Below are 55,391 nucleotides of genomic sequence, written 5' to 3'. Positions count from 1 at the left end.
GCGACGAGGACGCTTCCGAAAACCCCCTTGCCGCCGAAGCGCGCACGCTCGGCAAGGCCCCCGCCCGCATCTTCGGCTCCTCGCCCGGCACCTATGGCGCTGGCCTGGAAGACCTTTTGTCCAGCGGCCAATGGACAAGCCGCGAGGAACTCGGCCGCGCCTATCTCGACGCCACCTCGCATGCCTATGGCGGCGCCGAAGGCGAAGGCGTCTCTGCGCCCGGCGCTTTCGCGACACGCATCGCCGGGGCCGATCTTCTCGTCCACAGCGGCGACGACCCCGGCCGCGACATTCTTGAAGGCTCCGCCGATGTCGCCTTCATCGGCGGTTTTTCGGCAGCCCTTGCAGCACTCGGCAACAATGCCGATGTGATCATCCTCGACACCACCGACCCGGCACGCCCGCGCCCGCGCTCGATCACCGAAGCAGTGGCGCGCGTGGTGCGGGCGCGTGCCGTCAACCCGCGCTTCATCGAAGGACAGATGCGGCATGGTCCCCGCGGCGCGTCCGAATTTGCCGAGACGGTCGACCGGCTCGTGGGCTTCGCCGAGACCACGCATGCCATCCCCGGCGCACTGATCGAGGCCGTGCATGATGCCTATCTCGGCGACGAGGTGGTGCGCGCCTTCCTGTTGCGCGAGAACCCGGCGGCGACAAAAGTCATCGCCGAGCGCTTCGCCTCGGCGCGCCGGCGTGGCCTCTGGCACCCGCTGCGCAATTCCATCGACGCCGATCTGGCTAGCCTGATCGCCGAGGCCGAGGCGCTGGAGGTGGCGGCATGACCACCTTCTCCCGGCGCGGCGCGTGCCCGGCGCTATCCGCGCCGATGCAGACCGGCGACGGGCTTCTGGTGCGGCTTAATCCCATCGCTGGAGGACTTGCCCCCAAGGCCTTGATCGGACTCTGCGAATCCGCCTCGCGTCATGGCAATGGCGTGATGGAAGTGACGGCGCGCGGCAGTCTTCAGATTCGCGGATTGACGGCGGAAAGTGCGGTAGCGCTTGCGAGGGAGGTGAACGCGCTCGGCATAGCCGTGCGGACTGGCGTGCCGGTCGAGACTGGGCCGCTCGCCGGGCTCGATCCGAAGGAGATCGCCGATCCCTCCCCGCTTGCTGGCCGCATTCGCGAAGCCCTCGACACATCTAACCTTGGAGGCCGTCTCGGCCCGAAGGTTTCGGTCGTTGTCGATGGTGGCGGGCGATTGAATATGGATACGGTGCAGGCTGATGTCCGGCTGACTGCCATATCCTCCACCAAGTGGCTGTTAGCGATAGCTGGTGACGCGCACTCGGCCACTTTGTTGGGTGCTGTCGGTGAGGACGGTGCCTGCAAGGCCGTGCTTATTATTTTGCAGGCAATTGCGACAAACGGACGTGAAGCCCGCGCGAAAAATCTCCTCGTAGCGATCGATGTACATCTGGTCACGCAACTTCGGACGCTTGCCTCTTTTACGTCACCACCCCCCTCTGTCCTGCCGGACATCTCCCCCGCAAGGGGGGAGATTGGGCCTTCGCCAACGCCGCCGCCAATCTCCACCGGTTCAGGAGATGAGCCGGCATCGCCGCTGCTTATCTCCCCCCTTGCGGGGGAGATGTCCGGCAGGACAGAGGGGGGTGGTGATGCAGTTCGCATGTCTTCAATCGGCCTCCTGCCCCTTCGCCACGCCACCGCCCTGTCCCTCGCCCTGCCCTTCGGCAGCATGCCAGCCGGTGACCTGATCGCGCTTTGCCGCGCCGCCGAATCCCTCGGCGCAACCGAATTCCGCCCTGCCCCGCGAAGAACGCTGATCGTCCTCGGCCTCTCGCAATCCGCCTGCATCACCCTGCAGCACCACGCCAAATCCCTCGGCTTCATCACCGACCCGCTTGACCCGCGCCGCTTCATCGCCGCCTGCCCCGGCACGCCGGCCTGCGCCTCCGGCCTTCTCCACACCCGCGATATCGCCAGCCAGCTAGCCAAAGCATCCGCCGACCTGCTCGACGGTTCGTTCGAACTCCACGTTTCCGGCTGCGCCAAGGGCTGCGCGCACCCGGCTCCGGCAGCGCTGACGCTGGTCGGCGGCGAAAAAGGAGCCGGACTTGTCGTGGACGGGACGGCAAAGGACCTACCCGCCGGGTACACGTCCGGCTATGAAGCCGCACGCGCGCTTGGCCGCGTGGCAAGACTGGTACGTGCCAGCCGCAAGAATAAGGAGACCACCGCCTCCTGCCTTTCGCGGTTGGGTGCGGCCCGGATCGCCGAGGCGTTTGAACAGGGATGAGCATGACGGCTTACGACTACATCCACGACGGCAACGCGATCTATGAGCGCTCCTTCGCCATCATCCGCGCTGAGGCCGATCTGTCGCGCTTTTCGGAAGCCGAGGCCGATGTCGCCGTGCGCATGATCCACGCCTGCGGGTTGGTCGAAGCGGCGGAAAAATTCGAGTTCGGCGAAGGCTTCGTCGAAGCGGCAAGCGCGGCCTTGAAAACCGGCGCACCGATCTTCTGCGACGCCGAGATGGTGGTGCGCGGCGTCACCCGCGCTCGCCTGCCTGCAAACAACGAGGTGATCTGCACATTGCGTGACGAGCGTACGCCCGCGCTGGCAAAGGAACTCGGCAACACCCGCTCGGCAGCCGCGATAAAGCTGTGGGGCGAGCGCATGGCCGGCTCGGTCGTCGCCATCGGCAACGCGCCGACGGCCCTCTTCTATCTCCTCGAACTGCTGCGCGACGGCGCACCGAAACCGGCGGCGATCATCGGCATGCCGGTGGGGTTTGTCGGCGCCGCCGAATCCAAGGATGCGCTGGCTGAGAACTCTTACGGCGTGCCCTACGCCATCGTGCGCGGGCGCCTTGGCGGCAGCGCCATGACGGCCGCCGCACTCAACGCATTGGCGAGGCCCGGCCTGTGACCGTTCAACCCAAAGGCCGCCTCATCGGCGTCGGCACCGGTCCCGGCGACCCCGAGCTGCTGACGCTGAAAGCCGTGCGTGCGCTCGGCGAGGCCGACGTGCTTGCCCATTTCGCCAAGCGCGGCAACAACGGTAACGCCCGCGCCATCATTTCCGAGCATCTGAAGCCCGAAATCATCGAACTGCCGTTGCTCTATCCGGTGACGACCGAGATCGACAAGGAACATGCCGACTACAAGGCCGCGATCATCGGCTTCTATGAAGAGTCGGCACAAGCCGTAGCCGAACATCTCGAAGCCGGCCGCACGGTCGCGGTGCTCAGCGAAGGCGACCCGCTGTTCTACGGCTCCTACATGCATCTGCATGTGCGCCTGTCGCACCGCTACCCGACCGAGGTCATCCCCGGCGTCACCGCCATGTCGGGCTGCTGGTCGCAGACCGGGCTGCCCATCGTGCAGGGCGATGACGTGCTGAGCGTTCTTCCGGGCACGATGAGCGAATTCGAGCTGACACGCCGGCTGGCCGATACCGACGCTGCCGTCATCATGAAGGTCGGGCGCAACCTGCCCAAAATCCGCCGCGCGCTGGAAGCCAGCGGCAAGCTGGAGCGCGCCATGTATGTCGAGCGCGGCACCATGGCCAACACCGCCGCCATGAAGCTCGCAGACAAGACCGACGACACCGCCCCCTATTTCGCCATCGTGCTGGTTCCCGGCTGGGCGGGACGGCCATGAGCGGGCGGCTTTTCGTCATCGGGCTCGGTCCCGGCAACCCCGGCCAGATCACGCCGGAAGCAAGTGCTGCGGCAGCGGAAGCCAAGTTCTTCTTCGGCTACGGTCCCTATGTCGACCGACTGAACCTCAGGCCCGACCAGATCCGCATCGCCTCCGACAACCGCGAGGAGATTTCGCGTGCCAATGCAGCTCTTGAGAAGGCGGCCGAGGGCGCGAGTGTCGCCGTGGTTTCGGGCGGCGATCCTGGCGTCTTCGCGATGGCAGCAGCCGTCTGCGAGGCGATCGAAGCCGGGCCTGCCGAATGGCGCGACATCGAATTGACGGTCATCCCCGGCGTCACGGCCATGCTTGCGGTCGCCGCCCGCATCGGCGCGCCGCTCGGCCATGATTTCTGCGCCATCTCGCTATCGGACAACCTCAAGCCTTGGGACCTAATCGTGCGGCGGCTGGAGGCGGCAGCAAATGCTGGCTTCGTCATCGCGCTCTACAATCCGATCAGCAAATCCCGCCCCTGGCAGCTCGGCAAAGCCTTTGAAACGCTGCGCACCATCCTGCCCGGCGCGACGCCGGTGATCTTCGGTCGCGCCGCTGGCCGACCCGACGAGCGCATCGAGATTACGCCGCTGACGGAAGCCCGCGCGGAGCAGGCCGACATGGCCACCTGCGTGATGATCGGCTCGCCCGAAACCCGCATCATCGAGCGCACCGGCCAACGGCCGCTCGTCTATACGCCGCGATTTTCGGCGGAGGCGGCCCAATGATCGATCATGGCGAGCAGTTCGCCGACACTGGCGGCGGATGGCACATTCGGCAGGTCCGGCCTGCGGAACAGGATGACCTCGATGCCGAGTTCGCGCGCGGCAGCGATCTTGCCATAGGTGGCGCTGCCGCCGCTATTCTTGGCGACGATGGCGTCGATACTGTGGCCGGCCAGAAGTTCGCGCTCGTCCGCCTCGGCAAACGGCCCGCGCGCAAGAATGTAGGTCGCGTCCGGCACGGCGAGCGGCGGCTCGATGGGATCGACGCTGCGGATCACGTAAGCGTGCTGCGGAGCCCGGACAAAATCAGCGATTTCCTGCCGTCCGAGTGCGAGGAACACCCGACGCGGACGTTCGCCCAACGCGGCCACGGCTTCCCTGCCGTTCTCGACCAGCGTCCAATGATCGCCCTCGACAGCCTCCCAGGCCGGGCGACGCAGCGCCAGGATCGGAACGCCGGCCAGCGTCGCGGCTTCAGCCGCATTGCGCGAAATGTTGGCCGCATAAGGGTGAGTGGCGTCAATCAGCAGGCCGACTTGCTCGTCGCGCAGATAGTTCGCAAGCCCTTGCGCACCGCCAAAGCCACCGCTGCGCACCGGCACAGGCTGCGCGACAGGATCGACCGTGCGGCCGGCCAGCGACAAAACAACCGACAGGTCGGCGCGATCCGCCAGTTTGCCGGCAAGCTGCCTTGCTTCCGTGGTGCCGCCGAGTATCAGAATGCGGTGGGTCATCATGCCTGCTGAGCGAAAGAAACCGGCCGCCGCACAACGCTGGCTCACCATCGTCGGCATCGGCGAGGATGGTGTAGAAGGTCTTGGCGACGAGGCCAAGCGCCACATCGCGCAAGCCGAGGCGGTTTTCGGCGGCAAGCGCCATCTCGCGCTGGTGGAAGGGCTGATCGCGGGCAACGCGCTGCCATGGCCAACCCCGTTCGATGCCGGCATGAAAGCGGTGCTGGCGCTGTCCGGCCGCCGCGTCTGCGTGCTCGCCTCCGGTGATCCCTTTTGTCACGGCGTCGGCTCCACCCTCGCCCGCCACATATCGGCGGACGAGATGAATGTGTTGCCTGCTCCCTCCGCTTTCAGCCTCGCTGCCGCCCACCTCGGCTGGCCGCTGCCCGAAACGCAGACGATCTCGCTACACGGCAAGCCGATCGACCTGATCCGCCCGCTGCTACATCCCAAGGCGCGCATCTTGGCGCTGACTTCGGATGGCGACGGCCCGGCCGCCATTGCGCAGCTCTTGTCCGAACTCGGCTTCGGCCCATCGCGCCTGACGATCCTCGAAGCGCTGGGCGGCCCGTCCGAACGGCTGACCGCGACACGCGCCGTGGCCTTCACCGCCAAAAACATCAATCCGCTCAATGTTCTGGCCATCGAAGTGGAATCGACTTCTGAAGCGCGCGTCCAACCGCTGACGCCCGGCATGGCGGACGAATTGTTCGAGCATGACGGCCAGATCACCAAACGCGAAATCCGCGCCGTCACGCTATCCAGCCTTGCGCCAAAACGCGGCGAGCTTCTGTGGGACATCGGTGGCGGCTCCGGCTCGATCTCGATCGAATGGATGCTGGCCGACCCGTCGATGCGCGCCATCGCCGTCGAGGCATCGCCCGAGCGCGCCGCCCGCATCAGCCGCAATGCGATGGCCTGTGGCGTACCGGGTCTCATAGTTATTGAAGGCAAGGCGCCTGCCGCTCTCGCCGGCCTTGAAACACCCGACGCGATCTTCGTCGGCGGCGGCGGCACTGAGGCCGGCGTCATGGATGTGGCGATCGACGCCCTGCCCTCCGGGGGAAGGCTGGTCGCCAATGCGGTGACGCTGGAGATGGAAGTGCTGCTTCTGGCGCTGCACGCGCGGCTTGGCGGCGAACTGATCCGCCTCGCCGTCTCCCGCACCGCGCCAGTCGGTTCGATGCAAGGCTGGCGCCCGGCAATGCCGGTCACGCAATGGTCGTGGGTGAAGCCATGATCGTCGCGGGCATCGGCAGCCGCAAGGGCGTCAGCGAACAGCAGGTGCTGGACGCCATCAGCGCAACCCTGGCCGAATACCAGCTCGAAGCATCGCAGCTCGATGCCATCGCGACGGCACGGTTGAAGCAGCATGAAGAGGCGATCTTTTCCGCCGGGCGCCAGCTGGGGCTTGAAGTCATGATCGTTGGCGACGAGGAGCTTGCAAAGGCCGGAGAGAAAGTCGCCAGCCATTCCGACCTGTCGCTGACCTTGACCGGCGCGCCCTCTGTGTCGGAAGCCGCTGCCCTTGCCGTAGCAGGTGAGAATGCACGGTTGCTCGGGCCGAGGCATGTTCTCGCCTCAGTGACCTGTGCGCTGGCGCAAAGCGGAGATGCGTCATGACGGTTCATTTCATCGGCGCCGGCCCCGGTGCCGCCGATCTCATCACCGTTCGCGGCCGCGACCTGCTGGCGCGCTGCCCGATCTGCCTCTATGCCGGCTCGATCGTGCCGGTTGAGATGCTGGCCTACTGCGGGCCGGGCGCGAAGCTCGTAAACACTGCCCCGATGTCGCTGGATGAAATCGAGGCGGAATACGCTGCCGCCCATCAGGCCGGGCAGGATGTTGCCCGCCTCCATTCCGGCGACCTTTCTGTCTGGAGTGCGGTCGCCGAGCAGATACGCCGGCTCGAAAAGCTCGGCATCCCCTACACGCTGACGCCGGGTGTGCCGTCCTTCGCCGCCGCAGCGGCAGCGCTGGGCCGCGAGCTGACGATCCCGGAAGTCGCACAATCGCTGGTGCTGACCCGCGTCTCCGGCCGCGCCTCGCCAATGCCCGCAAAGGAGACGCTGGCGGCTTTCGGCGCGACGGGCGCGACGCTTGCCATTCACCTTGCCATTCACGCCATCGACCGCGTGGTGGAAGAACTGACGCCGCTCTACGGAGAAGATTGCCCGGTCGCCATCGTCTTCCACGCCTCTTGGCCGGACGAGCGCATCATGCGCGGCACGCTTGCGACGATAGCCGCCCAGTTCGCCGCCGATCCGATCGAGCGTACGGCGATCATATTCGTCGGGCCCTCGCTGGCGGCAGAGGAGTTCCGCGAAAGCTCGCTTTACGATGCCTATTATCAGCGCCGCTTCAGGGGGCGGGATTCGCTATGAGTGGGCGCGAAGGGCGCATGCCCCCTCAATTCGCCGTCGCGGTTGAAGACCAGGATTTCGAGCTCGATATCCACGCTCTTCAGCACGGGTGCAGCCGTGCGCCAAGCGCCGGCGGCAATCGCATCGCCGATCGTCACGCCTTCCGCCACAGCAAGCGTAAAAGCTTCGGCTACCGTGTTGGCACCACGAATGCGCGCAGCCAGTTGCTCGCCCGCGCCTGCCTCGGCAGCCACAACCGCCAGCCCGTCGAGATCGGCCGCACCTCGGTTGGAATGAACGTCGAGCATGCCTTGCGCCAGCTTGGTCATCTTGGCGACCCCGCCGGCAATCGTCACGCGCGGCACCGGATGCGCGCGGATGTATTTCAGCATGCCGCCGACGAAATCGCCCATGTCGATCAGCTGTACTTCATGCAGGCCATGGAATTTCTGCACCGCCATTTCGGATGCGTTGCCGGTCGAGCCAGCGACATGGGTAAAGCCCATGGCGCGCGCCACATCCACGCCGCGATGGATCGAGTGAATCCAAGCCGAGCAGGAATAGGGAATAACGATGCCGGTCGTGCCCAGGATGGAAATGCCGCCGAGGATGCCGAGGCGCGGATTGAGTGTGCGGGTCGCCATCTCCTCGCCGCCCACCACGGAAATCTCGACTTCGAAGTCGGCCTTGTCGCCGGCGACCTGATGCACGGCCTCGGCAATCATCCTGCGTGGCACCGGGTTGATCGCCGGCTCGCCCGGCGGGATGGGCAGGCCCGGTCTTGTCACCGTGCCGACACCGGAGCCAGCGCGAAAGGTCACGCCGGACCCTGGCACGCCGGCGCGCACAGTGCTTTTCACCAGCGCGCCATGCGTCACGTCGGGGTCGTCGCCGGCATCCTTGACGATGCCGACCGTCGCCCGGCCGTCGCCAAATTCGTGATTGGCCAGCGCAAAACCCACGATGTTGCCGCCGGGCAACGTGATCTCCACCGGGTCGGGGAAACTGCCGGTCAGCAACGCCGAACACGCCGCCTTGGTGGCAGCAGTTGCGCAGGCGCCCGTGGTCCAGCCCCGGCGCAGCGGCATTTCGGCTTCTTTCATGCCTTCGCTCATGCCGGCCTATATACGCAGGCTGTCTTTGCGCGTCATCCGGGAAAGCAACTTCTGTGAGCATCGACCATCTCTTTTCCCGCCTTCTCGCCGGCAAGCAGCCGCTTCAGCCCGGCCATGTCTGGCTGGCCGGCGCCGGCCCCGGCGATCCTGCCCTGCTCACCCTCGACGTGCTCTCCGCGCTAACCCAGGCCGATGCACTGGTGCATGACGCGCTGGTGTCCCCCGAAATCGTCGCCGTTGCCGAACAGGCCGAGAAATTCTTCGTCGGCAAGCGCGGCGGCAGGCTCTCGATTCCGCAAGATGAAATCAACGCCCTTCTGGTCAGGCTGGCGCGGGACGGCCGCAAGGTCGTGCGGCTGAAGGGCGGGCACCCCTTCGTCTTCGCTCGCGGCGCGGAAGAAGCGCTGGTGCTGGCGCGCGAAAACATTCCCTGGCGCGCGCTGTCCGGCGTCACCTCGGCCTTCGGCGGGCTTACTTCGGCGGGCATTCCGGCGACCATGCGCGGCGTCAATGGCGCGATCATCCTAGCCACCGGCTTTGCCGCCGCCACTGACGACCGGCCCGATTGGGCAGCGCTCGCCCGCACCGGCCAGCCCATCGTCATCTATATGGGCCTGACCCATATGGCGGCGACAGTGGCGGAACTTCTGGCGGCGGGGCTACCCGGCGATACGCCGGCAGCACTCGTCGAGAACGCCTCCATGCCCGAGGAGCGCACCGTCACCGCCCCGCTGGGCATGCTGGTGGAGACGGCCGCGCGCGAAAACATCGTCTCGCCGGCGCTGATCGTCATCGGCGGCATCGTCGCCATGCGCGACGAATTGATGGGTGACCGGTGACGGCGCGCGGCCTGATCATCGGTGCCCCGCGCTCCGGCTCGGGCAAGACCAGCGTCACCATCGGCATTTTGCGCGCGCTCGCGCGGCGCGGCCTGAGTGTCGGCGGCGCCAAATCCGGCCCGGATTATATCGATCCCGGCTTCCATCACGCAGCCACCGGCCACCCCGGCGTCAATCTCGACAGCTGGGCCATGTCGCCGCCGCTGCTCAACGCGCTTGCGACAAATGCCGCCTCGCAGGCCGACCTGCTGTTCATCGAAAGCGCCATGGGCCTGTTCGACGGCATTCCCGCCGCGGCCGGCCGCTCTGGTTCGGCAGCCGATCTCGCACGGCTTTACAGCCTGCCGGTGCTGCTGGTGCTCGATGTCTCCGGCCAGTCGCAGACCGCTGCCGCCATCGTCAAGGGCTTCGCCAGCTACGATCCGGATGTGCGCATTGCCGGCGTCGTCCTCAACCGGCTCGGCAGCGAGCGTCACCGCCGGCTGGCGGGAGATGCGGTCGAGGCGCTTGGACTGCCGGTCGTCGGCGCGATCCTGCGCGACCCGACGCTTTCACTGCCTGAACGGCATCTTGGCCTCGTCCAAGCCAGCGAACATGCAGACCTGATCGTCCATCTCGACCGCCTTGCCGACATGGCGGAACGTTCGCTCGACCTTGACGCCATCATGGGCTTGATGACGCCGCTTGCGCCGAAAGGCGCTGATTTTTCCGACGCCCTGCCACCGCCCGGCCAGCGCATCGCGCTGGCGCAGGACGCCGCCTTCACCTTCGTCTATCCGCATGTCGCGGCGCATTGGCGCGAGGCCGGCGCGGAAATCGTTCCGTTCTCGCCGCTCGCAAACGAAGCCCCTTCCGGGGATTGCGATGTCTGCTGGCTGCCGGGCGGTTATCCCGAACTCCACGCCGGCAAGCTCGCCGCCGCCGGAAACTTCCGTGCCGGGATGGCAAAGTTCGCCGAGGCAAAGCCGATCCATGGCGAGTGCGGCGGCTTCATGACTCTGGGCGAAGCGCTGGAGGATGCCGAAGGCGTAACCCACCGCATGCTCGGCCTGCTCGGCCATTCTACCAGCTTCGCCAGGCGCAAGATGAACCTCGGCTATCGCCAGGCGACTTTGCTATCCGACTGCCCGCTCGGACAGGCCGGCTCGACGGTGCGTGGTCATGAATTCCACTACGCGCAGACGGTCACGCCGGGAAGCGACGAAAAGCTCGCTGACCTCGCCGATGGTCAGGGCAACCCGCTCGGCGCATTCGGCGGTCGGCGCGGCCATGTCACCGGCACCTTCTTTCATGCGATTGCGCGGGGCTGAGGCATGAACGGCACGCCGCGCAACAGGATCACAAGCGATATAGCCCTGTCGCTCGTTTTCCTGACGCGCCTGCCGCTTCCTCACATGGATTTTTCCGGCCGCAGCCTTTCGTCAGCCCTTTGGGCGGCGCCCGTCATCGGCGTGATCGTCGCGCTGATCGGCGGTATCGCTTTCGCCATTGCCATATGGCTTGGCCTCTCAGCGGGACCTGCCGCAGCACTTGCGCTCGCGGCGACCATGCTGACGACCTTTTGCCTGCACGAAGACGGTCTTGGCGACACTGCCGACGGATTTGGTGGTGGTTCCACGCGCGAGAAAAAGCTCGAAATCATGCGCGATAGCCGCATCGGCACCTATGGCGCGGTGGCACTCGGGCTCTCGATCCTGCTGCGCTGGGCCGCACTTGCCGATCTCACCAGCGTCTCGCAGGTCTTTTGCGCACTGATCGCAGCGCATGCCGTATCGCGCGGGCTGATTCCCGCCTTCATGCATCTGCTGCCCTCGGCGCGTGTTGAAGGGTTGGCCGCCAATGCCGGCTCGCCTTCATCAGAAACGGCGGTAGTCGGTGCGGTTCTCGGCGCTGTCGCGCTGCTTCTGCTCGGCCTGCCCGGCGCGCTGGCAACCGCTGTCATTCTCGGCCTCTGGTTTTTCGCGTTCCGAAAGCTCTGCCTTGCCCAGATCGGCGGGCAGACCGGCGACACCATCGGCGCGCTCCAGCAGGGTGCTGAAATCATCGTGCTGCTGGCAGCCAGCGCCATATTCATCTGATTTTTCAGGAGCTTTCCTCATGGCCTTCAAGTCGTTTGATGAACTGCGTGCCGCCTGCCAGAACCTGCCGGCCGGCAGCGAGGCGTCAGCACAGGCCGTGGCACGGCGGCAGGACACGCTGACCAAGCCGCAAGGCAGCCTCGGCCGGCTCGAAACCATCGTCGCCTGGCTGGCGCGCTGGCAAGGCCGCGACACGCCGAAGCTCGACCACGTCAAGGTCATCGTCTTTGCCGGCTCGCATGGCGTCACCGCGCAGGGCGTCTCGGCCTTCCCGTCGGAAGTGACCGTGCAGATGGTGGCGAATTTTGCCGGCGGTGGCGCTGCGATCAACCAGCTCGCCCGCGTCGCCGGCGCTGAACTCGATGTCATCCCGCTCGAAATTTACCGCCAGACCGACGATTTCACCCAAAGCGTCGCGATGAGCGAGGCCGAATTCCTGACCGCCGTGTCGACCGGTTTTGACGCCGTCACCAAGGATACCGATCTCATCTGCTTCGGCGAGATGGGCATCGGCAACACCACGCCGGCAGCCGCCATTGCAGCTGCCCTGTTCGGTGGTGGTGCTGAAAAATGGACCGGGCGTGGCACCGGCGTCGACGATGCCGGCCTGAAGCGCAAGATCGTCGCCATCGACAAGGGCCTTGCCCTGCATGCAGATGCGATCGCCGATCCACTGAAGATCGCTGCTGCGCTTGGCGGGCGCGAACTCGCCGCGATCCTCGGTGCAACACTTGCCGCGCGCCAGCTTGGCATTCCGGTGCTGCTCGACGGTTTTGTCTGCACTGCCGCCGTGGCTCCTCTCGCGAAACTTGATTCGGCCGGGGTCGCCCATACGCTCGCGGCCCATGTCTCTGCCGAAGCCGGGCATCGCGCGCTGCTCCAAGCTTTGAATCTTGATCCCCTGCTCGATCTCGGCATGCGCCTGGGCGAAGGTTCGGGCGCGTGTCTTGCCGTCAACCTCGTCCGCTCGGCGCTGGAATGCCACACCGGCATGGCGAGCTTCGCCGAGGCTGGCGTCTCGGAGAAATAGCAGCCGCCGGCCAGAAAGCCTCTCTCTTTGAGGTGGAACCAAAGCTGGCAGCAGCCGTTTTGGTCCCATCAGACGAATTGAGGATTTTTCGACATGGCTTCTGTATTTTCAAGGTTTCGCGACGACGTCGAAGACGATCTGGAGGATCAGATCGTGAAGCTGCGCCGCGAAGTGTCATCTCTCAAGAAGTCGCTGTCGAAACGCGGTGCCGCCACCTATGAGGACGCGCGCGACGGTGCATCGGATATCTACGACGATCTCATGGCACGCGTCAGCGACGCTATCCCGCACATCTCGAAACAGTCCCGCGTGGTGAAACAGGCAGCGCGCGATAATCCTGTGGCTGCGACAGTCGTCGGCGTTGCTGTCGTCGGTCTGCTGATCGGGCTTCTGGCGCGCGGACGTTAACTTATAGGTAGCACTGGACGTTCCGGCGACTGCGGCGGCTATAGGCGCTGTGGTCGCCGCACTGTTTGCCGTTGATCATCAGATCATAGGGACACTGACAGTCGCCTTCCTGCGGCGCGCGTATCGGTGTGCGTCCGCCGAACAGGGCTTTGGCCTTGGAAAACAGGTTTGTCGATTCGGATCTGGGAGCGACATAGCCCTGAGGACGGATGGCGCGCGGCATATCCGGCTTGGTGCTGACGTTGGTAGCCTTGCCTGGTACCGACAGGCTTGGTCGCGGCGCATCCGAGCCGGCAGGGCGCAAATAGTCGCCATGAATCCAGCCCTTGCGCCCTCGCACCGAGACGAGCTGCCATTTTCCGTCGCGAATGATCACTTTCACCGCCTCACCCGGCCCCAGCGTCGCCACGACAGAGGCCGAAAGGTTTGCCGTCGCCCGCATGTTCACGCGCGAGGTCGTATAGAGCGAATCATCTGAGCGTGCCGCCCTGTCCGGCACGGGACGGTCCGGTCGCGCGATGGAACTGGTGATGACCTGCGAAGGACGCGGCACCGGCGGCAGGATTTTCTGCGGCGTATCGGGCAATGCAGCTTTCTTCGGCGCATCAGGCAGTTCAGCCTTGCGTTCCACGGGCTTTGACGGCCTTTGCTGGGCATGGAATTTGGACGGCGGCTCTTGCGTCATCGCCCATATGCCGGCGCCTGCAGCACCGATCACCAGCCATCTCAGTTTTGGAAGCGCGAAACCAACCATGGCCGCATCATGGCGCGAAAGGTTTTAAGAGGCGGTTGACGAAAAGCAGATCGCCGATAGCCGGTTAGGCTCTGATCGGCTGCGCAATGCGCGATCGCCACAACAAAAGCGCCATCACGGTGATGTTGAGCAGGTTCCAGGCAATCCCGTTCAGGAATGCAGCCGCATAAGACCCTGTCAGGTCGTAGATCCAGCCCGACATCCAGCCGCCGATCGCCATGCCGACGATCGTTGCCATGATGACGACGCCGACGCGCTGGCCGGCTTCCGCCGCCGGCATGTATTCGCGCACGATGATCGCATAGCACGGCACGATACCGCCCTGCGAAAGGCCGAAGACCAGTGAAACTACGTAAAGCGAAGCCAGTCCGTCGAATGGAATATAGAAAAGCAGCGAGACACACTGCAGTACGGACCCGATTAGAACCGTCCTGATGCCGCCTATCCTGTCGGCCAGAAAACCGGACCCGATGCGGCTGACGATCCCGCCCGCCAGCATCAGCGAGAGCATTTCGGTTCCCCGCGCCACGCCGTAGCCGAGATCCATGCAATAGGCGACGATGTGAACCTGCGGCATCGACATCGCCACGCAGCATCCAAGGCCGGCAACGACCAGCAGGCCTTGCAGGACGGGTGGCGATACGCCGATCGCCTGCACCGGCCGCGTCGAACCGGGACTCGAAGTGCCATGCTCTTCGACCGGCACCTTGCGCTTCAGAAACAGCAGCAGCGGTATCATCGTCACAAGGCAGATGACGCCGATGCCGATATAGGTCGCGCGCCAGCCATAGGACGGGATGAAGTGCTGCATGGCCAACGGCCACAGAGCGCCGGCGAGATAGTTGCCGCAAGCTGCCGCGGCGACCGCCACGCCGCGGCGACGGTCGAACCAGTGCGAAATATCGGCGATCAAGGGGCCGAAGGTCGTAGAAGCGCCGACCCCGATCAGAAGCGCCTGAATGACGGCGAATTGAAAAACCGACGTAGTCAAGGCAGCAAGAATGAAACCAGCGCCAAGCATCGCTGCCGCAACGAGCGCCGGGAACATAAAGCCCATCCGGTCGATGAAGCGGCCGATCACAACATTGCCGACCGCAAAGCCGAGCATCGTCATCGTGTAAGGCAACGAAGCATCGGCGCGGTCGATGCCGAATTCGCTCTGCACGTCCGGCAGCACGACCACCACCGACCACAAGCCCACGCCGCCGATCGTCGCGACAAGCACCGAAACCGCAAGCCGGGTCCAGGAATAGGTGCTATCGAGATAATCGGCACGGCGTGGATCGACGGTGGTAGCCGGGTTCGTCATGACTATCCTCCAGGCGTGCCGGGACGGTTGGCTGCCTGCCCCTTTTCGCCCATTCGCCTGCCGGGAAGCAGCGCCACAGTCATTTTTTCGGGGCGCCAGCGGGGTGGCAAAAATGTTTTCCTAAACGCCCACCACCGCCGCGATTTCCTCCAGCAGCCGCGTATCATCGCCAGCCATGCCATCCATCGACATCATTCGGGCAATGACGGTCGCGCCTATACGCTCCTCCACCGTGCCCTCGGCATAGGCGTAGTAGATGATGGCGCGCTTGCCGTCGCGATGGCAGCGGCCTTCGATCTGCTGAAGCTGGATGGCGCTGTGGCGCATGTCGTGAACGACCAGAGAACGCTCGCGCTCGCCGCCCGGCATTTCGCCCTGATGCAGCGAAATCGATTCGGTGACGGTGAAGATGACCGCCTCGAGCTGGCCGGTCTGGAAGGCAACCCGCGTACGCTCATTGGCGTCGCCCGACTGTTCGCCGTTGATTTCGCCGACCGCCCAGCCGCGACCGGAAAGCTTTTCCGCCAGCATGGCGCTGGTTTCGAGGAAGGCGACCGAGATCGCCACCTGCTGGCCGTTGGCCAGAAGATCGTCCGCGAATTCCGTCGTGCCGGTGGTTCGGATCAGGCTGGCCTTCTGGCGAAAGCGCAGATCGGCGGCCCAGCCGGCGGCGCGCCGCGTGCTGCCGCCCAGAAGCCCGAGTTCGCGGCGGAATTCGCGCCAGGTTGAGTCGTAAAGCCGCTGCCCGGCGGCATCGAGCGCCGTCGGCGCCAGTTCGCGCTGCACTTCGGGCCAGCCGGCGATGTCTTCGGGGCGGCGGCGCATGCCGATGGCGTTCTCGCCGCGATAGAGAAGGTCCGACATGGTCTTTTGGTCGGTCTCGTTCGGCTCCCACGACCAGTTCTTCCAGCGCCCTTTGGCGCGGCCGATGCCGAGCCCCTTCATCAGCTTGCGGAAATCGTCTATCTCGCCGCTTGCGCCGCCGGTCGCATAGGCCAGAAGCTTGCCGAGATAGGACAGTTCATGCGGCGACTGGCCAGCGGTCGCGCTCATATAGATGGTGAAATTGGCGGCCGCCGCCATCTGCCGGCATACCAACCCCTGCTGCGCACCCGGATTGCGGATGCGGTGGCTCTCGTCGATGATGACGATCGGCCAGATGCGCTTGGGCGCGCCATGCCGCGCAAGCTCGTTGTTCTTCGCCCGCATCGAGCGCTTGGTGCTGGCGGCAGGCGGCGCCAGCAGCGATTTTGTCCGCTCGAAATTCATGATGGTGACACGCTTTCCGGCATCCGGGGAGCGGGCGATAGTTCGCCGCCATTGCGGAATGGCACCCTTGGGGCAGATGACGAGAACATCCGTCTCCGGCATCGCCGAGACGGCCAGCCACGCCGACAGCGTCTTGCCGAGACCGGTCAGGTCGCCGAGCAGGAAGCCGGGACGCCCCTTTTCGCGCGCCGCCAGAATGGCATCCCGCGCGATGAGCTGATGCGGGCGCGGGACGAAATCGGCTTCGTCAGCCAGCACGCCATCCATCACGATGCTCATGCCGCCTGCCCCGCGCACCAGCCGGAAGACCAAGCCCATTGGAAATTATAGCCACCGAGCCAACCGGTTACGTCGACAACCTCGCCGATGAAATAAAGCCCTGGAACCGCCTTCGCCGCCATCGTCTTCGAATCGAGATCGCGCGTATCGACGCCGCCAAGCGTTACCTCGGCTGTCCGGTAGCCTTCCGACCCGGCCGGCTTGATGCGCCATCCATTGACTCTGCCTTCGGCAATCCGAAGCTGCTTGTCGGAGAAATCGGCAAGATGGCCTGTCATGCCGAGTTCTTCGGCGATCGTCTGCGCCAGCTTCTTGGGCAGATGCGCCGACAGGGCAGTCTGCAGTGCCTGCTTGCCGTTCTGCGCGCGGGCCGTACGCAGGGTTTCGAAAATGTCGTTTCCTGGGGCCATCGAGATCGCGATCTCGTCGCCCTCGCGCCAATAGGATGAAATCTGCAGGATCGAAGGCCCGCTGACGCCGCGATGGGTGAACAGCATGGCTTCGGAAAACTTCGTCTTGCCGCAGGAGACGACAGCGTCCACCGTGTTGCCGGACAGAGGCTTCAGCCGCTCCAGCGTGTTCTGGTCGAAGGTCAGCGGCACCAGTGCCGGGCGCGTTTCCACCACCTTCACGCCGAATTGCGCCGCCACCTCATAGCCAAATCCGGTCGCGCCCATTTTGGGGATCGACTTGCCGCCGCTCGCCACCACCAGCGATTGGCAACGAACTGCGCCGTCCGTCAGCTTGACCGCAAAGCCGCCGTCGACCCTGTCGATCCGCTCGGCGCGCGTCGCCAGCCTCAGCGCCGCACCATGCTTTTTCATCTCGGAAAGCAGCATCTCGATGACCTGCGTGGACGAGCCGTCGCAGAACAGCTGCCCGAGCGTCTTTTCGTGATAGGCAATGCCGTATCGCTCGATCAGCGCTATGAAATCCCGCTGCGTGTACCGGCTGAGCGCCGAAATGCAGAAATGCGGGTTCTGCGAGATGAAATTCTTTGGGCTGGCGTGGATATTGGTGAAGTTGCAGCGCCCGCCACCGGAAATGCGTATCTTCTCGCCCGGCTTGGAAGCGTGATCGATGACGAGCACCGAGCGGCCGCGCCTGGCCGCCTCGATGGCGCACATCATGCCGGCGGCACCCGCCCCTATCACCAGAACATCGACTGAATTCAAAACGCCGCTCCGCTTGCAAGCGCTCAACTACACCAGGAAGCGCGAGATGTGGAGTGCCGTGGCCCATGCGAATGACCTATCGTAGAGGTTGCAGCCGCAGTGAAACCTGCCGCATAAGTCGGCAATGACCGCGCCCCAATCCAATCTCAAGGCAGCCCTGTGGATGGGCGGCTCGCTTGCCTGCATGCTCGCCATGACGATCGCCGGGCGCGAAACGACCAGGGAGCTCAATGTTTTCCAGGTAATGGAGATGCGCTCCATCATCGGCCTCTTGATGCTTTATCCGCTGGTGCTGCGCAGTGGCGGCATCGGCGCGATGCGGACGACGATGCCCCTGCAGCATCTGTCCCGCAACATCGCCCACTATGCCGGCCAGGCGCTCTGGCTGTTTGCGCTCACGCTCATCCCGCTTGCCCAGCTGATCGCCATCGAGTTCACGGCGCCGATCTGGACCGCCCTGCTCGCCATGGCGTTCCTTGGCGAGCGCATGAATGTCTGGAAGACGGCAGCGATCGTCTTGGGGCTGATCGGCGTCGCCGTCATCGTCCGGCCGGGCATTGCCGAGGTCAATGCCGGCCAGCTTGTCGTGCTTGCCGCCGCGGTCTGCTTCGCCATCTCCTTCGTGCTGGTGAAGGCGCTGACGCGGAAGGACAGCGCGGTGAAGATCATCTTCTGGATGCTGGTCATCCAGTCGGTCATCGGCTTCATCCCCGCGCTGCACGAGTGGCACTGGCCTTCTGCACATGTCTGGCCGTGGATTTTCGTCATCGCCTTCGCCGGTTCCTACGCGCACTACTGCATGGCGCGTGCGGTGGCTCATGCCGACGCGACCGTGGTGATGCCCATGGATTTCGTGCGCGTGCCGGCAACCGCGCTTGTCGGCTGGCTGGTCTATTCGGAACAGATCGACATGTTCACCGCCATCGGCGCCGCTCTCATCCTCGGGGGCAATCTGCTCAACCTGATGGCGCGAGGTCGACGCGTCGCGCCGGCCTGACGTCGCTGGCCTTAAATCGGTGCGTTCTCGGTAGATCGCTGCCGATATGCGCGCCCCTGTCATACCGCCGATACACACCCAAAACTAAGCTGCGCTGGCATCAGGACACCAACGGAGGCGACCATGTCCGACGATCAGACTGCCAAGGTGACGGCCCATCAGAAGAACGATGACGACAAGTGGTACTACTCGATCAGCGGCGATGACGAACGGGTCGGTCCATACGACTCCGAGGAAGAAGCGCTTGCTGCCGGAGAAGAAGTGCTCGACGAAATGGCGAGCGCCGACGAGGATGAAGACGGCGACGAAGTCGTAGCCGAAGACGACAGCGACGAGGAAAAAGCCACGGCTTGAGCTGAACCGCTCAACGGCTTGCGATTGCCTGACCTTGTGAGGCGTCCACGCTCGTTGTCACTTGTCTCCATTGCCTGCAACGGTCCGATCCCGTGCGGGCAAGACTGAAATCGCCGCCAGCTTGCGGCTCGAACCTCAGTTGCCCGACAGGCCGCCGCCGCGATCAGTCCGTTTCTTCAACGGCGTCATCGTTTCCTCGCGCTTGCTCCAGCTCGCATAGCCGTCGTCTGAAGCGCAGCCCGCAAGCAAGCCGCCGGACAGAACCGTCAAAGCTGTCAGCACAAGCAGAATTCTCGTCATGTCGTCCTCCGTTCGGCCCGATGCATTTGCCTGACCACACTGCTTCAAGTCAACTGTTCCAGCACGAACCGGATGCGGCATCAGGCCAGCAAAAGCTGGAAAGGATTCAAATTTCGATTATGCCGGAATTGTTAGATATATTTGGCTTTTATCCGAGCGTGGTTTGCCCCAGATAGAATTAAATTCCAGATCATGCCGAACGGGTGTGAAAACCTGCCGCGACTGCTATCTGTAACATGACACCCGCCCGGCACCGCGGGTCGAACCGGGCCAGAGCGGCCGAAGCCGCCGTATGCGAGAATCGGAGGAACGATGACACGTCTGCGCAAGCCCTATTCCTCGGTGCTCGACCTGATCGGCGAGACGCCGGTGGTCGAGCTGACGAAATTCGACACCGGCAAGTGCCGGCTCTTCATCAAGCTCGAGAGCCAGAACCCCGGCGGCTCGATCAAGGACCGCATCGCGCTTTCCATGATCGCCGATGCAGAACGCTACGGACGCCTGGCGCCCGGCGGCACGATCGTCGAGGCAACGGCAGGCAACACCGGCCTTGGCCTTGCGCAGGTCGGCATTCCCAAGGGCTACCGCATCATCCTCGTCGTGCCCGACAAGATGTCGCGCGAAAAGATCCAGCATCTGCGCGCATTGGGAGCCGACGTACGGCTCACCCGCTCCGATGTCGGCAAGGGCCACCCTGAATATTACCAGGACATGGCGGAGAAGATCGCAGCCGGCATTCCCGGCGCCTTCTACGTCAACCAGTTCGCCAACCCGGCCAATCCGCTTGCCCACGAAACCACGACCGGGCCGGAAATCTGGGAGCAGCTCGAGCACAAGGTCGACGCAGTGGTCGTCGGCGTCGGCTCGGGCGGCACCCTGACCGGCCTTGGCCGCTTCTTCAAGCAGGTTTCGCCGCAGACCGAGATGGTGCTGGCCGATCCCGTCGGCTCGGTACTGGCACCGCTGATCAAGACCGGCAAAATGGAAGAAGCCGGAAGCTGGACGGTGGAAGGCATCGGCGAGGACTTCGTGCCGCCCAACGCCGATCTCTCGCTCGTCTCCAAAGCCTATTCGATCCCCGACAAGGCGAGCATGCTGGCCGTGCGCGACCTGCTGTCCCGGGAAGGTATTCTCGCCGGCTCCTCCTCCGGTACGCTTTTGTCGGCCGCACTGCGCTATTGCCGCGAACAGACGACCCCGAAGCGGGTCGTGACCTTCGTCTGCGACAGCGGCAACAAGTATCTTTCCAAGGTGTTCGACGATTTCTGGCTGGCCGAACAGGGCCTCTCCGAGCGCGACAACCATGGCGATCTGCGCGATCTGGTCGCCCGCTCGCACCGCGAGGGTGGCACCGTCTTCGCCGGCCCCGGCGACAGCCTACTGACAGCCTACGGCCGCATGCGCCGTGCCGACGTTTCGCAACTGCCGGTGCTCGACGACGGTAAACTCGTCGGCATCATCGATGAGAGCGACGTGCTGGCCGTGGTCGATGGCCCCTATGACAGCCGCTGGGATCGTTTCAACGCCCCGGTCAGCTCGGCCATGAGTTCGGAGCTCCACACGCTCCAGGCGAGCCAGACACTGGATTCTCTACTGCCCGTCTTCGACCGCAACGAGGTCGCCATCATCTTCGATGGTGACGAATTCGTCGGTCTCATCACCCGCATCGACCTGATCAACCATTTGAGGCGCGCACGATGACCACTTCGCCGAAGAACCGTCTGGCTTTCGCCACCCGCACCATCCATGGCGGCCAGAGCCACGATCCGACGACCGGCGCGGTGATGGTGCCGATCTACGCCACCTCGACCTATGCCCAGCAAAGCCCCGGCGTGCACAAGGGTTTTGAATATGCGCGCAGCCAGAACCCGACGCGCTTCGCCTTCGAGCGTGCCATTGCCGATCTTGAAAGCGGCTCGGCCGGCTTTGCTTTCGCCTCGGGCCTGGCCGCGATCGCCACGGTTCTGGAACTGCTCGACTCAGGCGCGCATATCGTTGCCACCGACGACATCTATGGCGGTACCTTCCGGCTGCTCCAGCGGGTCCGTAAACGCACGGCCAATCTCGACATCACCTTCGTCGACTTCACCGACCTCGCTAAAGTCGAGGCCGCGATCCGGCCCGAGACGAAAATGCTCTGGGTTGAAACGCCTACCAACCCGCTGCTGCGCATCGTAGACCTTGAAGGCGTGGCAGCCCTCGCGCGCCGCAAGGGCCTGATCTCGGTTGCCGACAACACTTTCGCCAGCCCCTACATCCAGCGGCCGCTGGAACTCGGCATCGACATCGTCGTCCACTCGACGACCAAATATCTCAACGGCCATTCCGACATGGTCGGCGGCTGCGCAGTGGTCGGCGAAAACAAGGAAATCTTCGACCAGTTGAAATTCCTGCAAAACGCCATCGGCGCGATTTCAGGACCGTTCGACAGCTTTCTGGCGCTGCGCGGCCTGAAGACATTGGCACTGCGTGTTGAAAGGCATTCGCAGAACGGCCTGAAGATCGCAAAATGGCTGGAAAGCCGTTCCGATGTCCGTCGCGTCATCTACCCAGGCCTCGAAAGCCACCCCCAGCGCACAATCGCCAAGGCGCAGATGCACGCCTTCGGCGGCATGATCACGGTCGAATTCGACCGCGACCTCGCCGCGACGAAACGCTTTCTGGAACGCACGCAGCTTTTCGCGCTGGCCGAAAGCCTGGGCGGCGTCGAAAGCCTGATCGAGCACCCTGCCTTGATGACCCACGGCAGCATTCCTGCAGAACAACGTGCAGCGCTCGGCATCTCCGATTCGCTGGTGCGCATTTCGGCGGGCATCGAGGACGGCGACGACCTGATCGCGGATTTGGACCAGGCGCTGGCGGGATAGAAGCGATTTTTCTCAAAGCGCTCCGAGACGGCCAATGCACAACTGGCCGTCGGGAATTTGCGCCTAGACGATAAAAAAGTCGCCTGCGGTGAGCGATGTGCCGTGGCTCACGGCGGCGAATTTGACTGCTGCCGCGCCGCCGGCGCCGTCCGCATCGTACAGCAGATTGCCGGAGGCCTTGTTGTAGATGATGCGGTCGTTTTCATCGACGGCGGATTTGCCGATCACCAAGGCCCCGGCATCCAGCGCACCGGCTGCAAGCCCTGCAAAGACGGTGCTGTCGAGCTGAATAATGTCGTCGACGGAGCTGAAGTCGAGGATCCTGTCGTGATTCGCTGAACCGGGCGCGGTATCGAAGACGAAGGTATCATTGCCCGCCCCACCCGATAGCCGGTCATGGCCGGCACCACCATTGAGATTGTCGTTGCCAGCGCCGCCGCGAAGCTGGTCATTGCCCGCGCCGCCAGTGATTTCATCGTTGCCCGCACCGCCCCGCAGGCGATCGTTGCCGGCACCGCCATCGAGGGAATCGTTGAACTTGCTGCCGGTGATGCGGTCGTTGCCGCCATTGGCAGTGACCAGCACGGCGTGATCGTAAGTCTTGTAGCTTACGGTGTCCTTGGCGTCGGTCAGCGTGATGCTTTCGGCCGGCGGGGCGACGGTGATGGTGATGGTCGCGACATTGCTGTTGCCCTGGCCGTCGGTGGCATAGACGGTAAAAGTGTCGGTGCCGATGAAGCCTGCCTCGGGTGCGTAATCGAACAGGTTCCCGTTCAGATAATCCGCGTGATAGTGCAGGCTGTCGAAATAATGGCCCTGGTGAAACGGGTAATAACCGGCCTCATATTTCGTTTCCTGCTGCAGCATGCCGTGGTCCGGCCCATCGACGACGACAAAGCTCAGCAGATCGTAATCCGCATCCGTCGCGCTGAACTTGATGTCGTCGAGAGATTGTCCCGGCGCAAGCGTGAAGCTCAGATTGCTGACCGTGGGGGCATGGTTGATGAAGGTGTCGGGCTGGAGCACGCCGCCGTCCAGAATGATCTGATGCTGGCCGTACTGGGTGTTTTCGCCACCATAATATTCGTTGGCGCCTGTCCACGTCACCGTAATGTCGTTCGGACTGTCGGCGCTGACGGAGACGATCTGGGTCGACAGATAGGCCGCCTGGTCTGACAGCGTGCGGATATAGTTGCCATCATTGTCGAAGACGGCTGTTTCTATCGTCGTGAAAAGTTCGGTCCTGCCGTCATTGGTGAAGGTGGAGACGGTGAAGAAACCGTCGAAGACATCGACCGAAGCCACATCGACCCAGCCGAACGGAAAATCCGTATGCGCCCCAGTCGGCCCGAGAACGTCGCCATCTGTTTCCGTTATGGAAAACAGAACCGCGTCGGGGCTCTCATTGTTGACGTCTTCCCAGACGTTCAGCTCACTGCCATTGCTTAAGGTCGGCATCGTGTTCTTCCCTTCGTTGTCCGGCGAGACAGGGCTGCGAACGCCATTCACCGGGTAACATAGGCCGGCAATGAAGACCATTGCACGACAAAGTTCTTCGATACGACACATGCCGCCGTATTACGAACTTCGCCAAGGCGAGCCGCACAGCAGTTGCGTAAAGCCGGTGCGACTGAAGCGCCTCGGCGCGGATCGAGCCGCATTAAGCCGAAGCAAGCTATTGATGTTAAAGGAAGAAAGTGGTGGGTGCGACAGGGATCGAACCTGTGACCCGCTGATTAAGAGTCAGCTGCTCTACCAACTGAGCTACGCACCCACTCCACCGGCGAACCGGTGTTGGCGCGGGATATAGCCATACCTTTCCGGCCTGTCCAGCCCCCTAAATCAATCATTCGTCGTCAAAGTTCATTTTCGCCTGCGTCATTTATGCAAACAGCATTCCCTCGGCGATCTTGACGGCATTGCCACCTATGCGCGCGGCGGTCAGTTTGCCACCCTCCACGTCGATTTCCAGCCGGATGCGCGATGGTCGCCCCATTTCCATGCCTTGCTCGATCCAGAATCGCGCAGGACCGTCGCTCGGCGCATCGAAATGCGTGATCGCACCGGAAAAGGCCGCCGCAGCCGATCCGGTCGCCGGATCCTCATAGGAAGGACTGCCAGCCACGAACATGCGCGCATGAAAACTGCTGTCGTGATGGACCGTGTCGCGCGTGTAGACATAGGCGCTGGCCGGCTTGCCGTCGGTGCGTCTCGGTGTGAACTCCAGCCAGGCCGGGCTGTCGAGTCTCGCCCGCTTGGCGACATCGAGATTCGCCACCGGCACAGTCAGATAAGGCACGCCGGCCGACCACAGGCCGACGCGGTGATTCTCGAAGCCGATCTCGTGCGGGTCGAGGCCAAGGGCCGCACCGATCACTTCGGACTCCACCGTCAGTTCCGATTGCTTTGGCAACTCGGGAATGTCGAACTCCGCAAAGATGCCTGTTTCGCTACGCGAGATCGCGCAGCGAAACAGCCCGATATTCTCCTCCAGCACGAAAATCTCGTCCGTGCGGCTGCTGTCCAGTTCTGCCAGCGCGATCGCCGTGCCAACGGTCGGATGGCCGGCAAAGGGCATTTCGTAGACCGGCGTGAAAATGCGCACCCTTGCCTTGTGCACCGGGTTTTCCGGCGGCAGCACGAACGACGTTTCCGACAGGTTGAACTCGCGCGCTATGCGCTGCATCGCGGCCGTATCGAGCCCATCGCAATCGAGCACGACGGCCAGCGGATTGCCGGCCAGCCTTTCGCCCGTAAACACGTCATAGACGAGGTATTTCCTGCCCTTCATCGGCTTTCTTCCTGTTTCCCGCCCCAAACATGAGCGAAATTTAACTTGTAATCCTCGGCTCTAACCACGAGTTGTCGAGATGTAGGGATTTTCGCATGCATAGGGGGCCGGCATGGACCAGATTGTCAATCGGCCAGTGACGGAAACTCCAGCGACGGTCGAAGCCGCTCTTGGCCTCGACAACAAGGGGCGCGGACGCAAGCGTCGGCGCGGCTGGATTTATGCGCTCGTCGGCCTCGCACTCGTGGCCGGCGGCGGATATTACCTGTTCTCCGAGCCGTCATCCGCCAAGATAAGCTACACCACCGTTCCTGCCGAAACCGGCAATCTCGTCGTTGAAGTCTCGGCAACCGGGACATTGCAGCCGCTGACCCAGGTCGATATTTCCAGCGAGCTCTCCGGCGTCGTCCGCTCGGTTTCCGCCGAGGAAAATCAGGAAGTGCGAAAGGGCGACGTGCTTGCCGCGCTCGACACCACCCGGCTGCTCGCCCAGATCGAACGCGCCGAGGCTTCCGTCAAGGCTGCCGAGGCAAAGGTTCTGGATGCCAAGACCACGCTGAAGGAAACCGGGCAGACGCTGGCCCGTTCGCGCCAGCTTTCCGCACGCGGCATGGTCGCCGATCAGATCCTCGACACGGCGCAGGCCGCGCGCGACCGCGCCGAGAGCGCAGTGGCAAGTGCCGAGGCCAATCTGGCAATCGCGGCTGCCGATCTGAAGCTGCAACAGGCCGACCTCGCCAAGAGCACCATCTATGCGCCGATCGACGGCGTCATCCTGACCCGTTCGGTCGATCCCGGCCAGACGGTCGCCTCCTCATTGCAGGCGCCGGTCCTGTTCGTCATTGCCGCCGATCTCAAGCAGATGGAACTTCAGGCAGCCGTAGATGAGGCCGATATCGGCTCGGTGACGCCGGGCCAGAAGGCGCGCTTCACCGTCGATGCTTTCCCGGAACGCCGCTTCGACGCCGATATCCGCGACATCTCCTTTGCCTCAACCACCACGGAAGGCGTGGTGACCTACAATGCCCGCCTGGCGGTCGACAACGCCGAACTGCTCCTGCGCCCCGGCATGACGGCCACCGTCGCCGTCATCACGCGCGAGGCTAACGATATCCTGACTGTGCCGAGCGCTGCCTTCCGCTATCGCCCGCCGGCAGCAGATACGAGACGCGGCTGGAGCCTGCAGAACCTGTTCATGCCGCGCATGGGCCGGCCCGGCGGCGGCCAGCGCCAGCGCCAGGCTGCTGCATCCGACGGCACGCGCACGCTCTATGTGCTGAAGGATGGTCAGCCGGAGGCGGTCAAGGTCAAGACCGGCTCCACGAACGGCGAGGATACCGAGATCGTCTCCGGCGTCTCGGCCGGCGATCTCGTCATCACCGGCAGCCAGACGCGGAACTGACCGGCATGACGGAAAAGCCGCTCATAACGTTCGATCAGGTCTGGAAGACCTACGGCGAAGGCGAAGCCAGCGTTCATGCCCTGGCGGGCGTCGACCTGTCGATTCGGCGCGGCGAGTTCGTGGCGATCATGGGCCCGTCGGGTTCGGGTAAATCGACCGCCATGAACATCATCGGCTGCCTCGATACGCCGACCTCCGGGCGTTATGGCTTTCTAGGCGTCGATGCCGGGCGGCTCGACCGTAACCGGCGCGCGGTTCTGCGCAATCTCTATGTCGGCTTTGTCTTTCAGGGCTACAACCTGCTTCCGCGCACGACGGCTGCCGAAAATGTCGAACTGCCGCTTATCTATCGCGGCGCGCCGGCCAGCGAGCGGCACAAACTGGCAGCCGAGGCACTGGAACAGGTCGGCTTGCTCGGCCGACAGGGCCACACGCCGGGCGAGCTTTCCGGTGGCCAGCAGCAGCGCGTGGCGATCGCGCGCGCCATCGTCACAAAGCCGACGCTTCTGGTGGCGGACGAGCCGACCGGCAATCTCGACACCGCCCGCAGCCACGAGATCATGGAACTGTTGACGCGCCTCAATCAGGATCTAGGCCTCACCGTCGTCATGGTCACGCATGAGGCCGATATCGCAGCCTACGCCCAGCGCACGATCGGCTTCCTCGACGGCCACATCGCCTCCGACCAATTGAACCGGAAGGCCGCCTGATGCTCTGGGAAACCATCCGCCTCGCCTTGCTTTCTGTGCGCCGCAACGTGCTGCGCTCGTTCCTCACCCTGCTCGGTATCGTCATCGGCGTTGCCGCCGTCATCGCCATGATCACCATCGGCTCGGGCACCACGGAAAAGGTCAAGAACGACATTTCCAAGCTCGGCTCGAACCTGCTCGTCGTGCGCGCTGCCCGGCCCGAGCGCGGCGGCTCGACCTCCTTCACCCCTCGCCGGCTGGAGGAGCGGGACCTGCTCGGCCTGCGCAAGGGCCTGACCAACGCCAAGGCGGTTTCAGCAGCATCGCAAAGCACGGTGCGCGTCGTCTACGGCGCGGAAAATATCGCTGCCCAGGTGACAGGCACCGATACGGATTTCTTCATCGCCCGCGACTGGGATGTCTCGAGCGGCCGCATCTTCTCCGAGTCGGAGGTGCGCAGCGGCGCCGGCGTCTGCATCCTCGGCGAAACCGTGCGCCAGCAATTCTTCGGTGCGGGCGACCCCGACGGCATGTCGGTGCGCGTCAACAAGACGAGCTGCAAGGTCATCGGCGTGCTGCAGGCCAAGGGCACGTCTGGCTTCGGACAGGACCAGGACAGCGTCGTGATGATGCCGCTGGGGGCCTTCCAGCGCCGCATCGCCGGCAACCGCAACATCGACGCGGTCTACATTGCCGCGCAGGACGGCGTCGCGACGTCGGCAGTGCAGGAAAGCATCGAAGACATCATGCGCGACACGCGGCGCCTCGCGCCCGACGCCGACGACAATTTCGAAGTCCGCGACATGACCCAGATCGCCGACGCCATGACCAGCGCCACCACCACCATGACCGGCATGCTGGGCGCGGTTGCCGGCGTCAGCCTGCTTGTCGGCGGCATCGGCATCATGAACATCATGCTGGTTTCGGTAACGGAGCGCACGCGCGAGATCGGCATCAGGCTGGCCATCGGCGCGCATGAAAAGCACATCCTCATCCAGTTTCTGGTCGAGGCGACCGTGCTGTCGCTGCTCGGCGGGCTTATCGGCATCGCCATCGGCCTGGCGCTTGCGGGAGCGGCTTCGCTGACGCTGTCCATTCCCTTTGCGCCAAGCATTCCCATCATTCTGCTTGCCGTCGGCTTCTCGGCGCTGATCGGCATGGTGTTCGGCTTCTTCCCGGCGCTCCGCGGGGCAAGGCTTGATCCGATCGACGCGCTACGGCACGAGTAGGCGTAGCGCTATTCCGTTACCGAAAAATGCCACTCGATCAGCGGCACCATGTGAGGCATCAACCCTTCAGGCCGGTCATCCGGGCCGCGGATGATGACCGGAGCTTCGATCTCCGGTTCAGGATCGGCGGCTACGAACTCGCGAATGGCTTCGGCAATGACGTCGGCGTTCTCGTCGATATAGTAGCGGCGGAAGATCACGGTGCCTGCCTCGGTCGAGTAGGCGTGATAGCGCTTGCCGCGCACGAGATGGCTGATGTTGATGCCGGTTTCCTCGTCCACTTCCCTGACCATGTTGAAATGGAGGTCGGCGATGCCATCGACGAAATCGATCGGCTCGAACGAACCGGCTGCGAAATAGACGCGTCCGGCATTGACCGTATGCGCGCCCATGCGGATGGCAATCAGCGCATCGTCGCGCGACACCAGCATGGCATGCGCATAGGCGTGCTCGCCACCTGAAATCGCGCGATGCTTGCGCCAGTGCATGAACGTAGCGAAGCGCACAGCATGGCAGACCCCTTCCAGCCGTCCGGCCTTGTAGGAAAGCCCGGAAAGCAGAACCACCGTGCCGTCGAACAATGCCGGATTGGCGGCTTTTTCCGCCAGCCAGTTTTCCTCGATCGCCGCCGTGTTGGCCAGTTCGAAGGGATGCGGCGAGGCATCGAGCCGGACTTCGATGCCGTCCACCGGCAGGATGGTGTTGCGTGGGATATCGAAATCCATCGAACTACCTGATGTTCAGCGTCACCGCGACGGGGCAGTGATCGGAGGCTTTCGGCCGGTCCCAGCCGGCGCGCGGGTATCGCTCGACTTCCTGGCCCGGCGGGAAGATCGTGCGCCACGGCTGCCCCTTGCGGACGATATCCGGCACCGCGCCGGCATTTTCCCGCGCCAGTGCCGGCGATACGAGGATACAATCGAGCTGGCACAGATGCCGCTCTTCCGGTCCGCGCGTATGATAGAGCGTCCAGCGGTCGATTTCGGGGCGTCTTTCGACGATGTTTTCGGCAAAGCCGTCGGCAAGCAGCACGTTGAGGCACGACTGCGTTTCATTGACCACGGTGAAATCGTATCCCGCATGTGCGCTGCCGCCGATCACCACGCGCTGGCGATAGTCGTTGAAGTCGCCGCAGATCACCCAGCGCTTGCCGGCAGTCTGATCCTTGCCGAACCGATCCTCGATGATGCGGCGCACCGCCTTGGCCTCGGCTTCGCGGATCGGCATGGAGGCATCGCGGCCCGGCACGCCGTTTCGCGGGCTGCCCATGGATTTGAAATGGACGGAGTAGATGGTGAGTGGCCTCCCGCCGATCTTGACGTCGATCTCCAGACAGTCGCGCCGGAAAATCCGCTCGAAGGGTTCGTTGCCGGTGGCGAGGAGTTCGGGCGTGTGCAGCCCGAATTCCTCGAAGGTCACATGGGCGTGGCTGGTCATGCGCACGAATTCGATCGGCTCGCCGTCGGCCGTCTCCGTGCGCATCATCACGGCGACATCGATGCCGCGCGTATCGTTGCCGGACGTCGTGTATTTCTGGCGATAGCCCTGCCCGACCATCTTGAACAGATAGCCATATTCGAAGGCCCGAAGCGCCTCGATATTGTCGACCTCCTGCATGCAGATGATGTCGGCGCGCGTCTCGGCAATTGCAAGCGCCGTCAACTGGCGCATGTCGTCGGTGTGGGCGATGGCGCGGGCCTGTTCGAGAAGCCGGTACTCCGCCTCGTCCTTGATCTCGAACAGGGCCAGCGTCCGGTCCTGATTGAGCTGGTTGCGGTAACCGGAATAGTCGAACCTGTTCATGAGGTTTTCGACATTGAAGGTGGCGAGGCGCAGCGACATGGGCGCGAGCTTTGCCCGCAAGCGCGGTCAAAAACAAGGGCCGGTTGCAGTTTCAGGAATCGGAAACGTCCGTTCATCGACCGTTCAGGGTCGAAGTTCGATCATGATCGCAGTTGGGCAATGGCTTGCAAAAGTTGTTCCTCAGGGAGATTTCGATGAAACCGAACCTTTCGTCATTGGTGCGCTCGGGGCTGATTGCCCTCGGCGTTCTGGCTGGCGTTTCCGCGCCGGCTCTTGCTCTTCCCGCCGCAGCCCCATTGCAGGGCATGGCGCCGGCCACGGACAAAGCTCTGCCGCTCATAAGGGTCGGCAGCGGCGAATGGGAGCCAGGCTGCCCGCCGGGCTCGTCCTGCTTCCGTCGCGGCGGCAGTGGCGGTGGCGTCGTCATCCGTCAGCGCGACCGCGAATACCGGCAGGGCTGGAATCGGCCGGGCAATTGGGAGAGGCCGCGCCGCAACTGGGATCGCCCGCGTTATCGCGACGATCGCTGGCGCTATCGTCACCATCGTCCGCGTCCATACTACGGCGGCTATGGTGGTTACGACGGGTACTATGGCGGCTCCGGTATCTATTTCAATTTCTCCGCTCCGTCCTATCGCTATGCCGAGCCTCAATATCGCTACGTTCAGCCACGCCGCTATCAGCGTGCCCGGCTTTCTCGCGCGCATGTGAACTGGTGCTACAATCGCTACCGGTCTTATCGCGCCTATGACAACACGTTCCAGCCCTATGGCGGGCCACGGCAGCAGTGCTGGTCGCCCTATAGCTAAACAGTTGGTCTCTTCCATTGATTGAGAAACGGCGCTGTCCCCGACGGCGCCGTTTTCACGTCCTCAGCAGGGCATTTAAGCGATGGCTTAAGGATTTCTTGAACGTCGGAACTTATGATTTTGGCTGATCGTCAAATCACACCGCGCAAGCGTTTTGGGGAGCTCTGCGTGACCGAGCCTGAAGATGCCGAGAACAGACGCCAACACCGCCAGCGCGTGCTGAAGGGTGCGTCGATCCTTAGCGGCATCACCAATTCCGAGGTCAAATGCACCATCCGCAACATGCACAAGGACGGCGCGGAGCTCAAAATCTCGATCTATTCGCAGGTTCCCCCGGAGTTCCTGCTTTACGTGCCGGTCGACGGCATCGCCTACAGGTCTGTCGTGCGCTGGCGCAAGGAAGACCGCATCGGCGTCCAGTTCACCGGCACCGAGCCCAAGCCCAGCTGGCACTACGGGTGACGCAAAAAAGCCGGCGGATTGCTCCGCCGGCTTTTCGCTAACCCAGATGTTGGGTCGGATTAGTTCTTCGCCTTGTCGACCAGCTGGTTCTTGGCGATCCATGGCATCATGGCGCGCAGCTTCGAACCGACTTCCTCGATCTGGTGGCTGTCGTTCATGCGGCGGATGCCCTTGAAGCGAGCAGCGCCCGAACGGTATTCCTGCATCCAGTCGGAGGTGAACTTGCCGGTCTGGATGTCCTTCAGCACGCGCTTCATCTCGGCCTTGGTCTCGGCGGTGATGATGCGCGGGCCCGAAACATATTCGCCCCACTCGGCAGTGTTGGAGATCGAGTAGTTCATGTTGGCGATACCGCCTTCATAGATCAGGTCAACGATCAGCTTCACTTCGTGCAGGCACTCGAAATAGGCCATTTCAGGCGCATAGCCACCTTCGACCAGCGTCTCGAAACCGGCGCGGATCAGTTCGACCAGACCACCGCACAGGACGACCTGCTCGCCGAACAGATCGGTTTCGCACTCTTCCTTGAAGTTGGTCTCGATGATGCCCGAACGGCCGCCGCCGACGCCGCAGGCGTAGGACAGGCCGAGGTCGAGCGCGTTGCCCGAGGCGTCCTGATGAACGGCCACGAGGCAAGGCACGCCGCCGCCCTTCTGGTATTCGCCGCGAACAGTGTGGCCCGGGCCCTTCGGCGCGACCATCAGCACGTCGACGGTCTTCTTCGGCTCGATCAGGCCGAAATGCACGTTGAGGCCGTGGGCGAAGGCGATCGCTGCACCGTCGCGGATATTCGGCGCGATCTCGTCGCGGTAGATGTCGGCCTGCAGTTCGTCAGGCGTCGCCATCATCATCAGGTCGGCCCACTTGGCGGCTTCTGCGACGGTCATGACCTTGAGGCCATCTGCCTCGACCTTCTTGGCGGTTGCCGAGCCGGCCTTCAGGGCGACGGCAAGTTCCTTGGCGCCGGAATCCTTGAGGTTGAGCGCATGGGCGCGGCCCTGCGAGCCATAGCCGATGATGGCGACCTTCTTGCCCTTGATCAGATTGAGATCGGCATCACGATCGTAATAAACGCGCATTTTGTCTTCCTTCCCTTCGGGGTGTTTCAGGGGCCGGCTCAGGCCGCCCCGGTTTTTGCTCTGTAGAGAGCGAGAAACTGCCGCGTCGCCTCGGCCGCATCCCGGCCAATCTCCGCGTCAGTCAATTCGAGCCGGTCGCCGAGCAGCAACCGGATTTGCACATCACGGCCAACCAGACCGAAAAAGGTCCGGAACGCCGTTTCGGTGTCGCTGAAGTCGAGCAGGCCCGCATCGCGGCCGGCTTCGAGAAGCGGCTTGAGCCGCTCGCCGATCGCGATGCGCCCATTGTCGAGCACGATGGCGCCGAGATTGTCCTCGCCGGAGCCGGCATGCGAGATCGCGACCCGGTTCAGCGCGATCGAGGTCCTCGACGAAATCACCGAAAGCCAGTTGGCAGCAAAACCCTCAAGGCTGGCGCGCAGCGCTGTCGCGTCGAGATGCTGGCGATCGTAATTGCCGGCCCGCACTTTTGAGGCCTGCCACCGCACTGTCGCGGTCAAAAGCCCGTCGCGGTCGCCGAACCATTTGTAGAGCGTTTCCTTGGAGCAGCTTGCCCGCCGCGCTACGGCGGTCATGGTCAGGCGATCGCCCTCCTCGACCAGAAGGCGCAAAACAGCGTTCAGGACGTCCTTTTGACGTTCCGTCAGCTCTTCGCCATCATTGGTCTCAATGGCCGTTTCCACCAGTCCGCTTCCTGAAATCCTGTTCAACGAAACAAAGCCGTACCGTACGTTACGGTTCGCAAGCCTTATGCCGAAATACTGATATCATGGCAAGCGTCTTTCTTGGCCCAAATGGATTCGGAGATTCCAATAGGCCCGAAAGGGTCGACCACAGTACCCGAAACCATGGCCGCCAGAAGCTTTGGCGCTGGTGGGATGCGTGCCAAAATTGGTACGAGACGATCTCGTACAAGTGGCAAAAGCACGGAATTCGACTGATAGAAGGGCGTGAAGCACATGGACAGGGCCTGGAAAACCCGGACATGCAGGCGGCGCGCCCGCGCATAGGCCTCAAGCGCGGAGGAAACGTCATCCGAGCGCTCGATCGCATAAGCAAGTGCTGCAGCATCGAGAAGAGCCATATTGGCCCCCTGTCCCAGTTGGGGACTGGTCGAATGCGCAGCGTCTCCGATGATTGCGAAACCGCCTCCGACGGGCGGCAGCAGGGTGTGATGCGCGTAGTGGGCGTGGGTGAGCTGGCCAAAATCATGGATCTGGTCGAGATAGGGCTGGCAGTCCGGCCAAAGTGCGGCGACCTGTTCCTTCCACGCGGCAAGGCCCTTCTCCCGCACGCGAGCAACGTCAGCGCTCTCGATGCTCCAGAAAAAGGCAGCCATCTTGCCGCCATCGGGTTCGGCGCGCCCAATCGGCAGCACGCCGATCATCACGCTGGCGCGATCATAACGCTGCAGGAGCGCATGTTCGTCGAAACCTTCCCCGCGCCAGGCGAGCGAAGCCCAAAGCGCTCCATATTTCAGCGGCCTGGCCTCCCGCGGCCTGCTCGCCATTTGCCGGAGCTTCGAACGTGATCCGCTTGCGTCGATGACCAGGTCGAACCTGCCAAGCACCGATCCGTTTGCGCCAGTCAGCGTATGCTTTTCGCCGCCCGCGACGACGGACTCGACGTCTGCTCCGGTATGAATGGCTATGTTTTGGCGCTGCACCGCCTTGTGCAGCACGCCGAACAAAGCTGCGCGATGAACGGCGATACCAAAGCGGTTGCCTGCTGCGACATTGTAGGAGACGTCGAGTACCGTCCGCCCAGACTTTGCATCGGCCCCGTAGAGCCTGTCGATGCGGGCGCCAAGCGCACTTATCTCGGCGAAAAGGCCAAGGTCACTCAATACGGAGAGGCCTGTTGGTTGCAGGATCAATCCAGAACCGATTGGTGCGGGCTTGTCGAAGCGCTCGAAGATGGTCACGCGATGACCAAAGCGCTTCAGATAGAGGGCCGCAGCCAACCCGGCCGGTCCAGCGCCCGCAATCGCGACCTCGAGTGATTTCCGCATGATGCCTTGCTGATGAAGTCAGATCGCCTGATCTGTTGCGGAAATCAAAGGGATTGGCAATGCGTCGCGTTGACCAAAATGGAATTGAAATCACAGATCATTTTCCCGAACAGGGTCTAATTCACAGACGGAATCTCGTCCATATCCAGTGACGCAATACGCACACTGGAGAGAACCATGTCCCCTGCAAGGAAAGTTGCGCTCGTCGTCGGCGCCAAAGGCGTCATTGGCGGCAACCTCATCGATCACCTCATAGAGCTTGGCGATTGGGACATCATTGGGCTTTCGCGGCGTGGCGGGGCGGCGACGGAGCGTCTGCATCACATATCGGTCGATCTTCTGGACAAGGAGGACGCGACGCAAAAGCTCGCCGGGCTGAGTGACGTCACCCACATTTTCTACGCCGCCTATCAGGATCGCCCGACATGGGCCGAACTCGTTGCGCCGAACCTGGCGATGCTGGTCAATGTCGTCGACGCAATCGAACTGGTCGCCCCCAACCTCGCCCATGTCAGCCTGATGCAGGGATACAAGGTCTACGGCGCGCATCTCGGGCCTTTCAAGACGCCGGCACGCGAGACCGACGCCAACCACATGCCGCCCGAGTTCAATATCGACCAGCAGGCGTTTCTTGAGCGACGCCAGCAGGGCAAGTCATGGAACTGGTCAGCGTTGCGCCCGTCCGTCGTCGTCGGCTTTGGGCTTGGCAATCCGATGAACCTCGCAATGGTCATCGCCATCTATGCCGCGATGTCGAAGGAACTTGGCCTGCCGCTGCGCTTTCCTGGCAAGCCGGGTTCCTATGACAGCCTGCTGGAAATGACGGATGCCGGCCTGCTGGCGCGGGCGACCGTCTGGGCAGCCACCGACCCACGGTGCGCCAACCAGGCCTTCAACATCAACAATGGCGACCTGTTCCGCTGGAGCGAGATGTGGCCGAAGATCGCGCGTTTCTTTGACCTCGAAGTCGCGCCACCCTTGCCGATGTCGCTCAACACCATCATGGCCGACAAGGAGCCGCTGTGGGACGCCATGGTGGAGAAGCACGGGCTTGCACCGCATGCCTACCAGGACGTCTCAGCATGGGGCTTCGGCGATTTCGTTTTCTCGTGGGATTACGACTTCTTCGCCGACGGCACCAAGGCGCGACGCCTCGGTTTTCACGAGTTCGTCGACACCGAAGCCATGTTCATGAACGTCTTCGAAGATTTCCGCCGGCGCAGGATCATCCCGTAACCGGAGGCCGACGCCCCTCGCCTCAGACAGCCACCTGCGTGCCGATTTCCACCACGCGGCCGGTCGGTATCTGGAAATATTCGGTCGCATCGGCAGCACTGCGCGCCAGCCCGATGAACAGCCGGTCCTGCCACAACGGCATGCCGGAATTGGGCGACGCCTTCAGCGAGCGCCGCGACAGGAAGAACGACGTTTCCATGATGTCGAACTTCCAGCCCTGCTGGCGGCAGATCACCAGCGCTTTCGGAATGTTCGGGTGCTCCATATAGCCGAAGGTCAGCGACACCCGCATGAACAGGTCGTTGATCTTCTCCATCTTCACCCGCTCGCTTTTGGGCACGAAGGGTTGCGGAGCGGTCACGACTGACAGGATCACATTGTTTTCGTGCAGCACCTTGTAGTGCTTGAGGCTGTGCATCATCGCGGTCGGCGCGCTTTGCGGGTCGCTGGTCAGGAACACTGCCGTTCCAGGCACCAGCCTGGGCTGCTTTTTCGCAAGATTCTCCGCCAGGAAGTCCAGCGGCACCTCGTTCTTGCGTGTCTTTTCAAACAGCATGTTGCTGCCGCGCACCCAGGTAGACATGACCAGGATCACCACGAATGCAACCACGAGCGATGCCCAGCCGCCGTCGAAGACCTTGACGATGTTGGAAACGAAGAAGCCGACATCGATCAGCCCAAACAGCGCCGTCAGTGCAACCGCCAGGCCGAGCGGCCATTTCCAGATACGCTTCATCACCACGAACAGCAGCGTCGTCGTCACCAGCATATTGCCGGTGACGGAAATGCCGTAGGCGGCCGCCAGATCGCTCGATTGCTGGAACCCGACGACCAGCAGCATGACGCAGATCGCCAGAAACGCGTTGACGCGCGGCATGTAGATCTGGCCCAGCTGCGTCTCGGACGTGTGCTGGATTTCGAGGCGCGGCAGCATGTTGAGCTGTACGGCCTGCCGTGTCAGCGAATATGCGCCGGAGATCACCGCCTGGCTGGCAATGACCGTGGCCGCCGTCGCCAGCACCACCATCGGCACCAGCGCCCAACCCGTATTCATCTCGAAGAACGGGTGGCCAATCCTGCCTTCATTGGCCAGAACATAGGCCCCTTGCCCGAAATAATTGAGCAGCAGGCAGGGAAACACGATCCAGAGCCAGGCCAGCACGATCGGCTTGCGGCCAAAATGGCCAAGATCGGCATAAAGTGCCTCGGCGCCCGTCACGGCAAGGAAGATCGCACCGATGGTGACGAAGGACACGCCCGGCGAATCCGCCAGGAAATCAACGATGTAGATGGGGTTCAGGGCGTAGAGGATCGTCGGCGCATCGGCAATATGGATCAGTCCGGAAATGCCGATGGCAACAAACCACAGCAGCGTGATCGGGCCGAACACCGTGGCCACGCGGCCTGTGCCGAAGCGCTGTACGGAAAACAGTATGGCCAGGATCAGCAGCGTCAGCGGCACGACATAGGGGTCGAATGCCGGCGTGACCACCTCCATGCCTTCAACCGCCGAAAGAACCGAGATCGCCGGCGTTATCACCGCGTCGCCGAAGAACAGCGCCGCACCGGCCATGCCAAGGGCAAGCACGATCCTGGAGCGCTTCTTCAGCACAGCTTGCACCAATGCCATCAGAGAGAGCGTTCCGCCCTCGCCCCTGTTGTCGGCCCTGAGCACAAAAATGATGTATTTTATGGTGACGATAATCGTCAGCGCCCAGACGATGAGCGAGAGCACACCCAGAACCGCCTCTTCGGAAGCTACAGGCCCACGGCTGGCGGACGCGACCAGCGCCTCGCGAAACGCATAGATCGGGCTCGTCCCGATATCGCCATAAACGACGCCAAGGGCGCCGAGCATGAGAATACCGGTATTCTGCGAGTGTTCGCTCGCGGGCGCTGCTTGCTGTATGGGTTCTGCCTCAGTACCAAGGTTGGTATGGGCCATGCATGACACTCCGATGAGGCGGCGGTCATCTACTCCTGCTGCAGCGCAATAGCAACAGTCGCACCGCGACAGCTCGCCGCAGCCAGGATTGCGAACCTACCACCCGCAAGCCCTTAGAAAACGCCGCGTCGTCTCGGCCATACCATATTCCAAAGCATCCGCCGTCAAGCCGTGCCCGATCGATACCTCCGCCAGACCAGGAATTCGCTTGGCCAGCGCCGGCAGGTTGGCAACGACCAGATCATGCCCGGCATTCACGGCAAGCCCTGCGGCAATTGCCGCGTCGGCCGTTTTACCGAGCTTTTCCAACTCCCTGCGCGCTTTTCCGGAATCGGAATGGCAACTGCCATAGGGGCCGGTATAGAGCTCGATGCGATCGGCCCCGGTGTCGCGCGCGGCTGAAACCTGCGACGGATCAGGATCGGAAAACAGCGAGACGCGAAATCCGCCCTTCTTCAATCTCTTGACGATCGGTGTCAGAAATGTTGATCGCTCGACGAAGTTCCAGCCGTGATCCGATGTCGCCTGCGCAGGGTCGTCAGGCACCAAAGTCACCTGTTCCGGCTGGTGCTTTTCCACAAGAAGCAGAAAATCCTCGGTCGGATAACCTTCGATATTGAATTCCGCCTGCGGAAACTCGTCGTCTATGAGGGCCCTGATCTCGGGCAGATCGGACAGGCGCGTATGGCGCTCGTCCGGCCGCGGATGCACCGTCAAGCCATGTGCGCCAGCCGCAAGGGCGGCCCGCCCCAGCCCGGTCACGCTCGGCCACGGCAGGTCGCGGCGATTGCGCAGCATGGCGATGGCATTGAGGTTGACGGAGAGTTTTGCGGGCATGTCGGCAGCCTTGTTCCTGAAGAGGGCAGCCGTTCTATAGCCTGTCTTTATGGAACAGACAGCGCACTTTGTGTGTTCCAATCTGACAAGATTGGAATGTTTGAAAGCAGGAGGCTCCACCCATGCTAAATCCATTGGATTCCATGCCGGCGGTTCGGCGCATCGAGACGAACCGGGACAACGCATATGCCTTTGAGATCACCGGGCATATTTCGGCAGCCGATGTCGAGAATTTCTACGGCCTTCTGGAAGGCGCCTACGCCCTGCATGATCGGATCGACCTGCTGGTGAAGATGGTGGACAATGATGGCGTCGACTGGAGCGAGATTTCGCCCGACACCACGTCGGAAGGCCGCGACATTGCCTCCAAGCATATTCGCCGTTGCGCAACGGTCGGGAGATCCAGCGGTGCGCGGTATCTGGAGCGGTTTTTCAAGCCACCCTCCCCGGTCGAAACAAGGCATTTTGATAGCGAAGAAGAAATGGAAGCCTGGGCCTGGCTGAGTGCGTCGCCGACAGATACGGAGTGACGCCAGGCGGACGTTGGGTTAAGCAACGCGGTCACATTCCCGTCACGGCCTCGCGCCACACAGCCGCCATCATGCCGAACATTCGCATCATCGATTCGATCTCCGATCCGGGCTCCCCTTCGCGCCCTAATGAAGACGCCGCCGGCGGCAATGCCAGTTGCGCCTTCGTCATCGACGGCGCGACCGGCCTCGGTGGCAAGAGCATTGTCGGGCTGAACGGTTCCGATGCGGCTTGGCTTGCCCAGTTCGCGAAAGATTCGTTCGAACAGACGGTGCGCAATGGACGCCCGATGAGCGAGATCGTGCACGAATTCAACGCCCGCGCGGCCAATGTCGTGCAGGAAGCGGCAAATGCGCTGCCGATCGAACCGTGGAACCTGCCGATCGCCGGCTTTCAGATGGTACGCGTCGAGGAAGGTGGGGTGGTCACGCATGGGCTTGGCGACTGCCGCCTGTTCCTGCTCGGTGCAGACGGTGCGGAATTCGACACCAGCGCCATCAAGGGCGGCTTTGCCGACGAGCGCGACGGCGCTCGGCTGGCAATCGCCCATACCGGCGGATTTTCCTCGCATCAGGCATTGGCGGACGATCCGGTCGTGCGCGACGAATTGCGCAAACACCGTGCCGCATACAACCAGTCGGACTCAGGCGTCTGGACCTTGGGGACAGAGCCTGCGGCGGCAAAGCATCTGGCTACCGAACCGCTCCCCTTCAGCCTGCCGGCCACCGGGCTTTTGTGCACCGACGGCTTCGCAGCCCTTTGCGATCAATACGGCCGTTATGGCGTCGGCGACTTAGTGAAAGCCGCCCGCGATGCCGGCCTGTCGGCCCTGCTGGAGGAATTGCGCCGGATCGAGCGCGTCGAGGACCCGGACGGCCACAAATTCCCGCGCTTCAAGATGAGCGACGACGCTACTGCAGTCCTGTTCGAAATTGTCGAATGAAGCAGGCGGCTATCGAACGACAGTAAGCCGTTCAGCCGCACGCGTGATCGCCGTATAGAGCCAGCGCTGGCGCGTATCCTTGAAGGCAAAGCTTTCGTCGAACAGCACGATATCGTTCCACTGCGAGCCCTGCGCCTTGTGAACGGTCAGCGCGTAGCCATAGTCGAAATCGTCAAAACGCTTCTTCTGCTGCCAGGGAACATCAGCATCCGGGTCCTCGAAGACCGCCTTCAGCAGCTTGATCTTGGCCACGCCGCGATCGGGATCGTCCTCCTCCGGCGAGACCAGCAGATTGATGCCCGGTTTCACCGTTTCGCGCGACGAGGTCATGACCTTCCACAGCGAACCGTTGAGCAACCCTTTGGACGGGTCGTTGCGCAAGCAGACGAGCTTGTCGCCGGCCTGCGGATAGCTGGCGGTGAAACCTTTCAGCTCGCGCAGGCGGTGGTTGTAGCGCTTGCGCGTGCGGTTGGTGCCGACCAGCACCTGATCGGCCGCCAGCACCAATTCCTGCGTCACCTGTTCCTTGCCGATGACCTGCGCGGTGCCATAGTCGCCGCGCATGAATTCGCGGCCCTCGCGTACGTCGAGTGCCAGCCTGAGGATGGGATTGTCGCGCGCCTGGCGATGGATTTCGGTGAGCAGGAAATCCGGCTCGTGCTCGGTGAAGAAACCACCGCCCGAAATCGGCGGCAACTGGCCGGGATCGCCCAGAACGAGGATCGGCGTGCCGAAGGAAAGCAGGTCGCGGCCCAACTCCTCGTCGACCATCGAGCATTCGTCGATGATGACCAGCTTGGCCTTGGAGATCGGGCTCTGGCGGTTGAGCGAGAAGGTCGGCGACATCGAGGTCTTGCCGGTCGTCTCGTCCGACACCGCTTCCTCGCCTTTCGGGCGGTAGATAAGCGAATGGATGGTGCGGGCATTGGTCGCCCCCTTCGAGCGCAACACCTGTGCCGCCTTGCCGGTGAAGGCGGCGAACTGCACCTGCCCGTCGACATGCTCGGCGAAATAGCGTGCCAGCGTCGTCTTGCCGGTTCCGGCATAGCCGAACAGGCGAAAAACCTGCGGTTTTCCGGTCTTCAGCCAGCGCGCCACCGCCTGCAGCGCATCATCCTGTTGCGGAGAGAATTCCATGATTTCGACAGACAGGATTCGCGCCCGAAGGGCAAGACGCAATCGGCGTTCCGGCTTTGATCACGCTGGCGCGCCGTCGGAAATCAATGCCGCAAACCGGCCGAGATCGACATTGCCGCCACTGATAATGACGCCGACCCGCTTTCCCCTGACCATCTCGGGCGCGTTGCGAGCGGCGGCAAAACCGAGGCAACCGGTGGGTTCGACCACCATCTTCATGCGCTCGGCGAAGAACCGCATGCAGTCGACAAGCTGGGCATCCGAAGCCGTCAATATATCGGCCGCGTCGCGCCGGATAATGTCGAAGGTCAGTTTCCCGAGCGATGGGGTTTGCGCGCCGTCCGCGATGGTCTTCGGTGTCTTGATGCTGACGATGTGCCCGGCCCGGAAAGATTGCTGGCCGTCATTGCCCGCTTCCGGCTCGACGCCGTAGATTTTGCATTGGGGCGACAGTGCCTTCGCCGACAGGGCGCTGCCGGCCAGAAGCCCCCCGCCGCCGAGGCAGACGAACAAAGCATCGAGTTCGCCCGCTTCCTCGAAAAGCTCCTTCGCCGCCGTTCCCTGCCCGGCAATGATATCGGCATGGTCAAAGGGTGGAATCAGCGTCGCCCCGGTCTCTTCCTGCAATCGGCGTCCGATTTCGTCTCGATCCTCGCTGTAGCGGTCATAGGAGACGATCTTGCCGCCATATCCCTTCGTCGCGTCCCGCTTCGAGGCAGGCGCGTCATCCGGCATGATGATGGTGGCGGCGATACCGAGAAGCTTGGCCGACAGCGCAATGGCCTGCGCATGATTGCCGGAGGAAAATGTCAGCACGCCCGCCTTCTTCTGGGCGTCGGTGAAACGCGACAGCGCGTTGAACGCACCGCGGAACTTGAAGGCGCCCATGCGCTGCAGGTTCTCCGCCTTGAAGAACAGTTTCGCACCCAGTTCATCGTCGATCGTGCTGGAGGTGAGCACCGGCGTCCTGTGCGCCTCCCCCTCGATACGGCGAGCGGCGGCGAGAACATCTTCATATGTCGGGAGAGCTTGCACCACGAATGGCCTTTCTACTGGCGAGCGGAGGATTGGTCGAAGGTCGGAACGATCACCCACCGTGCAACGGGTCGTTCTCCAGCGCGATCGGCTTGCCGTGCGGCGTCGCGTGAGCAGCGCGCTGCCAGGCAGCCGCAAGCTGGTCGACATCCCGCGATGGCGCAACGCCTTTTGCGGCAAGCAGCTTTTCCAGGGCGGCCAGCCAATGCGCATAATAATCATGGCCGTCTTCGTCAGCGTCGGGTTGCTTTACCTCCGCCGAGAGCGCTTCGGCCCACTCGCTCCACGAAAACAATCCGCGCTCGTGAAGTGCGACGACCATGGCAAAGGCTTCCGCCTGCCAAGGCGCGGCAAAAACCGGTGCATCGGCGGATAATCCGGGCAACGCCTCACGCCGGTTCAAGATAGCTCTCCCAGGCATCGATGCTGACCGTCAGCATCGGATCAGCGCCCTCGCCCCAGATTTCGCGGCCATCGAAGACGACAGTGTAAACCCATTGCGGGTTCTCACCCTTGCCATGCGCATTGCTGTCGGGAAAGACAAAGCCGTCGCGCACTGCCTCGATGGTGCCAAGCTTACCACGCGCATAGCGTGGCAGCCGCGTATGGCCCTGCGGGTTGAAGTTCTTCGTCCGCACCTTGTCGCCCGCGGCAAAGCGCGGCTCGGTCGGCACCGGTCTGTCGCAAGGCCCGCCCTTGGCCAGCACCGCAGCCGTGTTTTCCGCCGTCAGCACACGCTTCGGCGTGGTACCCTCGCTCAGGGCCTTGCCTTGCGTAAGTTCGTCTGCGGTCACGAAACCATGACGCTCAAGCAGCACCTCCAGCGCCTTCGTCCATATCTCATAGTAGCTCGACGAATAGTAATCCGCCGGGTGAAGGCTTTCGCGCGCATGCCGGCTTTCATCGATGTTCCAATGGCCCATCGCACCGGCGGTCAGCGTCACGCCCAGCGCACGCTTTTCCCATTCGGCATGGAAGAGCTGCTCGTCCTGTTCGGGCGCGACCGGCCCGAACCCCATCTGCCCGCCAAGGTCCTGCGGCCCGTTCATGCGGCTTGCCCGGCAAGCCCGGTGCCGATCATCGAATCCCGCGTCACCAGTTCAGCGAGCTTTTCTTCGCTCCAGCCGTCAGTACCTGCGGGCCGCTCCGGGACCACCAGATAGCGAAGCTCGGCAGTCGAATCCCAGACGCGGATTTTCGTTTCCGCAGACAGAGTTATGCCAAATTCTGCAAGAACGCCGCGCGGATCGATCACCGCCTTGGAGCGATAAGGTGGCGCCTTGTACCAGACCGGCGGCAATCCCAGCACCGACCACGGATAGCAGGAGCAGAGCGTGCAGACGACGAGGTTGTGCGTGTCGGCCGTGTTGAACACCGCCTGCATGTGCTCGCCCTGCCGGCCGGTGAAACCGAGCGAAGCGATCGCGGCCGTCGCATCGCTTTTCAGCCAATCTGCAAAGCTCGGATCGCTCCACGCCTTCGCCACCACTTTCGCTCCGTTGCGCGGGCCGACTTTGGTCTCATAAGTCTCGACGATGACATCGATCGCCGCCGGATCGATCAGGCCCTTCTGGGTCAGGATCGTCTCCAGCGCCCGCACCCGCGCGGCCATCGGGTCAAGTTCGTTATCGTGGTGGTGGTGATCGTGGTCATGTGACATGGGCGAAACCTAAGCCTGACCTGCGCGGTCGGCAAGCGTGTCGCCTTGGGCCAGCCGTTGTTTGTGCGTGACCCGGCCACCGGTTATCGTCGAGCCATGCGGGTCTTGATTCTAGGCGGCAGCGGCTTCATCGGTTCGGCAGTTGCGAAACTGCTGTCGGATCGCGGAAACTCCGTTACCGCTCTTGCCCGCGATGTCTCGCAGCCGAAACGTCGAATGCCGCAGATTGAGTGGATATCGGCCGACATCGCCAGGCTGCTCACCGCGGAAGCCTGGCTACCGCTGCTGGTGGATATCGACGCTGTGGTAAACTGCGCCGGTGCATTACAGGACAGCGCCCGGGACAATGTCGCAGCCGTTCAATATGACGCCATGCGTGCGCTCTATGAGGCTGCGGCCCGCTTGAACATAAAGCTCATCGTTCAGATCTCCGCACGGGCTTACGGCGCTGCTGCCGGCCTTCCTTTCCTGTCCACCAAGCAAGCCGCCGACGAAGCACTGAAAACCTCAGGCATTCCTTTCGTCGTGTTGAAACCGGCCGTAATCATAGGCAGAACCGCATACGGCGGCTCAGCGCTGCTGAGGGCCTTGGCGGCATTTCCGCTCATAACGCCGTTGGTTCACGCAGACGCTCAAATGCAGTTTGCAGCGCTTGACGATGTGACTGCTGCCGTCGCGGATGCCTTGGCTGGCAGGATCGAGCCTGGCAGCGATCTCGATCTTGCCGCGCCGGAAACACTTCCCCTTTCCGAGGCCGTCGCCATCCACCGCCAATGGCTGGGATTGCCTCCGGCACCCTTCATTGCCGTACCCGCATTTGCCGCCCGCGCCGTCGCTTCGGTTGCCGATCTGCTTGGCGGGCTGGGCTGGCGATCACCCCTGCGCTCCACCGCCCTCGATGTGGCTGCCGCCGGGGTGTCAGGGCATTTCGCCTCACCTGACCGGAAGCTGAAATCTCTTTCCGAAACTCTTTCGGACATGCCGGCAGACGTCCAGGAGCTTTGGTTCGCCCGGCTCTATCTGCTCAAGCCGGTCATCTTCGGCACGCTGAGCCTGTTCTGGATAGTGTCCGGCGCGATCGCGCTGCTCCGCTTCGGCGCCTCATCGCAGCATTTGGTGGACGCCGGTGCTTCCCCCGCCTTTGCCTCTGCCCTGACGCTCGTCACCAGTCTCGCCGATATCGCGCTCGGGCTCGGCGTCGTTGTCCGTCGCTATTCCAGCATAGCGCTCAAAGCCATGATCGCCCTCTCGCTGGCCTATCTGGCGGCAGCCACGTTCCTGACGCCGGAGTTATGGCTCGATCCGCTCGGGCCGCTGGTCAAAGTGCTGCCGTCGATCGCGCTTACGCTGGTTGCGCTCGCAATACTGGACGAGCGCTGAACCATGGAAGAGTTTTTGCGCCTCATTCATGTCCTCGGCGCCACTGTCCTGTTCGGCACCGGCGCCGGCATCGCCTTCTTTATGGTCATGGCCCACCGAACGCGCGATCCGGCAATCATCGCCCATGTCGGCGGGACGGTTGTGCTGGCCGATACGATCTTCACCGCAACCGCCGTCATCCTCCAGCCTATTACAGGCGCGTGGCTGGCGCATGAGATCGGCTGGTCGCTCGGTGAAGGCTGGATCGCGCTTTCGCTTGTGTTCTATGTCGTCACAGGGCTGTTCTGGTTGCCGGTCGTCTATATCCAGATACTGATGCGCAATCTGGCGCGGAAGGCAGCGTCCGACGGCACGGAGCTACCCGCACGCTATTTCCGCCTCTACCGGATCTGGTTCGCCTGCGGCTTTCCGGCGTTCTTCAGCGTTCTCGCCATCTTCTGGCTGATGCTGACCAAGCCGGCAATCAACTTGTTCTGACCGCTATTTCAGCATCGGCCACAGTGTCGCCGCCAGCAAAACGCCCATGGCGATGTTGAACCATTTCAGCCGCACCGGATCGGACAGGAAGCCGCGCAGCGCCATGCCGAACCCGGCCCAGGACGAAACGCTCGGCAGATTGACCAGCGCGAAAGCGACCGAAATCAGGACCACCGACAGAAAGGGCGCTGCGGGATTGGTGTAGACGGCCATGGCGGTTATCGCCATCACCCAAGCCTTGGGATTGACCCATTGAAAAGCCGAGGCTTCAATGAAGGTCATCGGCCGCGCCTTCGCCTCGCCGCTCTTGCCCATCGAGCGCGACATGGCGATCTTCCAGGCAAGGTAAAGCAGATAGGCACCGCCTGCGATCTTCAGCACGGTGTGCAGGGCCGGAAAGGCCGTCAACACAGCACCTAGCCCGAAACCGACGCCGAGCAGCAGGGAGAGAAAACCCATGCCGATGCCCAGCATATGCGGAATGGTGCGCACGAAGCCGAAATTCACGCCCGATGCCAGCAGCATGAAATTGTTCGGCCCCGGCGTGATCGAGGTTACGAAGGCATAGACGAGAAGGGCAAGAAAAGCTTCCGAGGACATCGTTCACCGAATATAAGTCAGCAACATTGACCTTCTTAACACGATCCATCTCATCGCATCCGGCCGATCTTTTGGCCCAGCCGAAGCCTTTTGAGGATGGCTTGCTTACATCCCCTGCGGGCCGCGGTTCATCGCCGCCACGCCGGTGCGGCAGACTTCCACCAGTCCGAGCGGCTTCATGATGGCGATGAACTGCTCGATCTTCGACACCTTGCCGGTGATCTCGAAGATGAAATGCTCGGTGTTGGCGTCGATCACATTGGCGCGGAAGGCTTCGGCCAGGCGCAGCGCCTCGACACGGTGGTCACCCGTACCCGCGACCTTGACCAGCGCCAGTTCCCGCTCCATCGGCCGGTCCTGACCCAGTTCGCCCGCCAGCACCGTAAGATCGACCACGCGATGCACCGGCACGATGCGCTCGAGTTGATGCTTGATCTGCTCAAGCACATGGGGCGTGCCCCGCGTCACGATGGTGATGCGCGAAAGATGCTTTTCATGCTCGGTCTCGGAGACCGTAAGGCTCTCGATGTTATAGCCGCGACCCGAAAACAGGCCGATAACCCGGGCAAGAACGCCCGGTTCATTGTCGACCAGCACCGACAGCGTGTGGTTTTCCGGGCGTTCGGTCTCCTTGGCGATGAAATAGGCGGAGCCGGTCGGTTGTAGCTGTGCGTTCATGATTGAATCTCGTTCTCAAAATTCTTGGCTATTGCTTTGTTTCCGCACGGCCTTTGCCGGGCGACGCCCAGATCACACCAGTTCCCTGCCCTTGGCGTCGATGGCGTTGGCGACCGCTTCGTCCGTTGCCTCGTCCGGCAGCAGCATTTCATTATGCGCCTTGCCGGACGGGATCATCGGGAAGCAGTTGGCAAGTGCTGCGACGCGGCAATCGAAGATCACCGGCTTCTTCACCGAGATCATCTCCTTGATCGCGTCATCGAGATCGCCCGGCTTCTCGCAACGAATGCCGTGGCCGCCATAAGCCTCCGCCAGCTTGACGAAGTCCGGCATCGCCTCGGTGTAGGAATGCGACAGGCGGTTGCCGTGCAGCAGCTGCTGCCACTGCCTTACCATGCCCATATACTGGTTGTTCAGGATGAAGATCTTGATCGGCGCCTCATACTGCACCGCCGTGCTCATCTCCTGCATCGTCATCTGCACCGAAGCGTCGCCGGCAATGTCGATGACCAGCGAATCCCGATGCGCGATCTGCACGCCAAGGGCTGCCGGCAGGCCGTAGCCCATCGTGCCGAGCCCGCCCGAGGTCATCCAGTGGTTCGGCTTTTCGAAATGGAAATGCTGCGCCGCCCACATCTGGTGCTGGCCGACCTCGGTGGTAATGTAGGTGTCGAGATGCTTGGTCAGTTCATACAGCCGCTGGATCGCATGTTGCGGCATGATCACGTCGTTGTTCGGCTTGAAGGCCAGGGAATCGCGCGCGCGCCATTTGGCGATCTGCTCCCACCATGGATAGAGCGCCTTCTTGTCGGTCTTGGCGGTCGCCCGCCACAGCCGGACCATATCCTCCAGCACACGGCCGACATCGCCGATGATCGGCACATCGGCCCGCACATTCTTGTTGATCGACGACGGGTCGATGTCGATGTGGATCTTCTTCGAGTTTGGCGAGAACGCATTGAGACGGCCGGTGATGCGGTCGTCGAAGCGCGCGCCGATGCAGATCATGACGTCGCAGTCATGCATCGCCATGTTGGATTCGTAGCTGCCGTGCATGCCGAGCATGCCGAGCCAGTTCTTGCCCGAGGCCGGATAGGCGCCGAGGCCCATCAGCGTCGAGGTGATCGGGAAGCCGGTCAGGTCGACCAGTTCGCGCAGCAAATGGCTCGCCTCGGGGCCTGAATTGATGACGCCGCCGCCGGAATAGATGATCGGCTTCTTGGCCTCCGCCATCAGCGCGACGGCAGCCTTGATCTTCTCGAGATCGCCCTGAACCTTGGGCTGGTAGCTGGTGCGCGGCGCGGTCTGCGGCGGCGTGTAGATGCCCTTGGCGAACTGGACGTCTTTCGGCACGTCGACGACGACCGGGCCGGGCCGGCCGGTGGTCGCGACGTGAAAAGCCTCGTGCAGGATGCGAGCCAGATCGTTGACGTCCTTCACCAGCCAGTTGTGCTTGGTGCAGGGCCGCGTGATGCCGACGGTGTCGCATTCCTGGAAGGCGTCGGTGCCGATCAGCATTGTCGGCGCCTGGCCGGTGATACACACCAGCGGGATCGAATCCGACAGCGCGTCCTGCAGCGGCGTCACCATGTTGGTCGCACCGGGACCGGAGGTGACCAGCACGACGCCGGCCTTGCCCGTCGAGCGGGCATAGCCCTCCGCCGCGTGGCCTGCGCCCTGCTCGTGGCGGACCAGAATGTGCTCGACATCGTCCTGCTGGAACAGCTCGTCGTAAATCGGAAGAACCGCACCGCCGGGATAGCCGAAGAGATGCTTGACGCCATTGTCCTTCAGCGCCTGTACCACCATTTCGGCGCCGCTCATTTCACGCCGTCCGGTCTCGTTCTGTCCGTTGCTCATCGGTCTGGTTCCGTCTCTTCCGCTTTTTGCGTTTGCTGGTCGTATCGGTATTTTTGGCAATAAAAAAGGCCCCCGAGGGAGCCTGTGTCTTGCGCATGGGGGGATTTCGCCCGGCGGTTACACCGCCTTGCCCACGCGCCTTCCTACTACGAGAATGAGTGCTGTCTTCATGGTCGCGAACCATAGTTGCGCTCCGAAAGCGCGTCAACGGGAAAAATACGCTGCGTAAGGAGAATTCGGCAGCGTCAATCTGGTCAGCCGAGCCGGCTGATCAGAACGGCAAGTTCCGCCTGCCGGCGCGTGCCCGTCTTGTCGAAGATGAGTTTCAGCCGCGTGCGGGCGGTCTCGAACGAGACGCCCTCCCCGGTAGCAGCCGCGCGCAGCATTTCTCCCCGCCCGATACGCACGGCAAGACGCACTTCCGCGGCGGTCAGCCCGAAAGCGTCGCGCAGGCTCTCATGCACCGCCGTCGACCGGGGCCTTTCGAGATCGTCGACTGTCATGATCATGCGTGCCAGGCCAAAGAAGTCGCGTGCAGCCCCCGCGATCGGCAGGCAGCGCACGACGAGCGGCCTGCCTGTCGCGCGACGCAGGAACACGCTGCTCGAAGGCTCGTTTGCAAGCCCCGGCCTCTCCCCAGTCCGCGCGATCAACTCCTGCAAACGAACGTCATCGCCGGCCTCGACTGCATGGATATGGCTGTTGCGGACGGTGAGGCGATCGGTCAGCAAAGTCTCAAAAGCCGTCGTGAAGTGAAGAATGCGGCCGGCGGGCGAAAGAAGCACCAATGCCTCGCCGCGCGCACCCAGCGCATCGAGCATATTCGCCGCCTGCTCCAGCTTGGCGCGAAGTGCGAAGGAGCAAGCCGCCGCAACGTTGTCGACAAAATGGTTCATGGTCTTCAATTCGTCGTCTTCGAACGATCCCGCGCGCAATCCACGCTGGACCGTCAGGACGAAGTGAGAACCGGCATGAGAGGCGACGATCGTGCCTGCTTCGGAGGTGATGTCATATCTGGGCGCGAATTCCTGTTCGAACGGCAGACGCGCCCGCTCCTCCGCCGTAAACATCTGCCGCTCGGTGACCAGACCGCGAAAGCCGGCCTGCGTTATCGCCAGACCCCGCATCATGCGTGGATTGTTTTCGTGCCAGCCGCCATCGACATAGTCGCGCAACAGGCCTTCGCTGCCCCGGCTCGCGATCGCGTTGTAGCCGTCCTTGCCGACCAGTTGGCCGAGCGCCAGCGAGGCGTTGCAGGCCGCTGAAATCATCTGCATCGCGTCGGGCCATGTTTCCGGCATCAGAGCGGCCTCATAGACCGCCTTCAATGCCTTATCCGCAACATCCTGCCTCATCGGCGTCCACGGCGGGTCGATGGCGTTGCCGCATGCGCGGCAAACCCGGGATCATTCACCGGAAATGATACTCTCAAGACATTTCCCATGTTCTTGGGCGCGAATGCACCCAACCCAACTCCGTCGCGAACCTATCATTTTCGGCAAATGCCGTCGACAGGAACATGAAAATCAAGCCGGGCTGCGGCCAGACGGAAACCGGACCCGTCAAACGGCGGGTCCGGACATATTTTCGTCGATCAACCGGGACGCTTGCAGCGCGGATCGTGCGGATTGCACTTGGCGACGCGCCTTGCCTGCGCCGGCGCCATTCCATGCCCGGCCATGGCCTGCGCCTGCGCGTGAACCATCGGCCTCTCATGCATCGCCATTGCTTGCTGGTGCTTCGCCGCCTGGCGCGCCTGCTGTTGCGCCGATGCAACCTTGCGCCGCTGCTGCAAGGCGGCGCGGCGCTGGAGAAGCAACTGTTGCGAGGTGACGCCGGCGGTGGTGACGTGTCTATTCACGGCAGCCGGTTTTGACGCCGCCGCGTTCACCACTTTGACCGGATGCTGCGGGGTTTTCAGTACCGAAGGCCCAGCCGGAACGCCGGCAATCGCCGCAGGCTTCGTCGTTGCCGTTGGAACCTTCTTCCTGTTTTGAGCAGAAACCGTTGCGCCAACGGGCTTCTTCGGGCCTGCCGAGGAGTTGGCGGGCTGTTGCGCGGCCGTCGACGAGGCTGGCACGGAAGCGCTGTTCGATTTCGCCAAAACGGGAGGCTGCGCGCCAGGGTTCAACTTGGCCGCCGACGTCTTGATCACCGCACCCTTGGAAGGGTCGAGGTGGGCGGCAGCGATCGAGCCGCTGGACGGCGGCACCACTTTCGCCGCCCGCACCGATTTGACGACAGTGCTCGGCAGTCGGCTGAGCGGCGGTCCGGCATTGACCGGCACGACGGTATTGCCAACGCGAACCGTGCCGGCCCGCCGGTAATTGTTCACCGTTATGTTTTCGTTGATGATTGTCGTATTGCGCACATAGGTGACGTTGTCGCTCACCGGCCTGAGCAGGGGCAGGATTGCCACTGCGCCGATCGCCGCCACCGGCGCAAACGACCACCAGTCATCCTCGACCACGACCGTGGGCGGCGGTGCCGGCACCCAGCCGACATTCTCGTCGCTCTCTCGCCAGACGACCCAGGCCGGCGCCCAGTCGTTGCCGGAGACCCATACCCAGCCCAAATCCCGATCGAACGCCCAGCGCCCGTAGTGGAAGACGACCCAGCCGAAGGGTTCGTCGGACTGCCAGTACCAGCCATCGTCGGTCCAGACCCAGTGGCCGACCGTATAGGGCCTCCATCCGGTCTGCACGGTCGGTACCCACACCTGCCCGAACCGCGACGACATTCGCCACTCGCCGTACCGGGAAAGCCTTTCATGCGTTGAAACCGAGAACGTCGCCGCCTGCACTACCTGGTTGCCAGGCGAGGTCAGCGGAGCGACGGACACTCCAATCAGCGCTCCGATCAGCGCCATGGCGGTCAAGCCGCCTTTTCTACCGAAAATTCGAGACAAAGACGCATGCATGGCGCCCTCCAGGATTTCTGCCGCAAAGCCGTTCGAAGGCATTGAAGCAATGATTTTCGTCCTTCAGCGCCATCGATCCTGGTCCCGGCCTGCGACCGATTTGCGGCTTCTGAAATCACGATAGCGCGAGTTTGATTAACGTCCGTTAACCTATGCTCAACCATGCCCCGACACGCGGCCTTAACCCAATGTGGATAGACTTTTCGCAAATAGAACACTTCCGAGAGGCGCAGCCATTTCCATGTATGTCGACGGGCAGAAATCCGGCGGAGAACCAACTTCGCAGGAACGTCGCGACAACGCGCAACCCGACGCGCGCGTCCTTGGCCACGTGGTTCATTGCGACGGCGCCCGCGCCACCATCGCAGCCTTCGCCGACGCGAGCGATGGTTCGGTAACCGGCCAGTGGACGGTCGGGCGCATGATCTCCATCAATCTCGGCGCGTGCCGCACCGTCGGCCTGGTCTATGCCATCGGCAAATCCGACCGCGTCTGGAACAATGACGGCCGCAATGCCATCGAGGTCAGCATCGAACTCATCGGCGAGGTCCGCGATCTCCCTGCGCCGGCAAAGCCGGCATTCGATCGCGGCATCACCGTATATCCGCATATCGGCGCGGTCGCCCACCGCATCCGCGCTCGCGACCTTCAGGCGGTCTACGATCTCGCCGGTCGCAAGGCCGTCACAATCGGGCAGTTGTCGCAGGACGAGACCATCGACGCCTGCATCGCCATCGAAGACACGCTGACCCGCCATTTCGCCGTGGTCGGCACCACCGGCGTCGGCAAATCGACCGCCGTGTCACTGCTGTTGCGCAAGACGATCCAGGCCAAGCCCGACCTGCGCGTGCTTATCCTCGATCCGCACAATGAATTCGCCGACGCCCTGCCCGAGCTCAGCGTCAAGGTCGACACCTCGTCGCTCGACCTACCCTTCTGGCTGTTCCGGCTGGAGGAGTTCGCGGAAGTGCTGTTTCGCGGGCGAGAGATCGTTCCCGAGGAACTCGACGTTCTGCGCGATCTCATCCCGCACGCCAAGAACCTCTATCGCAATCCGAACGCCGGCACCTTCATACGTCGCGGCAGCGATGCCCTGACCGCCGACACGCCGGTGCCCTACCGCATGGCCGACCTGATCAAGCAGATCGACGAGCGCATGGGCCTGCTGGAAAGCAAGAACGACCGCCCGGTCTATCGCGCGCTAAAGACGCGCATCGAATCGGCTGTCGCCGATCCACGCTACCGCTTCATGTTCGCTTCCAGGCTGATCGAGGACACGATCCACCAGACCATCGGCAACATCTTCCGCATTCCGCATGGAGGCCGGCCGATCACCTGTTTTGAGATGGCCGGCATGCCTTCGGAAGTGGTCAACTCGGTCTGCTCCGTTCTGGCCCGGCTCGCCTTCGACTTGGCATTGTGGAGCGAGGGGCGGCTGAAGCTGCTGGTGCTATGCGAGGAAGCCCATCGTTACATGCCTTCCGACCCAAGGCTGGGCTTCGCGCCGACCCGCCACGCCATGTCGCGCATCGCCAAGGAAGGCCGCAAATATGGCTGCTATCTCGGCGTGGTAACGCAGCGGCCGGGCGATCTCGATCCGACGATCCTGTCACAGTGCTCGACGGTTTTCGCCATGCGGCTCGCCAACGACCAGGACCAGAAGATCATCCGCTCGGCGATCGCCGACTCTTCGGCCTCTACCCTGTCCTTCCTGTCTTCCATGGGCCAGCGCGAGGCCATCGCCTTCGGCGAAGGTGTCGCGACCACCATGCGCCTGAAATTCGAACGCCTGCCGGCAAATCTGATACCCGGTGCGGGAAAACGTCATGCCTCGGATGCAACCAGCACGGACGATGCGGATGTCGATCTCGCCGCGATCGTCGAGCGGCTGCGCAACGTGCCCCGTCCGCAGCAGAATCTCGGCTTCTCCGAAGCCGTTGATGTGCAGCGCCAGGCCGGCGATCCTGGCTATCGCAAGACGGCAACTGCAATCCCGGCAGCCGATGACCTCGACGTCAGCTTCGGCCTCAAGACGACAACCTTTGGGCTCCGCCCGCGCTCGGATTGAAGCCAAAACCGACCATCATCAGCAGCACCAATTGCGACGCCGGCTGGCTTGGGAAGAATTCCCGCAGGAATTCGTCAGGCTGAGTCTTATGGCGCTGGTTTTCGAGAACCGGAGCGGAGCGTACATTTTAGTACGTGAGCACCGGAAGCGCAGAAAACCGGTGTCAGAAGGCCAGCATCACGAATTCATGTGGAATTCTCAGGCGCTGACGCGATTGCGGCCCTGTCTCTTGGCCTCGTAGAGCTGCTTGTCGGCGCGGCGGAAGAACTCTTCGGCCGTTTCCTTGCGATCCCAGACGGCAAGGCCGACGCTGGTGGTGATCTTCAGACGTATGTTGCCGTTGAACACCGTGGTGGCGGCGATCGCCTTGCGTATGCGCTCGGCGAGCCGGGTCAGCATGTCGGCGTCCATGTTGGGTGCCACCACCGCGAATTCCTCGCCGCCGAGACGTGCGACGACATCGTGGTAGCGGGTCATGTCCTTCAGGCAACTGGCGACGGCGCGCAGCACATCGTCGCCTATATCGTGCCCGTGCGTGTCGTTGACCTGCTTGAAATGATCGAGATCGAGGATCATCAGGCCGACAGGCTTCTCGATCTTGCGAAACTCCTCGAGATATTCCCGCAGCGCATCGTCGAAATAGCGCCGGTTCTGCATGCCGGTCAGCGCGTCGGTGAGCGCGGCCTGTTCCAGTGTTACTGAGCGGGCGCTGAGAGAGGCCGTCATGGCGCGCAGCTTGCCCTGCTCTTTCACCTGTGTGCGGATCTGCGGATAGATGAAGAAGATGCCGAAGAACAGCGCGGTCGTAAGAAGAACACCCGTCGCGAAAAGCAATTTGGAAAGATAGGCGACACCCTCCATCCGCTCCGGCTGGTAAAGCGTCTCGGTCGACGTGTGAAGAACGCCGTAGGCATGCACGATCACCGCTCCGGCCGCGAGAATAACGGTAATCAATACAAAAAAGGCCGATTCCGACTGGTGGAAGCGCATATTCTTTCCGTTGACGAGCTGTCGTGAATTGTTATGCCACCTTGGACCTTACGGAGGGTTAATCCCGGCAACCGCAAGGCGAGAACGGCGCAGCCGTTGTCGCTGCGCAAGCTGTATAGAAATTCCCCCCACTACCCATTCGCTTCCAAAGCAACCGAGGCGTCGATGCGCTGCCACTCCGGCCCAAGCTGATTGCGGAACCATGTCCCCTGGCGCTTGGAATACTGTCGCGTTGCAATCTTTGCGCGTATAGTTGCCTCGGAAAACTTAATTTTTCCTGAATCCGCAGCCTGAAGCTCCCGCACGCCGATCGCCTTCATCGCAGGCAAGGCCGGATCGAGCTCCAATGCGCTCAGCGCTCTCACCTCTTCCAGCGCGCCTGCCTCAAGCATATGATCAAACCGCTGGTCTATGCGATGCACAAGCGCAGCACGCTCTGGTTCGATCACAAAGAAGTGAGCGCTTTCCCGGTCTATCAGCGGATGCCCACTATCAGCCTGCCAGTGCAGGATGGAACGGCCCGATGCCTCCAGCACCTCCAGCGCCCGTACGATGCGCTGC

General features: G+C 62.8%; 56 protein-coding genes and 1 tRNA gene (2 of these 57 cut by a window edge). 28 read left to right on the top strand and 29 right to left on the bottom strand.

Features of this window, described 5'->3' with window-relative positions; all coding sequences use genetic code 11:
• The 5 genes in view from cobN to WBQ96_RS07225 are tightly spaced (at most 2 nt apart) and all read left to right on the top strand, a layout consistent with a single transcriptional unit that may run on beyond the window.
• Positions 1-782, top strand: the final stretch of a protein-coding gene (gene cobN, locus WBQ96_RS07245; RefSeq protein ID WP_336548758.1) for a cobaltochelatase subunit CobN. Its footprint begins 2,911 nt before the window's first position; only the last 782 of its 3,693 coding nucleotides appear in the window; the start codon falls outside the window, past its left edge; it ends in the stop codon at positions 780-782.
• Complete coding sequence (gene cobG / locus WBQ96_RS07240) at positions 779-2,260, top strand: precorrin-3B synthase (RefSeq protein WP_442920803.1); 1,482 nt, start codon at positions 779-781, stop codon at positions 2,258-2,260. Before cobN ends, cobG begins: the two co-directional genes overlap by 4 nt.
• A gap of 2 nt (positions 2,261-2,262) precedes the next feature.
• Positions 2,263-2,895, top strand: a complete 633-nt coding sequence (locus tag WBQ96_RS07235) for a precorrin-8X methylmutase (RefSeq protein WP_336548756.1) — start codon at positions 2,263-2,265, stop codon at positions 2,893-2,895.
• On the top strand, positions 2,892-3,629 hold the full coding sequence (locus WBQ96_RS07230) for a precorrin-2 C(20)-methyltransferase (RefSeq protein WP_336548754.1): 738 nt from the start codon (positions 2,892-2,894) through the stop codon (positions 3,627-3,629). Before WBQ96_RS07235 ends, WBQ96_RS07230 begins: the two co-directional genes overlap by 4 nt.
• Positions 3,626-4,390: a precorrin-3B C(17)-methyltransferase gene (locus tag WBQ96_RS07225; protein ID WP_336548751.1), complete on the top strand. Its 765-nt coding sequence runs from the start codon at positions 3,626-3,628 to the stop codon at positions 4,388-4,390. Before WBQ96_RS07230 ends, WBQ96_RS07225 begins: the two co-directional genes overlap by 4 nt.
• Here the strand turns inward: WBQ96_RS07225 and WBQ96_RS07220 are convergent.
• Positions 4,354-5,121, bottom strand: a complete 768-nt coding sequence (locus WBQ96_RS07220; RefSeq protein WP_336548749.1) for a cobalt-precorrin-6A reductase — start codon at positions 5,119-5,121, stop codon at positions 4,354-4,356. The genes WBQ96_RS07225 and WBQ96_RS07220 overlap by 37 nt on opposite strands.
• 1 nt (position 5,122) lies before the next feature.
• On the opposite strand from WBQ96_RS07220, the gene cbiE reads away from it, so the two are divergent.
• The 3 genes from cbiE to cobM are packed head-to-tail and all read left to right on the top strand — an operon-like array spanning position 5,123 to position 7,505.
• Entirely contained in the window at positions 5,123-6,361 is a 1,239-nt protein-coding gene (gene cbiE / locus WBQ96_RS07215) for a precorrin-6y C5,15-methyltransferase (decarboxylating) subunit CbiE (protein WP_336548747.1), read from the top strand.
• Positions 6,358-6,744 (top strand): cobalamin biosynthesis protein, encoded by a 387-nt coding sequence (locus WBQ96_RS07210; RefSeq protein ID WP_336548745.1) that lies wholly within the window; start codon positions 6,358-6,360, stop codon positions 6,742-6,744. The genes cbiE and WBQ96_RS07210 overlap by 4 nt, the downstream gene beginning before the upstream one ends.
• The gene (gene cobM / locus WBQ96_RS07205; RefSeq protein ID WP_336548744.1) at positions 6,741-7,505 is read left to right on the top strand and encodes a precorrin-4 C(11)-methyltransferase; all 765 of its coding nucleotides are present in this window, start codon (positions 6,741-6,743) and stop codon (positions 7,503-7,505) included. Before WBQ96_RS07210 ends, cobM begins: the two co-directional genes overlap by 4 nt.
• Here the strand turns inward: cobM and WBQ96_RS07200 are convergent.
• Positions 7,472-8,587 carry a cobalt-precorrin-5B (C(1))-methyltransferase gene (locus WBQ96_RS07200; protein ID WP_336548742.1) on the bottom strand — a complete coding sequence of 372 codons (1,116 nt, stop codon included), beginning with the start codon at positions 8,585-8,587 and terminating at the stop codon, positions 7,472-7,474. The two genes, cobM and WBQ96_RS07200, sit on opposite strands and share 34 nt — an antisense overlap.
• A 65-nt stretch (positions 8,588-8,652) precedes the next feature.
• Between WBQ96_RS07200 and cobA the strand changes: the two genes are divergently transcribed.
• From cobA to WBQ96_RS07175, 5 genes are all read left to right on the top strand, one after another.
• The gene (gene cobA, locus WBQ96_RS07195; protein ID WP_336548740.1) at positions 8,653-9,438 is read left to right on the top strand and encodes a uroporphyrinogen-III C-methyltransferase; all 786 of its coding nucleotides are present in this window, start codon (positions 8,653-8,655) and stop codon (positions 9,436-9,438) included.
• A complete protein-coding gene (locus tag WBQ96_RS07190; protein WP_336548738.1) occupies positions 9,435-10,748 on the top strand; it encodes a cobyrinate a,c-diamide synthase in 1,314 nt (437 codons plus the stop codon). Before cobA ends, WBQ96_RS07190 begins: the two co-directional genes overlap by 4 nt.
• A gap of 3 nt (positions 10,749-10,751) precedes the next feature.
• Positions 10,752-11,516, top strand: coding sequence for an adenosylcobinamide-GDP ribazoletransferase (locus tag WBQ96_RS07185; protein WP_336548736.1), 765 nt, complete (start codon positions 10,752-10,754; stop codon positions 11,514-11,516).
• Positions 11,517-11,535: 19 nt separating this feature from the next.
• On the top strand, positions 11,536-12,546 hold the full coding sequence (cobT, locus tag WBQ96_RS07180) for a nicotinate-nucleotide--dimethylbenzimidazole phosphoribosyltransferase (protein WP_165115910.1): 1,011 nt from the start codon (positions 11,536-11,538) through the stop codon (positions 12,544-12,546).
• 93 nt (positions 12,547-12,639) lie between these two features.
• Entirely contained in the window at positions 12,640-12,954 is a 315-nt protein-coding gene (locus WBQ96_RS07175) for a hypothetical protein (RefSeq protein ID WP_336548734.1), read from the top strand.
• Between the two features lies 1 nt (position 12,955).
• Here the strand turns inward: WBQ96_RS07175 and WBQ96_RS07170 are convergent, their stop codons facing one another.
• From WBQ96_RS07170 to WBQ96_RS07155, 4 genes are all read right to left on the bottom strand, one after another.
• Positions 12,956-13,708 (bottom strand): SH3 domain-containing protein, encoded by a 753-nt coding sequence (locus WBQ96_RS07170; protein ID WP_336548733.1) that lies wholly within the window; start codon positions 13,706-13,708, stop codon positions 12,956-12,958.
• Between the two features lie 64 nt (positions 13,709-13,772).
• On the bottom strand, positions 13,773-15,017 hold the full coding sequence (locus WBQ96_RS07165) for an MFS transporter (protein ID WP_336548732.1): 1,245 nt from the start codon (positions 15,015-15,017) through the stop codon (positions 13,773-13,775).
• Between the two features lie 120 nt (positions 15,018-15,137).
• Positions 15,138-16,604 (bottom strand): DEAD/DEAH box helicase family protein, encoded by a 1,467-nt coding sequence (locus WBQ96_RS07160; protein ID WP_336548731.1) that lies wholly within the window; start codon positions 16,602-16,604, stop codon positions 15,138-15,140.
• Positions 16,562-17,740, bottom strand: a complete 1,179-nt coding sequence (locus tag WBQ96_RS07155) for an NAD(P)/FAD-dependent oxidoreductase (protein ID WP_336548729.1) — start codon at positions 17,738-17,740, stop codon at positions 16,562-16,564. The genes WBQ96_RS07160 and WBQ96_RS07155 overlap by 43 nt, the downstream gene beginning before the upstream one ends.
• A gap of 124 nt (positions 17,741-17,864) precedes the next feature.
• On the opposite strand from WBQ96_RS07155, the gene WBQ96_RS07150 reads away from it, so the two are divergent.
• On the top strand, positions 17,865-18,737 hold the full coding sequence (locus WBQ96_RS07150; protein WP_336548727.1) for a DMT family transporter: 873 nt from the start codon (positions 17,865-17,867) through the stop codon (positions 18,735-18,737).
• A gap of 123 nt (positions 18,738-18,860) precedes the next feature.
• Positions 18,861-19,091, top strand: coding sequence for a hypothetical protein (locus WBQ96_RS07145; RefSeq protein WP_336548726.1), 231 nt, complete (start codon positions 18,861-18,863; stop codon positions 19,089-19,091).
• A gap of 135 nt (positions 19,092-19,226) precedes the next feature.
• Here the strand turns inward: WBQ96_RS07145 and WBQ96_RS07140 are convergent, their stop codons facing one another.
• Positions 19,227-19,391: a hypothetical protein gene (locus WBQ96_RS07140; RefSeq protein ID WP_336548724.1), complete on the bottom strand. Its 165-nt coding sequence runs from the start codon at positions 19,389-19,391 to the stop codon at positions 19,227-19,229.
• A 312-nt stretch (positions 19,392-19,703) separates the two neighbouring features.
• Between WBQ96_RS07140 and WBQ96_RS07135 the strand changes: the two genes are divergently transcribed.
• Positions 19,704-21,092 (top strand): pyridoxal-phosphate dependent enzyme, encoded by a 1,389-nt coding sequence (locus tag WBQ96_RS07135; RefSeq protein WP_336548722.1) that lies wholly within the window; start codon positions 19,704-19,706, stop codon positions 21,090-21,092.
• Positions 21,089-22,258, top strand: a complete 1,170-nt coding sequence (locus tag WBQ96_RS07130; RefSeq protein ID WP_336548720.1) for a trans-sulfuration enzyme family protein — start codon at positions 21,089-21,091, stop codon at positions 22,256-22,258. The genes WBQ96_RS07135 and WBQ96_RS07130 overlap by 4 nt, the downstream gene beginning before the upstream one ends.
• A 63-nt stretch (positions 22,259-22,321) precedes the next feature.
• On the opposite strand, the gene WBQ96_RS07125 is transcribed toward WBQ96_RS07130, so the two are convergent.
• From WBQ96_RS07125 to WBQ96_RS07115, 3 genes are all read right to left on the bottom strand, one after another.
• Positions 22,322-23,716 carry a calcium-binding protein gene (locus tag WBQ96_RS07125; RefSeq protein ID WP_336548718.1) on the bottom strand — a complete coding sequence of 465 codons (1,395 nt, stop codon included), beginning with the start codon at positions 23,714-23,716 and terminating at the stop codon, positions 22,322-22,324.
• Positions 23,717-23,956: 240 nt separating this feature from the next.
• Positions 23,957-24,032 (bottom strand) — tRNA-Lys (locus tag WBQ96_RS07120).
• Positions 24,033-24,140: 108 nt separating this feature from the next.
• Positions 24,141-25,049: a PhzF family phenazine biosynthesis protein gene (locus WBQ96_RS07115; RefSeq protein WP_336548716.1), complete on the bottom strand. Its 909-nt coding sequence runs from the start codon at positions 25,047-25,049 to the stop codon at positions 24,141-24,143.
• A gap of 112 nt (positions 25,050-25,161) precedes the next feature.
• On the opposite strand from WBQ96_RS07115, the gene WBQ96_RS07110 reads away from it, so the two are divergent.
• From WBQ96_RS07110 to WBQ96_RS07100, 3 genes are read left to right on the top strand one after another with little or no spacing between them, the layout of a single operon-like run.
• Positions 25,162-26,451, top strand: a complete 1,290-nt coding sequence (locus WBQ96_RS07110; RefSeq protein ID WP_336548715.1) for an efflux RND transporter periplasmic adaptor subunit — start codon at positions 25,162-25,164, stop codon at positions 26,449-26,451.
• A gap of 5 nt (positions 26,452-26,456) precedes the next feature.
• Complete coding sequence (locus tag WBQ96_RS07105) at positions 26,457-27,161, top strand: ABC transporter ATP-binding protein (protein ID WP_336548713.1); 705 nt, start codon at positions 26,457-26,459, stop codon at positions 27,159-27,161.
• Complete coding sequence (locus WBQ96_RS07100; RefSeq protein WP_336548711.1) at positions 27,161-28,369, top strand: ABC transporter permease; 1,209 nt, start codon at positions 27,161-27,163, stop codon at positions 28,367-28,369. Before WBQ96_RS07105 ends, WBQ96_RS07100 begins: the two co-directional genes overlap by 1 nt.
• A gap of 8 nt (positions 28,370-28,377) precedes the next feature.
• On the opposite strand, the gene WBQ96_RS07095 is transcribed toward WBQ96_RS07100, so the two are convergent.
• Both WBQ96_RS07095 and WBQ96_RS07090 read right to left on the bottom strand, forming a co-directional pair.
• On the bottom strand, positions 28,378-29,094 hold the full coding sequence (locus WBQ96_RS07095; RefSeq protein ID WP_336548709.1) for a hypothetical protein: 717 nt from the start codon (positions 29,092-29,094) through the stop codon (positions 28,378-28,380).
• A gap of 4 nt (positions 29,095-29,098) precedes the next feature.
• Entirely contained in the window at positions 29,099-30,211 is a 1,113-nt protein-coding gene (locus WBQ96_RS07090) for an endonuclease/exonuclease/phosphatase family protein (protein ID WP_336548707.1), read from the bottom strand.
• A gap of 155 nt (positions 30,212-30,366) precedes the next feature.
• Here WBQ96_RS07090 and WBQ96_RS07085 point away from each other — a divergent pair, with 155 nt between their 5' ends.
• The gene (locus WBQ96_RS07085) at positions 30,367-30,981 is read left to right on the top strand and encodes a BA14K family protein (protein WP_336548705.1); all 615 of its coding nucleotides are present in this window, start codon (positions 30,367-30,369) and stop codon (positions 30,979-30,981) included.
• Between the two features lie 168 nt (positions 30,982-31,149).
• The gene (locus tag WBQ96_RS07080; RefSeq protein ID WP_336548704.1) at positions 31,150-31,443 is read left to right on the top strand and encodes a PilZ domain-containing protein; all 294 of its coding nucleotides are present in this window, start codon (positions 31,150-31,152) and stop codon (positions 31,441-31,443) included.
• 59 nt (positions 31,444-31,502) lie between these two features.
• On the opposite strand, the gene ilvC is transcribed toward WBQ96_RS07080, so the two are convergent.
• From ilvC to WBQ96_RS07065, 3 genes are all read right to left on the bottom strand, one after another.
• On the bottom strand, positions 31,503-32,522 hold the full coding sequence (gene ilvC, locus WBQ96_RS07075) for a ketol-acid reductoisomerase (RefSeq protein ID WP_336548702.1): 1,020 nt from the start codon (positions 32,520-32,522) through the stop codon (positions 31,503-31,505).
• Positions 32,523-32,560: 38 nt separating this feature from the next.
• Positions 32,561-33,205 (bottom strand): TetR/AcrR family transcriptional regulator C-terminal domain-containing protein, encoded by a 645-nt coding sequence (locus tag WBQ96_RS07070; protein ID WP_336548701.1) that lies wholly within the window; start codon positions 33,203-33,205, stop codon positions 32,561-32,563.
• Between the two features lie 65 nt (positions 33,206-33,270).
• Entirely contained in the window at positions 33,271-34,533 is a 1,263-nt protein-coding gene (locus WBQ96_RS07065) for an FAD-dependent oxidoreductase (protein WP_336548699.1), read from the bottom strand.
• Positions 34,534-34,710: 177 nt separating this feature from the next.
• On the opposite strand from WBQ96_RS07065, the gene WBQ96_RS07060 reads away from it, so the two are divergent.
• Positions 34,711-35,769 (top strand): SDR family oxidoreductase, encoded by a 1,059-nt coding sequence (locus WBQ96_RS07060; protein WP_336548697.1) that lies wholly within the window; start codon positions 34,711-34,713, stop codon positions 35,767-35,769.
• 22 nt (positions 35,770-35,791) lie between these two features.
• On the opposite strand, the gene WBQ96_RS07055 is transcribed toward WBQ96_RS07060, so the two are convergent.
• Both WBQ96_RS07055 and WBQ96_RS07050 read right to left on the bottom strand, forming a co-directional pair.
• Positions 35,792-37,714 (bottom strand): potassium transporter Kup, encoded by a 1,923-nt coding sequence (locus WBQ96_RS07055; protein WP_336548695.1) that lies wholly within the window; start codon positions 37,712-37,714, stop codon positions 35,792-35,794.
• A 96-nt stretch (positions 37,715-37,810) separates the two neighbouring features.
• Positions 37,811-38,551, bottom strand: coding sequence for a pyridoxine 5'-phosphate synthase (locus WBQ96_RS07050; protein ID WP_336548693.1), 741 nt, complete (start codon positions 38,549-38,551; stop codon positions 37,811-37,813).
• A 122-nt stretch (positions 38,552-38,673) separates the two neighbouring features.
• Here WBQ96_RS07050 and WBQ96_RS07045 point away from each other — a divergent pair, with 122 nt between their 5' ends.
• Positions 38,674-39,081 carry an STAS/SEC14 domain-containing protein gene (locus tag WBQ96_RS07045; RefSeq protein ID WP_336548691.1) on the top strand — a complete coding sequence of 136 codons (408 nt, stop codon included), beginning with the start codon at positions 38,674-38,676 and terminating at the stop codon, positions 39,079-39,081.
• Between the two features lie 71 nt (positions 39,082-39,152).
• Complete coding sequence (locus WBQ96_RS07040) at positions 39,153-40,025, top strand: hypothetical protein (protein ID WP_336548688.1); 873 nt, start codon at positions 39,153-39,155, stop codon at positions 40,023-40,025.
• A gap of 9 nt (positions 40,026-40,034) precedes the next feature.
• On the opposite strand, the gene WBQ96_RS07035 is transcribed toward WBQ96_RS07040, so the two are convergent.
• Genes WBQ96_RS07035 through nthA form a run of 5 tightly spaced genes read right to left on the bottom strand, consistent with a single transcriptional unit; the run spans position 40,035 to position 43,857 of the window.
• Entirely contained in the window at positions 40,035-41,162 is a 1,128-nt protein-coding gene (locus WBQ96_RS07035) for an ATP-dependent DNA helicase (protein WP_336548943.1), read from the bottom strand.
• A gap of 60 nt (positions 41,163-41,222) precedes the next feature.
• Positions 41,223-42,197, bottom strand: a complete 975-nt coding sequence (locus tag WBQ96_RS07030; protein WP_336548941.1) for a threo-3-hydroxy-L-aspartate ammonia-lyase — start codon at positions 42,195-42,197, stop codon at positions 41,223-41,225.
• Between the two features lie 52 nt (positions 42,198-42,249).
• Positions 42,250-42,618: a nitrile hydratase accessory protein gene (locus WBQ96_RS07025; RefSeq protein ID WP_442920802.1), complete on the bottom strand. Its 369-nt coding sequence runs from the start codon at positions 42,616-42,618 to the stop codon at positions 42,250-42,252.
• Positions 42,587-43,246 (bottom strand): nitrile hydratase subunit beta, encoded by a 660-nt coding sequence (nthB, locus tag WBQ96_RS07020; RefSeq protein WP_336548685.1) that lies wholly within the window; start codon positions 43,244-43,246, stop codon positions 42,587-42,589. The genes WBQ96_RS07025 and nthB overlap by 32 nt, the downstream gene beginning before the upstream one ends.
• Positions 43,243-43,857, bottom strand: a complete 615-nt coding sequence (gene nthA, locus WBQ96_RS07015; RefSeq protein WP_336548683.1) for a nitrile hydratase subunit alpha — start codon at positions 43,855-43,857, stop codon at positions 43,243-43,245. Before nthA ends, nthB begins: the two co-directional genes overlap by 4 nt.
• A 96-nt stretch (positions 43,858-43,953) precedes the next feature.
• Between nthA and WBQ96_RS07010 the strand changes: the two genes are divergently transcribed.
• Both WBQ96_RS07010 and WBQ96_RS07005 read left to right on the top strand, forming a co-directional pair.
• Positions 43,954-45,237: an SDR family oxidoreductase gene (locus WBQ96_RS07010; RefSeq protein ID WP_336548681.1), complete on the top strand. Its 1,284-nt coding sequence runs from the start codon at positions 43,954-43,956 to the stop codon at positions 45,235-45,237.
• A 3-nt stretch (positions 45,238-45,240) separates the two neighbouring features.
• The gene (locus WBQ96_RS07005; protein ID WP_336548680.1) at positions 45,241-45,714 is read left to right on the top strand and encodes a DUF2269 family protein; all 474 of its coding nucleotides are present in this window, start codon (positions 45,241-45,243) and stop codon (positions 45,712-45,714) included.
• A gap of 3 nt (positions 45,715-45,717) precedes the next feature.
• Here WBQ96_RS07005 and WBQ96_RS07000 read toward each other — a convergent pair whose 3' ends face one another.
• From WBQ96_RS07000 to WBQ96_RS06980, 5 genes are all read right to left on the bottom strand, one after another.
• A complete protein-coding gene (locus WBQ96_RS07000) occupies positions 45,718-46,314 on the bottom strand; it encodes a LysE family translocator (protein WP_336548678.1) in 597 nt (198 codons plus the stop codon).
• 105 nt (positions 46,315-46,419) lie between these two features.
• Entirely contained in the window at positions 46,420-46,992 is a 573-nt protein-coding gene (gene ilvN, locus WBQ96_RS06995) for an acetolactate synthase small subunit (RefSeq protein WP_091914830.1), read from the bottom strand.
• Between the two features lie 72 nt (positions 46,993-47,064).
• Positions 47,065-48,852, bottom strand: a complete 1,788-nt coding sequence (locus tag WBQ96_RS06990; RefSeq protein ID WP_336548675.1) for an acetolactate synthase 3 large subunit — start codon at positions 48,850-48,852, stop codon at positions 47,065-47,067.
• 254 nt (positions 48,853-49,106) lie between these two features.
• Positions 49,107-50,180 carry a helix-turn-helix transcriptional regulator gene (locus WBQ96_RS06985; protein WP_336548673.1) on the bottom strand — a complete coding sequence of 358 codons (1,074 nt, stop codon included), beginning with the start codon at positions 50,178-50,180 and terminating at the stop codon, positions 49,107-49,109.
• A gap of 266 nt (positions 50,181-50,446) precedes the next feature.
• Positions 50,447-51,721, bottom strand: coding sequence for a DUF6600 domain-containing protein (locus WBQ96_RS06980; protein WP_336548670.1), 1,275 nt, complete (start codon positions 51,719-51,721; stop codon positions 50,447-50,449).
• Between the two features lie 292 nt (positions 51,722-52,013).
• Here WBQ96_RS06980 and WBQ96_RS06975 point away from each other — a divergent pair, with 292 nt between their 5' ends.
• On the top strand, positions 52,014-53,840 hold the full coding sequence (locus WBQ96_RS06975; RefSeq protein ID WP_336548668.1) for an ATP-binding protein: 1,827 nt from the start codon (positions 52,014-52,016) through the stop codon (positions 53,838-53,840).
• Between the two features lie 198 nt (positions 53,841-54,038).
• On the opposite strand, the gene WBQ96_RS06970 is transcribed toward WBQ96_RS06975, so the two are convergent.
• Together WBQ96_RS06970 and miaA are read right to left on the bottom strand one after the other, a co-directional pair.
• Positions 54,039-54,830, bottom strand: coding sequence for a GGDEF domain-containing protein (locus WBQ96_RS06970; RefSeq protein ID WP_336548666.1), 792 nt, complete (start codon positions 54,828-54,830; stop codon positions 54,039-54,041).
• A 131-nt stretch (positions 54,831-54,961) separates the two neighbouring features.
• Positions 54,962-55,391, bottom strand: the final stretch of a protein-coding gene (gene miaA / locus WBQ96_RS06965) for a tRNA (adenosine(37)-N6)-dimethylallyltransferase MiaA (RefSeq protein ID WP_336548664.1). The gene runs 527 nt beyond the window's last position; only the last 430 of its 957 coding nucleotides appear in the window; the start codon falls outside the window, past its right edge — the gene reads right to left on this strand; it ends in the stop codon at positions 54,962-54,964.

The organism is Mesorhizobium sp. CCNWLY176, assembly GCF_037153935.1.
Taxonomy (GTDB): Bacteria; Pseudomonadota; Alphaproteobacteria; order Rhizobiales; family Rhizobiaceae; genus Mesorhizobium_M; species Mesorhizobium_M zhangyense.
The sequence above is the reverse complement of the archived record's forward strand: the minus strand, read 5'-3'. Positions and strand labels throughout refer to the sequence as shown.

Bases quoted from the DNA above. Each gene is read 5' to 3' on its own strand.
- cobG (WP_442920803.1), top strand. From the start codon at position 779: ATGACCACCTTCTCCCGGCGCGGCGCGTGCCCGGCGCTATCCGCGCCG.
- WBQ96_RS07235 (WP_336548756.1), top strand. From the start codon at position 2,263: ATGACGGCTTACGACTACATCCACGACGGCAACGCGATCTATGAGCGC.
- WBQ96_RS07225 (WP_336548751.1), top strand. From the start codon at position 3,626: ATGAGCGGGCGGCTTTTCGTCATCGGGCTCGGTCCCGGCAACCCCGGC.
- WBQ96_RS07220 (WP_336548749.1), bottom strand. From the start codon at position 5,121: ATGACCCACCGCATTCTGATACTCGGCGGCACCACGGAAGCAAGGCAG.
- cbiE (WP_336548747.1), top strand. From the start codon at position 5,123: ATGCCTGCTGAGCGAAAGAAACCGGCCGCCGCACAACGCTGGCTCACC.
- WBQ96_RS07210 (WP_336548745.1), top strand. From the start codon at position 6,358: ATGATCGTCGCGGGCATCGGCAGCCGCAAGGGCGTCAGCGAACAGCAG.
- cobM (WP_336548744.1), top strand. From the start codon at position 6,741: ATGACGGTTCATTTCATCGGCGCCGGCCCCGGTGCCGCCGATCTCATC.
- WBQ96_RS07200 (WP_336548742.1), bottom strand. From the start codon at position 8,587: ATGAAAGAAGCCGAAATGCCGCTGCGCCGGGGCTGGACCACGGGCGCC.
- WBQ96_RS07185 (WP_336548736.1), top strand. From the start codon at position 10,752: ATGAACGGCACGCCGCGCAACAGGATCACAAGCGATATAGCCCTGTCG.
- cobT (WP_165115910.1), top strand. From the start codon at position 11,536: ATGGCCTTCAAGTCGTTTGATGAACTGCGTGCCGCCTGCCAGAACCTG.
- WBQ96_RS07175 (WP_336548734.1), top strand. From the start codon at position 12,640: ATGGCTTCTGTATTTTCAAGGTTTCGCGACGACGTCGAAGACGATCTG.
- WBQ96_RS07170 (WP_336548733.1), bottom strand. From the start codon at position 13,708: ATGGTTGGTTTCGCGCTTCCAAAACTGAGATGGCTGGTGATCGGTGCT.
- WBQ96_RS07165 (WP_336548732.1), bottom strand. From the start codon at position 15,017: ATGACGAACCCGGCTACCACCGTCGATCCACGCCGTGCCGATTATCTC.
- WBQ96_RS07160 (WP_336548731.1), bottom strand. From the start codon at position 16,604: ATGGGCTTGGTCTTCCGGCTGGTGCGCGGGGCAGGCGGCATGAGCATC.
- WBQ96_RS07150 (WP_336548727.1), top strand. From the start codon at position 17,865: ATGACCGCGCCCCAATCCAATCTCAAGGCAGCCCTGTGGATGGGCGGC.
- WBQ96_RS07145 (WP_336548726.1), top strand. From the start codon at position 18,861: ATGTCCGACGATCAGACTGCCAAGGTGACGGCCCATCAGAAGAACGAT.
- WBQ96_RS07140 (WP_336548724.1), bottom strand. From the start codon at position 19,391: ATGACGAGAATTCTGCTTGTGCTGACAGCTTTGACGGTTCTGTCCGGC.
- WBQ96_RS07135 (WP_336548722.1), top strand. From the start codon at position 19,704: ATGACACGTCTGCGCAAGCCCTATTCCTCGGTGCTCGACCTGATCGGC.
- WBQ96_RS07130 (WP_336548720.1), top strand. From the start codon at position 21,089: ATGACCACTTCGCCGAAGAACCGTCTGGCTTTCGCCACCCGCACCATC.
- WBQ96_RS07125 (WP_336548718.1), bottom strand. From the start codon at position 23,716: ATGCCGACCTTAAGCAATGGCAGTGAGCTGAACGTCTGGGAAGACGTC.
- WBQ96_RS07115 (WP_336548716.1), bottom strand. From the start codon at position 25,049: ATGAAGGGCAGGAAATACCTCGTCTATGACGTGTTTACGGGCGAAAGG.
- WBQ96_RS07110 (WP_336548715.1), top strand. From the start codon at position 25,162: ATGGACCAGATTGTCAATCGGCCAGTGACGGAAACTCCAGCGACGGTC.
- WBQ96_RS07105 (WP_336548713.1), top strand. From the start codon at position 26,457: ATGACGGAAAAGCCGCTCATAACGTTCGATCAGGTCTGGAAGACCTAC.
- WBQ96_RS07100 (WP_336548711.1), top strand. From the start codon at position 27,161: ATGCTCTGGGAAACCATCCGCCTCGCCTTGCTTTCTGTGCGCCGCAAC.
- WBQ96_RS07095 (WP_336548709.1), bottom strand. From the start codon at position 29,094: ATGGATTTCGATATCCCACGCAACACCATCCTGCCGGTGGACGGCATC.
- WBQ96_RS07090 (WP_336548707.1), bottom strand. From the start codon at position 30,211: ATGTCGCTGCGCCTCGCCACCTTCAATGTCGAAAACCTCATGAACAGG.
- WBQ96_RS07085 (WP_336548705.1), top strand. From the start codon at position 30,367: ATGAAACCGAACCTTTCGTCATTGGTGCGCTCGGGGCTGATTGCCCTC.
- ilvC (WP_336548702.1), bottom strand. From the start codon at position 32,522: ATGCGCGTTTATTACGATCGTGATGCCGATCTCAATCTGATCAAGGGC.
- WBQ96_RS07065 (WP_336548699.1), bottom strand. From the start codon at position 34,533: ATGCGGAAATCACTCGAGGTCGCGATTGCGGGCGCTGGACCGGCCGGG.
- WBQ96_RS07060 (WP_336548697.1), top strand. From the start codon at position 34,711: ATGTCCCCTGCAAGGAAAGTTGCGCTCGTCGTCGGCGCCAAAGGCGTC.
- WBQ96_RS07055 (WP_336548695.1), bottom strand. From the start codon at position 37,714: ATGGCCCATACCAACCTTGGTACTGAGGCAGAACCCATACAGCAAGCA.
- WBQ96_RS07050 (WP_336548693.1), bottom strand. From the start codon at position 38,551: ATGCCCGCAAAACTCTCCGTCAACCTCAATGCCATCGCCATGCTGCGC.
- WBQ96_RS07045 (WP_336548691.1), top strand. From the start codon at position 38,674: ATGCTAAATCCATTGGATTCCATGCCGGCGGTTCGGCGCATCGAGACG.
- WBQ96_RS07040 (WP_336548688.1), top strand. From the start codon at position 39,153: ATGCCGAACATTCGCATCATCGATTCGATCTCCGATCCGGGCTCCCCT.
- WBQ96_RS07035 (WP_336548943.1), bottom strand. From the start codon at position 41,162: ATGGAATTCTCTCCGCAACAGGATGATGCGCTGCAGGCGGTGGCGCGC.
- WBQ96_RS07025 (WP_442920802.1), bottom strand. From the start codon at position 42,618: ATGCCTGGGAGAGCTATCTTGAACCGGCGTGAGGCGTTGCCCGGATTA.
- nthB (WP_336548685.1), bottom strand. From the start codon at position 43,246: ATGAACGGGCCGCAGGACCTTGGCGGGCAGATGGGGTTCGGGCCGGTC.
- nthA (WP_336548683.1), bottom strand. From the start codon at position 43,857: ATGTCACATGACCACGATCACCACCACCACGATAACGAACTTGACCCG.
- WBQ96_RS07010 (WP_336548681.1), top strand. From the start codon at position 43,954: ATGCGGGTCTTGATTCTAGGCGGCAGCGGCTTCATCGGTTCGGCAGTT.
- WBQ96_RS07005 (WP_336548680.1), top strand. From the start codon at position 45,241: ATGGAAGAGTTTTTGCGCCTCATTCATGTCCTCGGCGCCACTGTCCTG.
- WBQ96_RS07000 (WP_336548678.1), bottom strand. From the start codon at position 46,314: ATGTCCTCGGAAGCTTTTCTTGCCCTTCTCGTCTATGCCTTCGTAACC.
- ilvN (WP_091914830.1), bottom strand. From the start codon at position 46,992: ATGAACGCACAGCTACAACCGACCGGCTCCGCCTATTTCATCGCCAAG.
- WBQ96_RS06990 (WP_336548675.1), bottom strand. From the start codon at position 48,852: ATGAGCAACGGACAGAACGAGACCGGACGGCGTGAAATGAGCGGCGCC.
- WBQ96_RS06980 (WP_336548670.1), bottom strand. From the start codon at position 51,721: ATGGCGCTGATCGGAGCGCTGATTGGAGTGTCCGTCGCTCCGCTGACC.
- WBQ96_RS06975 (WP_336548668.1), top strand. From the start codon at position 52,014: ATGTATGTCGACGGGCAGAAATCCGGCGGAGAACCAACTTCGCAGGAA.
- WBQ96_RS06970 (WP_336548666.1), bottom strand. From the start codon at position 54,830: ATGCGCTTCCACCAGTCGGAATCGGCCTTTTTTGTATTGATTACCGTT.